General features: G+C 62.8%; 53 protein-coding genes (2 of these 53 running past the window's edge). 29 read left to right on the plus strand and 24 right to left on the minus strand.

What is annotated here, in order from left to right; genetic code table 11:
* The 3 genes in view from maiA to hmgA are tightly spaced (at most 12 nt apart) and all read right to left on the minus strand, a layout consistent with a single transcriptional unit that may run on beyond the window.
* Positions 1-93, minus strand: partial view of a maleylacetoacetate isomerase gene (maiA, locus tag FS777_RS16735; protein WP_145256529.1) — the start only. Its footprint begins 534 nt before the window's first position; the window shows 93 of its 627 coding nt (coding positions 1-93); its start codon is at positions 91-93; its stop codon lies off the left edge, out of view.
* Between the two features lie 12 nt (positions 94-105).
* Entirely contained in the window at positions 106-1,398 is a 1,293-nt protein-coding gene (fahA, locus tag FS777_RS16740; RefSeq protein ID WP_078478015.1) for a fumarylacetoacetase, read from the minus strand.
* Positions 1,399-1,401: 3 nt separating this feature from the next.
* Positions 1,402-2,703 carry a homogentisate 1,2-dioxygenase gene (hmgA, locus tag FS777_RS16745; protein ID WP_058637202.1) on the minus strand — a complete coding sequence of 434 codons (1,302 nt, stop codon included), beginning with the start codon at positions 2,701-2,703 and terminating at the stop codon, positions 1,402-1,404.
* Between the two features lie 169 nt (positions 2,704-2,872).
* Here hmgA and FS777_RS16750 point away from each other — a divergent pair, with 169 nt between their 5' ends.
* Positions 2,873-3,655 carry an IclR family transcriptional regulator gene (locus tag FS777_RS16750; protein ID WP_078478014.1) on the plus strand — a complete coding sequence of 261 codons (783 nt, stop codon included), beginning with the start codon at positions 2,873-2,875 and terminating at the stop codon, positions 3,653-3,655.
* A gap of 250 nt (positions 3,656-3,905) precedes the next feature.
* On the opposite strand, the gene FS777_RS16755 is transcribed toward FS777_RS16750, so the two are convergent.
* Positions 3,906-4,808 carry an alpha/beta fold hydrolase gene (locus tag FS777_RS16755; RefSeq protein WP_058604882.1) on the minus strand — a complete coding sequence of 301 codons (903 nt, stop codon included), beginning with the start codon at positions 4,806-4,808 and terminating at the stop codon, positions 3,906-3,908.
* A 224-nt stretch (positions 4,809-5,032) separates the two neighbouring features.
* Complete coding sequence (locus FS777_RS16760) at positions 5,033-5,488, minus strand: flavodoxin (protein WP_058637204.1); 456 nt, start codon at positions 5,486-5,488, stop codon at positions 5,033-5,035.
* A gap of 111 nt (positions 5,489-5,599) precedes the next feature.
* On the opposite strand from FS777_RS16760, the gene FS777_RS16765 reads away from it, so the two are divergent.
* The 6 genes from FS777_RS16765 to FS777_RS16790 all read left to right on the plus strand — a co-directional run bounded on the left by FS777_RS16765 (position 5,600) and on the right by FS777_RS16790 (position 8,846).
* Positions 5,600-6,028: a PAS domain S-box protein gene (locus tag FS777_RS16765; RefSeq protein ID WP_058637205.1), complete on the plus strand. Its 429-nt coding sequence runs from the start codon at positions 5,600-5,602 to the stop codon at positions 6,026-6,028.
* Positions 6,029-6,083: 55 nt separating this feature from the next.
* Positions 6,084-6,701: a PilZ domain-containing protein gene (locus FS777_RS16770; RefSeq protein WP_058637206.1), complete on the plus strand. Its 618-nt coding sequence runs from the start codon at positions 6,084-6,086 to the stop codon at positions 6,699-6,701.
* Between the two features lie 173 nt (positions 6,702-6,874).
* The gene (locus FS777_RS16775) at positions 6,875-7,435 is read left to right on the plus strand and encodes an antibiotic biosynthesis monooxygenase (protein WP_078478012.1); all 561 of its coding nucleotides are present in this window, start codon (positions 6,875-6,877) and stop codon (positions 7,433-7,435) included.
* Positions 7,436-7,513: 78 nt separating this feature from the next.
* Complete coding sequence (folM, locus tag FS777_RS16780; protein WP_145256532.1) at positions 7,514-8,206, plus strand: dihydromonapterin reductase; 693 nt, start codon at positions 7,514-7,516, stop codon at positions 8,204-8,206.
* Positions 8,207-8,215: 9 nt separating this feature from the next.
* Positions 8,216-8,512 carry a DUF1244 domain-containing protein gene (locus tag FS777_RS16785; RefSeq protein WP_058637209.1) on the plus strand — a complete coding sequence of 99 codons (297 nt, stop codon included), beginning with the start codon at positions 8,216-8,218 and terminating at the stop codon, positions 8,510-8,512.
* Positions 8,505-8,846 carry a HopJ type III effector protein gene (locus FS777_RS16790; protein ID WP_058637210.1) on the plus strand — a complete coding sequence of 114 codons (342 nt, stop codon included), beginning with the start codon at positions 8,505-8,507 and terminating at the stop codon, positions 8,844-8,846. The genes FS777_RS16785 and FS777_RS16790 overlap by 8 nt, the downstream gene beginning before the upstream one ends.
* Positions 8,847-8,943: 97 nt before the next feature.
* Here FS777_RS16790 and fabV read toward each other — a convergent pair whose 3' ends face one another.
* Positions 8,944-10,155 (minus strand): enoyl-ACP reductase FabV, encoded by a 1,212-nt coding sequence (gene fabV / locus FS777_RS16795; protein WP_058604875.1) that lies wholly within the window; start codon positions 10,153-10,155, stop codon positions 8,944-8,946.
* A gap of 287 nt (positions 10,156-10,442) precedes the next feature.
* On the opposite strand from fabV, the gene FS777_RS16800 reads away from it, so the two are divergent.
* On the plus strand, positions 10,443-11,621 hold the full coding sequence (locus FS777_RS16800; RefSeq protein WP_058604874.1) for an acetyl-CoA C-acetyltransferase: 1,179 nt from the start codon (positions 10,443-10,445) through the stop codon (positions 11,619-11,621).
* Positions 11,622-11,687: 66 nt separating this feature from the next.
* Here the strand turns inward: FS777_RS16800 and FS777_RS16805 are convergent, their stop codons facing one another.
* Positions 11,688-12,560: a 5-methyltetrahydropteroyltriglutamate--homocysteine methyltransferase gene (locus tag FS777_RS16805; protein ID WP_058637211.1), complete on the minus strand. Its 873-nt coding sequence runs from the start codon at positions 12,558-12,560 to the stop codon at positions 11,688-11,690.
* Positions 12,561-12,788: 228 nt separating this feature from the next.
* On the opposite strand from FS777_RS16805, the gene FS777_RS16810 reads away from it, so the two are divergent.
* Complete coding sequence (locus tag FS777_RS16810) at positions 12,789-14,273, plus strand: methylenetetrahydrofolate reductase C-terminal domain-containing protein (RefSeq protein WP_145256538.1); 1,485 nt, start codon at positions 12,789-12,791, stop codon at positions 14,271-14,273.
* Here FS777_RS16810 and yjiA read toward each other — a convergent pair.
* The 3 genes from yjiA to FS777_RS16825 all read right to left on the minus strand — a co-directional run bounded on the left by yjiA (position 14,233) and on the right by FS777_RS16825 (position 17,632).
* A complete protein-coding gene (gene yjiA, locus FS777_RS16815; protein ID WP_058637236.1) occupies positions 14,233-15,210 on the minus strand; it encodes a GTPase in 978 nt (325 codons plus the stop codon). The two genes, FS777_RS16810 and yjiA, sit on opposite strands and share 41 nt — an antisense overlap.
* Before the next feature lie 144 nt (positions 15,211-15,354).
* Positions 15,355-15,552, minus strand: coding sequence for a YbdD/YjiX family protein (locus tag FS777_RS16820; RefSeq protein WP_023534469.1), 198 nt, complete (start codon positions 15,550-15,552; stop codon positions 15,355-15,357).
* Positions 15,553-15,565: 13 nt separating this feature from the next.
* Positions 15,566-17,632, minus strand: coding sequence for a carbon starvation CstA family protein (locus FS777_RS16825; protein ID WP_058637213.1), 2,067 nt, complete (start codon positions 17,630-17,632; stop codon positions 15,566-15,568).
* Positions 17,633-17,844: 212 nt separating this feature from the next.
* Here FS777_RS16825 and FS777_RS16830 point away from each other — a divergent pair, with 212 nt between their 5' ends.
* The 3 genes from FS777_RS16830 (at position 17,845) to FS777_RS16840 (ending at position 20,785) form a co-directional block, all read left to right on the plus strand.
* Positions 17,845-18,579 (plus strand): lytic polysaccharide monooxygenase auxiliary activity family 9 protein, encoded by a 735-nt coding sequence (locus tag FS777_RS16830; RefSeq protein WP_145256541.1) that lies wholly within the window; start codon positions 17,845-17,847, stop codon positions 18,577-18,579.
* A 61-nt stretch (positions 18,580-18,640) separates the two neighbouring features.
* Positions 18,641-19,006, plus strand: a complete 366-nt coding sequence (locus tag FS777_RS16835; protein ID WP_058637215.1) for a PilZ domain-containing protein — start codon at positions 18,641-18,643, stop codon at positions 19,004-19,006.
* 261 nt (positions 19,007-19,267) lie between these two features.
* A complete protein-coding gene (locus FS777_RS16840; RefSeq protein WP_058637216.1) occupies positions 19,268-20,785 on the plus strand; it encodes a nucleobase:cation symporter-2 family protein in 1,518 nt (505 codons plus the stop codon).
* Between the two features lie 62 nt (positions 20,786-20,847).
* Here FS777_RS16840 and radA read toward each other — a convergent pair whose 3' ends face one another.
* Entirely contained in the window at positions 20,848-22,218 is a 1,371-nt protein-coding gene (gene radA, locus FS777_RS16845) for a DNA repair protein RadA (protein ID WP_058637217.1), read from the minus strand.
* Between the two features lie 178 nt (positions 22,219-22,396).
* Here radA and mscL point away from each other — a divergent pair, with 178 nt between their 5' ends.
* Positions 22,397-22,807, plus strand: coding sequence for a large-conductance mechanosensitive channel protein MscL (mscL, locus tag FS777_RS16850; RefSeq protein ID WP_023534347.1), 411 nt, complete (start codon positions 22,397-22,399; stop codon positions 22,805-22,807).
* Between the two features lie 78 nt (positions 22,808-22,885).
* Here mscL and FS777_RS16855 read toward each other — a convergent pair whose 3' ends face one another.
* On the minus strand, positions 22,886-23,662 hold the full coding sequence (locus FS777_RS16855) for a ferredoxin--NADP reductase (RefSeq protein ID WP_058637218.1): 777 nt from the start codon (positions 23,660-23,662) through the stop codon (positions 22,886-22,888).
* 205 nt (positions 23,663-23,867) lie between these two features.
* Between FS777_RS16855 and FS777_RS16860 the strand changes: the two genes are divergently transcribed.
* Together FS777_RS16860 and FS777_RS16865 are read left to right on the plus strand one after the other, a co-directional pair.
* Entirely contained in the window at positions 23,868-24,575 is a 708-nt protein-coding gene (locus tag FS777_RS16860) for an autoinducer binding domain-containing protein (protein ID WP_058637219.1), read from the plus strand.
* Between the two features lie 96 nt (positions 24,576-24,671).
* A complete protein-coding gene (locus FS777_RS16865) occupies positions 24,672-25,796 on the plus strand; it encodes a methyltransferase (RefSeq protein ID WP_078478007.1) in 1,125 nt (374 codons plus the stop codon).
* Positions 25,797-25,872: 76 nt separating this feature from the next.
* On the opposite strand, the gene FS777_RS16870 is transcribed toward FS777_RS16865, so the two are convergent.
* From FS777_RS16870 to FS777_RS16880, 3 genes are read right to left on the minus strand one after another with little or no spacing between them, the layout of a single operon-like run.
* Positions 25,873-26,025, minus strand: coding sequence for a DUF2474 domain-containing protein (locus FS777_RS16870; protein ID WP_058637221.1), 153 nt, complete (start codon positions 26,023-26,025; stop codon positions 25,873-25,875).
* 11 nt (positions 26,026-26,036) lie between these two features.
* On the minus strand, positions 26,037-27,044 hold the full coding sequence (cydB, locus tag FS777_RS16875; protein ID WP_145256544.1) for a cytochrome d ubiquinol oxidase subunit II: 1,008 nt from the start codon (positions 27,042-27,044) through the stop codon (positions 26,037-26,039).
* A gap of 3 nt (positions 27,045-27,047) precedes the next feature.
* Positions 27,048-28,484, minus strand: a complete 1,437-nt coding sequence (locus FS777_RS16880) for a cytochrome ubiquinol oxidase subunit I (RefSeq protein ID WP_145256547.1) — start codon at positions 28,482-28,484, stop codon at positions 27,048-27,050.
* A gap of 354 nt (positions 28,485-28,838) precedes the next feature.
* Here FS777_RS16880 and FS777_RS16885 point away from each other — a divergent pair, with 354 nt between their 5' ends.
* From FS777_RS16885 to FS777_RS16905, 5 genes are all read left to right on the plus strand, one after another.
* A complete protein-coding gene (locus FS777_RS16885; RefSeq protein ID WP_078478005.1) occupies positions 28,839-30,059 on the plus strand; it encodes an MFS transporter in 1,221 nt (406 codons plus the stop codon).
* Between the two features lie 201 nt (positions 30,060-30,260).
* A complete protein-coding gene (locus FS777_RS16890) occupies positions 30,261-31,556 on the plus strand; it encodes an NCS2 family permease (protein ID WP_023534351.1) in 1,296 nt (431 codons plus the stop codon).
* Positions 31,553-32,638 carry a tRNA (uridine(54)-C5)-methyltransferase TrmA gene (trmA, locus tag FS777_RS16895; protein WP_145256550.1) on the plus strand — a complete coding sequence of 362 codons (1,086 nt, stop codon included), beginning with the start codon at positions 31,553-31,555 and terminating at the stop codon, positions 32,636-32,638. Before FS777_RS16890 ends, trmA begins: the two co-directional genes overlap by 4 nt.
* Positions 32,639-32,786: 148 nt before the next feature.
* Positions 32,787-33,662 (plus strand): neutral zinc metallopeptidase, encoded by an 876-nt coding sequence (locus tag FS777_RS16900; protein ID WP_058604860.1) that lies wholly within the window; start codon positions 32,787-32,789, stop codon positions 33,660-33,662.
* A 204-nt stretch (positions 33,663-33,866) separates the two neighbouring features.
* Complete coding sequence (locus tag FS777_RS16905) at positions 33,867-35,786, plus strand: methyl-accepting chemotaxis protein (protein WP_078478004.1); 1,920 nt, start codon at positions 33,867-33,869, stop codon at positions 35,784-35,786.
* 274 nt (positions 35,787-36,060) lie between these two features.
* Here FS777_RS16905 and ggt read toward each other — a convergent pair whose 3' ends face one another.
* The 3 genes from ggt to FS777_RS16920 form a co-directional block, all read right to left on the minus strand.
* A complete protein-coding gene (ggt, locus tag FS777_RS16910) occupies positions 36,061-37,728 on the minus strand; it encodes a gamma-glutamyltransferase (protein ID WP_058639883.1) in 1,668 nt (555 codons plus the stop codon).
* Between the two features lie 110 nt (positions 37,729-37,838).
* Positions 37,839-38,744 carry a LysR family transcriptional regulator gene (locus FS777_RS16915; RefSeq protein ID WP_078478000.1) on the minus strand — a complete coding sequence of 302 codons (906 nt, stop codon included), beginning with the start codon at positions 38,742-38,744 and terminating at the stop codon, positions 37,839-37,841.
* Positions 38,745-38,826: 82 nt separating this feature from the next.
* Positions 38,827-39,417 carry an NAD(P)H-dependent oxidoreductase gene (locus FS777_RS16920; protein WP_078477999.1) on the minus strand — a complete coding sequence of 197 codons (591 nt, stop codon included), beginning with the start codon at positions 39,415-39,417 and terminating at the stop codon, positions 38,827-38,829.
* A 159-nt stretch (positions 39,418-39,576) separates the two neighbouring features.
* Between FS777_RS16920 and FS777_RS16925 the strand changes: the two genes are divergently transcribed.
* Positions 39,577-39,891, plus strand: coding sequence for a putative quinol monooxygenase (locus FS777_RS16925; RefSeq protein WP_078477998.1), 315 nt, complete (start codon positions 39,577-39,579; stop codon positions 39,889-39,891).
* Here FS777_RS16925 and FS777_RS16930 read toward each other — a convergent pair.
* Positions 39,881-40,645: a sulfite exporter TauE/SafE family protein gene (locus FS777_RS16930; protein ID WP_145256553.1), complete on the minus strand. Its 765-nt coding sequence runs from the start codon at positions 40,643-40,645 to the stop codon at positions 39,881-39,883. The genes FS777_RS16925 and FS777_RS16930 overlap by 11 nt on opposite strands.
* A gap of 77 nt (positions 40,646-40,722) precedes the next feature.
* Between FS777_RS16930 and FS777_RS16935 the strand changes: the two genes are divergently transcribed.
* From FS777_RS16935 to FS777_RS16965, 7 genes are all read left to right on the plus strand, one after another.
* Positions 40,723-41,610, plus strand: a complete 888-nt coding sequence (locus FS777_RS16935; RefSeq protein ID WP_058604853.1) for a LysR substrate-binding domain-containing protein — start codon at positions 40,723-40,725, stop codon at positions 41,608-41,610.
* Positions 41,611-41,705: 95 nt separating this feature from the next.
* Positions 41,706-42,311: a CDP-alcohol phosphatidyltransferase family protein gene (locus FS777_RS16940; protein WP_058639888.1), complete on the plus strand. Its 606-nt coding sequence runs from the start codon at positions 41,706-41,708 to the stop codon at positions 42,309-42,311.
* 30 nt (positions 42,312-42,341) lie between these two features.
* The gene (locus tag FS777_RS16945; protein ID WP_145256556.1) at positions 42,342-44,096 is read left to right on the plus strand and encodes a bifunctional alpha/beta hydrolase/class I SAM-dependent methyltransferase; all 1,755 of its coding nucleotides are present in this window, start codon (positions 42,342-42,344) and stop codon (positions 44,094-44,096) included.
* Complete coding sequence (locus tag FS777_RS16950; protein WP_078477996.1) at positions 44,097-44,528, plus strand: hypothetical protein; 432 nt, start codon at positions 44,097-44,099, stop codon at positions 44,526-44,528. It begins immediately after the preceding gene.
* 10 nt (positions 44,529-44,538) lie between these two features.
* Complete coding sequence (locus FS777_RS16955) at positions 44,539-45,162, plus strand: lysophospholipid acyltransferase family protein (RefSeq protein ID WP_058604849.1); 624 nt, start codon at positions 44,539-44,541, stop codon at positions 45,160-45,162.
* Position 45,163: 1 nt separating this feature from the next.
* Positions 45,164-46,096 (plus strand): phosphatidate cytidylyltransferase, encoded by a 933-nt coding sequence (locus FS777_RS16960; protein WP_058639891.1) that lies wholly within the window; start codon positions 45,164-45,166, stop codon positions 46,094-46,096.
* A 155-nt stretch (positions 46,097-46,251) separates the two neighbouring features.
* On the plus strand, positions 46,252-46,596 hold the full coding sequence (locus tag FS777_RS16965) for a cupin domain-containing protein (protein ID WP_023534343.1): 345 nt from the start codon (positions 46,252-46,254) through the stop codon (positions 46,594-46,596).
* 60 nt (positions 46,597-46,656) lie between these two features.
* On the opposite strand, the gene mmsB is transcribed toward FS777_RS16965, so the two are convergent.
* Both mmsB and FS777_RS16975 read right to left on the minus strand, forming a co-directional pair.
* Positions 46,657-47,544, minus strand: a complete 888-nt coding sequence (gene mmsB / locus FS777_RS16970; RefSeq protein ID WP_058639892.1) for a 3-hydroxyisobutyrate dehydrogenase — start codon at positions 47,542-47,544, stop codon at positions 46,657-46,659.
* 10 nt (positions 47,545-47,554) lie between these two features.
* Positions 47,555-49,081, minus strand: a complete 1,527-nt coding sequence (locus FS777_RS16975) for a CoA-acylating methylmalonate-semialdehyde dehydrogenase (protein ID WP_058639893.1) — start codon at positions 49,079-49,081, stop codon at positions 47,555-47,557.
* 133 nt (positions 49,082-49,214) lie between these two features.
* Between FS777_RS16975 and FS777_RS16980 the strand changes: the two genes are divergently transcribed.
* Complete coding sequence (locus FS777_RS16980) at positions 49,215-50,177, plus strand: LysR family transcriptional regulator (RefSeq protein ID WP_058639894.1); 963 nt, start codon at positions 49,215-49,217, stop codon at positions 50,175-50,177.
* Positions 50,178-50,189: 12 nt separating this feature from the next.
* On the opposite strand, the gene recD is transcribed toward FS777_RS16980, so the two are convergent.
* The 3 genes in view from recD to recC are tightly spaced (each overlapping or abutting the next) and all read right to left on the minus strand, a layout consistent with a single transcriptional unit that may run on beyond the window.
* Positions 50,190-52,265, minus strand: coding sequence for an exodeoxyribonuclease V subunit alpha (gene recD, locus FS777_RS16985; protein ID WP_078477994.1), 2,076 nt, complete (start codon positions 52,263-52,265; stop codon positions 50,190-50,192).
* A complete protein-coding gene (gene recB / locus FS777_RS16990) occupies positions 52,262-55,939 on the minus strand; it encodes an exodeoxyribonuclease V subunit beta (protein ID WP_078477993.1) in 3,678 nt (1,225 codons plus the stop codon). Before recB ends, recD begins: the two co-directional genes overlap by 4 nt.
* Positions 55,936-56,605: the final stretch of an exodeoxyribonuclease V subunit gamma gene (gene recC, locus FS777_RS16995; RefSeq protein WP_145256559.1), read on the minus strand. The gene runs 2,810 nt beyond the window's last position; only the last 670 of its 3,480 coding nucleotides appear in the window; its start codon lies beyond the right edge, outside the window; the stop codon is at positions 55,936-55,938. The genes recB and recC overlap by 4 nt, the downstream gene beginning before the upstream one ends.

The following is a 56,605-nucleotide window of genomic DNA, read 5'->3' on the forward strand; positions in this document are numbered from 1 at the left end:
GACGGGGAGTGCCCTGAAGCTCAGCCCTTTGAGGGCCAAGGCAATCCGCACTCGGTAGGACGAGGTGGAACGGTAATAGGTATACAGCTCCATGCCTGCGTCCCCTCAGTTGGCCGCAATGACCCGACCACGGCACTCGCCGAACCCAATGCTCACCTCGCCGTCGCACACACCCCGTGCCCGCAGGATGATTTCGTCGCCGTCCTCCAGAAACTTGCGCACTTCGCCATTGGGCAGCTCGACCGGGTGCTTACCGCCCTCGGTGATTTCCAGCAAGCTGCCATAGGACCCTGGGGTGGCACCTGACAGGGTGCCGGAGCCGAACAGGTCGCCGGGTTGCAACTGGCAACCGTTGACACTGTGGTGCGCCACCAACTGGGCCACCGTCCAGTACATGCTGCGGGTGTTGCTCAGGGCCAGGCGGTGCGGCGCCCCCCCCTCCTCGCGCATGCGCTCGGTGAGCAGCAACACTTCCAGTTCGATGTCGAATGCACCCGCTGCCTGATCCCGCTTGTCGAGCAGGTAGGACAGCGGCTGGGGGTCACCTTGAGGCCTTGGCGGCTGAGCGCAGCGCAAGGGCGCCAGCGCCTCGGCCGTGACGACCCAGGGCGAAATCGTGGTCACGAAGCTTTTGGACAGGAACGGGCCCAGCGGCTGGTATTCCCACGCCTGGATGTCCCGCGCCGACCAGTCGTTGAGCAGGCACAGGCCCGCGATGTGCTCGGCGGCATCGCCGATGGGGATGGCCTGGCCGATGTCGTTGCCCTGCCCGATCCAGATGCCCAGCTCCAGCTCATAGTCCAGCCGCGCACAGGGGCCGAAGCTTGGTTCGCTCTGGCCGGCAGGCAATGTCTGGCCCTTGGGCCGGCGAACATCCGTCCCGGAGGGGCGAATGGTCGATGCGCGGCCGTGATAGCCGATGGGCACGTACTTGTAGTTGGGGAGCAAGGGGTTGTCGGGGCGGAACAACTTGCCAATGTTGCGGGCATGCTCGATGCCCACGTAGAAGTCGGTGTAATCGCCGATCTGGGCCGGCACATGCAACTGGCAGGTGCTGGCGGGATAAAGCGCGCCCTCCAGCATTGCCTGGTGCTCGGATTGCTCACCGAGCAACTCGAGCAGCCGCTCCCGCAGCGCCACGCGCGCAGCGCGCCCGAGTGCGAAAAACGCGTTCAAGGTGCCGCCCTGGGTGGCAAGTACCGCCGCCTTGGCCTGACCTTCGAAAAAACCCATGGCCAGCACCGCCTCAAGGTCGAGGATGGCATCGCCGATGGCCACGCCACAGCGCTTGGCTTCGCTGCCACGACTGAAGATACCCAAGGGCAGGTTCTGCAGCGGGAAGTCACTGTGCCCATTGGCGTGGCTCACCCAGCTGCGAGCAATGGCGGGTTGGTTCATGGGTTATCTCCGGTTCGGGTTGAAGGTGCTGGGCAAGGTGGCCCAGCAGCTGTCGTAGTCGGCCTGCAACTGCGGGCAGGACATGGCGTACTGGCTCGGGCGCAGCACCTGGCTGGTCTCGAACATGAACGCCATGGTGTTCTCGATCTTGTGCGGGGCCAGCTCGGCCGCTATGGCCCTGTCGCAGGTCTCGGCATCCGGGCCATGGGCACTCATCACGCTGTGCAGGGACGCGCCACCGGGCACGAAGCCTTCGGCCTTGGCATCGTAGGCACCGTCGATCAGCCCCATGAACTCGTTCATCAGGTTGCGGTGGAACCATGGCGGACGGAAGGTGTTCTCGGCCACCATCCAGCGCGGGGGGAAGATCACGAAGTCCATGTTGGCAAGGCCATGCACGCTGGTCGGTGAGGTGAGCACGGTGAAAATCGAGGGGTCCGGGTGGTCGAAGCTGACTGTGCCCAAGGTATTGAAGCGACGCAGGTCGTATTTGTAAGGCACGTTGCTACCGTGCCAGGCCACCACGTCCAATGGGGAATGCTGGAGCTCGCACGCCCAGTGCTCTCCCAGAAATTTCTGTACCAGTTGCACCGGCCCGGTGGTGTGTTCATAAGCGGCCACCGGCGTTTCGAAATCGCGGGGGTTGGCCAGCCCATTGCTGCCAATAGGCCCCAGGTCCGGCAGGCGCAAGGGCGCGCCGTGGTTTTCAGCCAGGTAGCCACGGGCATGGCCATCGAGCAGTTCGACACGAAACTTCATGCCGCGGGGAATCACTGCAATTTCAAGCGGGCCCACCTGCATCACACCCAGCTCGGTGGCAAGGCGCAGCCGACCTTGCTCAGGCACCAGCAACAGCTCGCCATCGGCGTTGAAGAACACGCGCTCCATGGAGCGGTTGGCGCTGTAGATGTAGATGCTCACACCGCCAGGCGTGTTGGCAGGGCCATTGGCCGCCATGGGCAGCCAACCCTCGATGAAGTCGGTTGGCGCTTGCGGGATGGGCTGCGGGTTCCAGCGCAGGCGGTTGGGCGTGATCGTGCCCCCCGCCTCGTTCAGGGGCTGGCGCGTCAGGCGCTCGAAACGCGGATGGGCGGCTGACGGCCGGATACGGTACATCCAGGTGCGGCGCAGCTCATGACGGGCCATGGTGAACGCCGTGCCGGAGAGCAGCTCGGCATAGAGCCCATAGGGGGTTTTCTGTGGCGAGTTCTGCCCGACCGGCAAGGCGCCTGGCAACGCTTCGCTGGTGAATTCGTTGCCGAAACCGCTGAGGTAGTGAAGGTCAGGTGAAGGGTCGCGATTCATCGATGCCTCCGGGCCGGGGCGGCCTGTGGGAGCAGTTGCTGCTGCCCGAGGGAACGGCGGCGCATCTGCATTGTTTTTATCGTAATCAGATTACGGATAACGTAATTTGCTCTGCACCAGGCGTCAAGCTATAAAGGCGCGACTCGATGACTCGCGGATGACCCTACCGATGGCCAAAGCCAGCTCCCCTACCGACAACGGCAAGCAGAAGGTCCGCTCAGCCGAGGTGGGCACCGACATCCTCAAGGCATTGGCCGAACTCTCACCCTCCACGTCACTGTCCAGGCTTGCAGAGCATGTCCAGATGCCGGCGAGCAAGGTGCATCGTTACCTGCAAGCTCTGATTGCCAGCGGGTTCGCCGAACAGAATGCGGCTACCAATCATTACGGCCTGGGGCGCGAAGCCTTGCGCGTGGGCATGGCCGCGCTGGGCAGCATCGATGTGCTGAAAGTCGCCGCGCTGCCGCTCTCCCAGCTGCGTGATGAACTGAACGAGAGTTGCTTTATTGCGGTGTGGGGCAATCAGGGGGCGACCGTGGTAAGCATCGAACCGGCCGTACGCGCCGTCACCGTGGTGACGCAGATTGGCTCGGTATTGCCGCTGCTGACCTCGTCCACCGGGCTGGTGTTCGCGGCCCATTTGCCTGAGCGGGAAACCGTGGACTTGATGGCGCGCGAGCTGACCCAGCTCAAGCTAGGGCCTGGGGATTATCAGACGGTGCTGGCAGGTATACGTGAACGCGGTCTGCACCATATCCACGGGCTGCTGATGCCGGGTGTGGATGCGCTGTCGGCGCCGATCTTCAACGCCATGGGGCAGATCGCTGCGGTGATGACGGTGGTGGGGCCCACGTCGATGTTTCATGCCGATGAACAAGGCCCTGCGGCACAGCGGCTTTTGGCTGCTACGCGCGAGGCAAGCTGGCGCATGGGGTACTGCCCAGCCTCTTGAGCACCGCAGACTGTTGCCTGGTATGTAACGGTGAATGTCGCCGTATGCGGTTTTTCCAGTCGATTCAATTGCTTATTATCGGATCACTGGCTGGCACCGAGGGCTCTCCCCCCGCTCACGGTGCCAGCCGGGTGTATCGACGTAGATTTTGAAGCTCCTTGATCTGACGTCTCGATTGACCGCTGCGAAAGGCAGCGGTTTTTTTTGCCTGCCGTTTGGTCCTCAGGAGCCCGGTTGCCATGTCATCGGGTCAAAACCTGGCCACTTTGAGCGAGCCGAACCCTTGGGCGGGTTCCCTGAACGCCAGGTAATGACGCAACACCTGTTGCGGCGCCTCGGTATGCGGATGGTGGCCAATACCCTGCAACAGCACGACATCGGCGGTCGGAACGTGTCGACGGTAGTGCTCGACCATGTGCGCGCCATAAAGGGGATCGACTGCGCCGGCGATCAAACGCAACGGCACCGCCCCCTGCAGCGCCTGCGTCCAGCGATCACGGTGCTGCAAGCGTTCAGGCACGTAGCCGGCAAGCCTGTGCAGCACGCGCGTGCCGCGATTGGCAGCCAGCATGCTCCAGAAGTCGTCGAGCACGCTTTCGCTCGGGTGGGTACATGGCCCATAGACACGGGTCAGGTGACGCACCAGGTCATCGCGGCTGAACGAGCGCGCCACCAGCCAGCCCAGGCGACTTAGCAGCAGCTTCTGCAGTAACAGCATGCGACAACCTTCAGGAAACAGGCCGCTGTTGAGAAAGACGCAGCTGGCGATATTGGCGCGCTGCTCATGATGCCGAGCCAGCAGCTCCTGGGCCACGCTACCTCCGTAATCATGAGCCAGCACATCCACCGGCTGGTCGATCTGCAGGTGAGCCAGCAAGGCCTGCTGCAAGTCGGCCTGCTCCATCAGGCTATAGGCGTGATCAACTGGCTTGGCCGAATCGCCGAACCCCAGCATGTCGCAGGCCACCACCCGATAGCGCTGGGCCAGAGGGCCCCACAAGTAATGCCAGTCCCAGCTGCCTGTAGGAAAACCATGTAGCAAAAGCAGGGGCGTTCCTTGCCCTGCGGTCCAGTAGCGGATGCTCTGGCCCCGGAATGTGAAACTCTGTCCCCGGGTACGCCAGACGCACAATGGAATTTCGGCCATGGGCATCGGAAGGCACCGGGTTAAGGGATGTGGACGCGATAAGGCAAGGCTGCTGTCATTGCATGTCACCTCGGCACTTGCATGTGCTCTCTGTGCGAGACACAGTCTAGCCAGCGGCCGAGGCGCTTGAACTTGCGTTGCCAGCCAGCTTGATGACTGAGCGAGTCACCTGCACCAGCGGTAGGCGCAGCCTGACTGGTTGCCGGCTGCGTATCCTTCCTGCAAAAACGTCAGGCGCTCAGTGCCTGCACCAGTTCAGCCAGCCACGGCTCGGCATCGGTTTCCGGTGTCACGGTTTCGCTGGCATCAAGCCGCAGCATGGGCAGCACCTCCTGCACGCCAAGTTCGGCAAACAGTTCGCGCATCTGTTCGCCGCCACCGCAATAGGTATCGCCATAACTGGAATCGCCCAAGGCGATGACTGCACCCGGCAGGCCACGCCAGTCGGCCGGCAGGGTGTCGCGCAGGGCGCTGTAGAGGGGCATGAGGTTGTCGGGTAACTCGCCCATGCCTGTGGTGGAGGTCACCGCCAGTACGGCCTGCGGGCCGAACGCCTGCAAGTCTTGCAAAGAGGCTCGGTTGGCGTGCCAGGCTTCCAGGCCAGCGGCCTTGAGCAGCGATTCGGCGTGACGGGCAACTTCTTCGGCGGTGCCGTACACCGATCCGGAAATAATGACGACTTTCATCAGGGAAAAGGATTCCGATACTGAGTGAAATCGTAGGATACTAGCACCCAGCGCTGGCACAAGGCCGTGGCAACGCCCGCGGCCCTCATTCCTTCACTGCATGACCCAGACATGATCAATGCGCAGTTGCTGCAATCGATGGTCGATGCCTCGGACGACGGTATCGTGGTCGCTGAACAGGAAGGCGACGACACCATCCTCATCTACGTGAACGCGGCTTTCGAGCGTCTCACCGGCTACAGCCGGGATGAAATCCTGTACCAGGACTGCCGCTTTCTGCAGGGGGACGACCGTGACCAATTGGGCCGCGCGCGCATCCGCAAAGCGCTGACCGAGGGCCGGGCATGCCGTGAAGTGCTGCGTAACTACCGCAAGGACGGCACCGCTTTCTGGAACGAGCTGTCCATTACCCCGCTAAGGCACGCGGCTGACCAGCGCCTGTACTACATCGGCATTCAGAGGGACGTTACCCGGCAAGTGGAAACGGAACGCGAACTGGCTGAGCTGCGCGCTCGTCAGAAAGCCGGTGATGGTGCGTGAACCAATGCGCTTTGGAGTCAATCGGGCCGTAGAACCCTCCACATCGAGTTTCAACATGCCCCCCGACACACTTCTGACCCAGGATGAGCTGGACTATATCCAGGATGTCCAGCACTCCCCGCAGTTTGACATGACCGAAGCCATGACGAGCCTCCTGGTCAATGGGGACAGCCGCATTCAGGGTCTGCTCACGCGCCTGGTCGCTCATGAGCAGGTTACCTTGCAGGCCCATGTCGACAACCAGCAGATCAGCATTCCGCTTCAGCTGATCGAGGACGAGTTTCATACGCTGCAATTGCAACTGGGCGCGCCCGATATCTTCGAGATAGGCCCCAGGCTGCGCCCATGGCGGCTGACCCTTGATCCGCCCTGTGCATTGCTCGACGCCCACGGTGAGGAGAGCGGGCTCTGGGTGTGCGATATCTCTGTCAAAGGTGTGCTTGTGCATGTGCGCGACCTGCTAGACGCTCCTGATGTCTTCACGCTCCGATTCGCCCCGGACGGTGTCTGCCCCATCGAGCTTCACGGCAAGCTGGGCCGGCGTATCGACGGCTCCAAGGCCGCCTATGACCTAAGTGGCACTGCCCAGGAAGACATCGAACGCCTGCGCGATTTCATCCTCCACAAGCACCGGCTTGCTCACCCTGAGTTGCATACGCAAATGCCCGGCTGAAGACGACACCCGACGAACGCACCGTGTTCTCCCACGGCGGTGGCTTACGCCCGCTCGGTCGATACGCCATAATCCGCGCCCACTTCTTGCATGCCTAACTGAGTCGACCACCACCCCGGCCGACACAGCCAAGGGGCCAGCTACCCGCCAGCCTCGTCGTCAGGAGATACACGATGTCTAGATCCCCCGTCACCTTGATGGTGTCGCGGCGCGCCGCCGATGGCCGCTATGAAGAACTGCTGGCCTGGCTCCATGAGGGCGAACAGCTGGCCACCGATTTCCCCGGCTACCTGGGCTCAGGGATTCTCGCACCGCCGCGCGACGGCGATGAATTCCAGATCATCTTCCGCTTCAGCGATGAGCCGACCTTGCATGCCTGGGAACATTCGGCCTCGCGGCGCGCCTGGCTCAAGCGCGGCAACGGGCTGTTCGAGCGCCCCAGGGAGGCACGGGTCAGTGGCATAAACGACTGGTTCGGCACTGCCTTGGTGCGTAAACCACCCCGTTGGAAACAGGCCACGGCGATCTGGCTGGCATTCTTTCCGGTGTCACTGGCCTTTAACATGCTGTTCGGTCACTGGCTGGCAGGCATGGACCTGTTGCCACGCGTGCTTGTCAGCACCCTGGCGCTCACCCCCCTGATGGTGTACCTGTTCATCCCCCTTTCAACGCACCTGCTGGCGGGCTGGCTGCAGGGGGCGGCGGCACGCGAACACGCCTGGCGTAGCCGGTAGGCGCAGGCCACACACGCGTTGGGCAGTTGGGGTATGCTGGGCGACAACCTTCGACTCATATAGTTGACCGCCCCGAACATGAACAGCCCTATCCTGATAACCGGAGCCAGCCAACGCGTCGGGCTGGCCCTGGCCATGGAACTGGCCCAGGCCGGCCATACGGTGGTCAGTGCCAGCCGCAGCGTCCAGCCTCAATCGCCACACCCCAATATCATTCCGTTCACCGCAGACTTGTGCCAGGCGGCCGATCGCCAGGCACTGATCGACTACCTCTACAGCCATTACGATGGCCTGCGCGCCGTCATCCACAACGCTTCGCTGTGGCTCGACGATGACCTGGCCAACCTCGACACCATGTTCCGCCTTCATGTCGAAGCGCCCTATCATCTCAATCTGGCCCTGGGCGAGCTCTTGGCCAAGGTCGACAAGGCCGACATCATCCACGTCTGCGACGAAACGTCCTCACGCGGCAGCAAGAGCCACATCGGCTACGCCGCCACCAAGGCCGCGTTGCAGAACATGGTGTTGTCGTTTGCCGAAAAGTACGCACCCACGGTACACGTCAACGGTATTCTGCCTGGGCTGCTGATCCTCAAGGAGGGCGGCGACGAAGCCTATCGCCAGCAGACGCTGAAGAAGGCACTGCTGGAATTCGAACCGGGCGCCGGGCCGCTGATCGAGACGGTCAAGTACCTGCTTGCCAGCCAATACAGCACCGGCAGCCAAGTGGTCATCAACGGTGGCCGCCACCTGAAAAACCGCATCATTTGAGAGAAGCCCATGACCCCACAGCAACAGCTCGAACTGGAAGCCGCCGCTTTCCGCCGGCTCGTGGAACACCTGCGCTCACGCACCGACGTGCAGAACATCGACCTGATGAACCTGTCCGGGTTCTGCCGTAACTGCCTGTCCAAGTGGTACAAGGCGGCAGCTGACGAGCGCCAGGTGGACCTGAGCCTGGATGACGCCCGCGAAGCCGTCTACGGCATGCCTTACGGCGAGTGGAAGGCCCAGTATCAAAAAGAGGCCAGCCCTCAGCAGCAGGCCGCATTCGAACAAGGAAAACCCCGTGACTGATCTGACTACCCTGCGCGCCAGCCTGGACAGTGGTGAACATGTGTTCGCCGACACCTTGGCATTCATTGCCGAACACTATGCCTATCAGCCCCAGGCCTTCAGCAACGGTGGCGTCGAAAACGCGGCCGGGCAGAACGAAGGTTCATGCAAGACCTTGGGCCTGGCGTTGCTAGAGGGATTGACTGATCGTGAGGCGCTGCTGGCCTTTGGCGAGCATTATCGAGATGTGCAGGCCACACCCGAGGGCCACGACCATGGGAATATCCGTGCGCTGATCGCGTACGGCCTGGCAGGCGTCAAGTTCGAGGCATTACCACTGTCGCGCAAGGCTTGATGGGGGTTGTCCATCCAGCGGTCTGCGCCCTGGAGTCGCGCACGGCAGCATGAAGACTGGGGCTGCTTGGCAGCCCCAGTAACCTGACCTCAGAGCGTTACAGCTGCACGCAATCGAACTGCACGTCGGTCGCCACATCTTCGTCGTAATCGACGTCCGTGCGCTCGAAGCCGAACAGGTTCAGGAACTGCTTCTTGTAACCGGCATAGTCGGTCAGCTCGAACAGGTTCTCGGTGGTCACCTGTGGCCACATGGCCTTGCAGGCATCCTGCACATCATCACGCAGTTCCCAGTCGTCCAGGCGCAGGCGGCCTTTTTCGTCGACCTGCGCCGGGGCGCCGTCGGTGCGATACATACGGTCACGGAACATGCGATCGAGCTGATCCTGGGTACCTTCGTGGACACCCTTCTCCTGCATGATCTTGAACACCATCGACAGGTACAGCGGCATGACCGGGATGGCCGAACTGGCCTGGGTCACCACCGACTTGAGCACGGCCACATTGGCGCCGCCCTTGACCTCAGCTGCCAGCTTCTGGTCCAGGCGCAGGGCAGTGTCGTCCAGGTCCTGCTTGGCCTTGCCCAGGGCGCCGTGCCAGTAGATGGGCCAGGTGATTTCGGTGCCAATGTAGCTGAAGGCGACGGTGCGAGCGCCTTCGGCCAGCACATCGGCACCGGCCAGGGCGTCGATCCACAGCTGCCAGTCCTGGCCACCCATGACGGTCACGGTGTCGGCGATTTCCTGCTCGGTGGCCGGCTCGATGCTGGCCTCGATGATGGCGTCCTTGTTGGTGTCGATGGCCGTCGACTTGTACGGCTGGCCGATGGGCTTGAGCGCCGAGCGCACCAGTTCGCCCGTCTGTGGCAGCTTGCGCACCGGCGAGGCCAGCGAATAGATGACCAGGTCGACCTTGCCGCCCATGTCGTTCTTGATCAGCTCGATGACCTTGGCCCGCGCTTCGTCGGAGAAAGCGTCACCGTTGATCGACTTGCTGTACAGGCCCTCGGCCTTGGCGAACTTGTCGAACGCCGCCGCGTTGTACCAGCCAGCGGTGCCGGCCTTGGTTTCGGTGCCTGGCTTCTCGAAGAACACGCCCAGGGTGTCGGCCTTGAAACCGAAGGCTGCAGTGATGCGCGCGGCCAGGCCGTAGCCACTGGAAGCACCGATGACCAACACCTTCTTCGGACCATCCTCGCGCACGCCCAGTTTGCGGGTGGCTTCGATCTGGTCACGGACGTTGAGCTCGCAGCCCTTGGGGTGAGTCGTGGTGCAGATGAAACCGCGGACCTTAGGATGAATGATGGCCAATGTCTGTACCTCGTCTGGTTTATGCACGAAAACGCCACTCAGGGCGTTTTCAAATGTGGACTGAGGGGTAAGACTCACCCCGCAGGTTAGGCGACACATCTTAAGGGTTGAACGCAGCGATGCAAAATCGGTGGGCGGTTGGCGACACGGCGCGCTGTCCGGACGCACCCTCCCAACGCCGAGGCATTGATTCGGTTTTCCTATCAATGGGCAATAAAAACAAACTTAACAAATAAGCAAAATGCGCCGATGCTGGTTGCCCTCACCTTCAGACGGAGAACAACAACATGAACGAAGTGGTGATCGTCGCCGCGACCCGCACCGCCATCGGTAGCTTCCAGGGCGCCCTGGCGGGCGTCCCGGCCGTCGACCTGGGGGCAGCCGTGATCAAGCGTCTATTGGAGCAGACCGGGCTGGAGCCGGCTCAGGTCGACGAGGTGATCATGGGCCAGGTGCTCACGGCCGGCGCCGGGCAAAACCCTGCACGTCAGGCAGCGATCAAGGCAGGCCTGCCGTTCAGCGTGCCTGCCCTGACCCTGAACAAGGTCTGCGGCTCCGGTCTCAAGGCACTGCACCTGGGCGCCCAGGCTATTCGCTGCGGCGACGCTGAGGTGGTGATCGCCGGCGGTCAGGAAAACATGAGTCTTGCCCCTTATGTAATGCCATCTGCCCGCACCGGCCAGCGCATGGGCCATGGCCAGCTGATCGACAGCATGATCAGCGACGGCCTATGGGACGCGTTCAACGACTACCACATGGGCATCACGGCTGAAAATCTGGTGCAGGAGTACGCGCTGAGCCGTGAACAGCAGGACGCCTTCGCGGCCGAGTCGCAGCGCAAGGCGGTGGCAGCCATCGCCGCTGGCCGCTTTGAGGCCGAAATCACCCCGATCGTGCTGCCACAGAAAAAAGGCGAGCCCAAGGTTTTCGCCCAGGACGAACAGCCACGTTCGGACACCACGGCTCAATCCCTTGCCAAACTGCGCCCTGCCTTCAAGAAGGACGGCAGTGTGACGGCAGGCAATGCCTCCAGCCTCAACGATGGGGCCGCGGCAGTGCTGCTGATGAACGCTGCAAAGGCCCAGGCATTGGGCTTGCCCGTGCTGGCCAGGATCGCGGCCTATGCCAGCGCTGGGGTCGACCCCGCCGTGATGGGGATCGCCCCTGTCTCGGCGACTGAACGCTGCCTGGGCAAAGCAGGCTGGCAACTGGCCGACCTGGACCTGATCGAAGCCAACGAGGCGTTCGCGGCCCAGGCGCTGGCCGTTGGCAAGGCGCTGGCGTGGGATGCTTCGCGGGTCAACGTGAACGGTGGGGCGATTGCGTTGGGTCATCCCATCGGTGCATCCGGGTGCCGCGTGCTGGTCACCCTGCTGCACGAGATGATCAAGCGCGATGCCAAGAAAGGTCTGGCAACGCTGTGTATCGGGGGGGGGCAAGGCGTGGCCCTGGCGATCGAGCGCTGATCAACCGAGCCATGGGCACTTGGACGCCGCCGTGCACGCCCTAGCGGCGGCATCTGCCATGCACAATCAGGCGTTGGCTACCTGCAGGGCGTGGAACGCGGGTGGCGTGACCTTGATCGGATCATTGAGCGCCTTGACCAGCCGGACCACTTCCTCACAGGCCTGCACGGCGACGCCCAGCGGGCTGTGCAGCAGTGAGCACGCCGTACCGATCCACAGTCGCTCCCCCAGACGCTCATTGGCTTCACACAGCCAGTGCCACTTGCTGTCCAGGGCATGCTGGGCATCGTTTTCTGCGTCGACCAGGCCCAACGACAGCACTTTGTAGGCAGGCAGGCGGTCCAGGGTGCTCGTCAGCTGCTCAGGGTCGCTCACCAGGTCAATGTGCAAGCCGTCCACCGGCAGGTGCGCGGCCAGGCCAAGGTTGCCCTGCAAGCCACCGGCCCACGTCGCGATCAGCTTTTTCAACGGGGCGCGCTGCAGGATGTTGTAAACCCGCTCGTAGGCGTTCTTCCAGTCCTGCGGCAGCGCCTGGGCAAGGATCGGCTCATCGATCTGCACCCACTGCACGCCTTGTTCGGCCAGGCGATTGAGAACGGCGTCGTAGTACGGAAGCAGTTCGTCGACAGATTCCAGCGCTAGGCTGTGCCCGTCTTGCGCCGCGCTTTGCCACAAATAGGTCAGGGGGCCGACGAGAACAGGTTTGACGGTGTGGCCCAGCGCGCTGGCCTGGGCCACTTCCTGTAGCAGCTGATCGGCAAGCAGGGTGAAATGCCGCGTCACAGGTGCCTGAGGGTCGCGCGCTGCGCCGCCCTGCCAGTCCACATCGCCTACAGGCAATAGCTCGATACCGGCGTCTTTCTGCATCTGCCAATGACGTGCGCGAAGCGCATGGTCGTTGCCAGTGCGTGGAAAGCCCAGGTTATGCGCCAGTGCCATGTGTATGTCCCCAATGTGCAGAAATGATGGGGGCATTTTCAGATCGATGAGCGTTTGAAACAAACTCAATAAATTTGAGATCAACTCAAGTTTCCCTCATGTTACTCGCGCTGGCGCACCCGTGACGCCTAGCCGTGTCTTGATCAGATCAATGCGCTGCGCAACCGGGCATGACCCATTCACAGGGCTGGCGCACAATGCCAGCCTGCCCACACTCGGTGTTCCGTCATGAGCGTGCTCAAAACTGCCCTGCAACAACAGCAATTCGCTTGCGTCATGGAGTTCGTCCCCAAGCCGTCAGCAGAGCGTTTTGCGGCGATGGACGCCATAATGGCCCGCAGGCAGCTGTGTGGCTGGCCGATGACACTCGCCATTGGCGACCGGGTGAGCAGCCCGCTGGACATGTCACCCCTGGATGCCTTGGCCTGTTTTGAGCATCCGGTACCTGCCCTGCCCCACTTTTCCGGCAAGGACCGGGAGCGCCATCACCTGCTCGCCCAGATGCGGCGCATGGATGCTGCGGGCCAGCACCAGTTGCTGATGCTGACAGGGGACCGCCTGCCAGGCCATACCCCAGGCAAGCGCCCGGTGCGCTACCTGGAATCGGTGGCAGCGCTGCAGATCGCCCGGCAAACCTATCCGCACTGGTGGCTGGGCGCAGCGCTCAACCCGTTCAAATACCGTGAAGAAGAAGGCGCCGCTCAGTACCTGAAGGCTGAAAAGAAATTGGCAGCCGGTGCCGACTTTTTCATCCTGCAGCTAGGTTTCGATGCTGCCAAGCACCAGGAAGCCATGCACTGGATGCGCCGCCAGCGCGCACCTAAACCTATGCTGGCTTGTCTTATGAGCCTTACCCAAGGCCGTGCGGGCATGCTCGATCATGTCGCAGGCGTGACCGTCACCCCGTCGATGCGGCAAATGCTGGAAGCCGAGGCGGCGCAATCCAAGGCCTTTGCCCAGGCTCGCAGCATCGACCGCCTGGCCCTGCAGGTCATTGGGGTTGAGCTGATGGGCTACGCCGGCGTGCATCTGTCGGGCATCCATGAGCCCAGCCAGCTGCTTGCCTTGGAGGCACGCCTTGCGCACTGGCAGACGCAAGTGGCCACGCTGGAGCAATGGGCGCCTGCCTGGCAGGCCAGCTGGCAAATGCCTAGCCTACCGGCAGTGACGTTTCACCCACCGCAGGCGGCATGGCGCGAGGGAGAGTCGCGTGTCGTGGCTTCGTTTGCCCAGAAAGCCCGCTACCACGCCATGCATGGCATGCATGGCCTGTTATTCAGTCGTCGCAACCCGGTGAGTCAGTTGTTCGGGTGGGCGGTTCGCCAGCCGATGTGGGCGACAGGCCTGGGCGCCCAGGTGCTGCACAGCGTGGAGCGGGCCGTGAAGCGACCACTGCTTGGCTGCGACACCTGCGGTCGTTGCCGCCTGGAAGACACCTTGTACACCTGCCCCGAGACCTGCCCCAAGGGCCTGGCGAACGGCCCCTGCGGCGGTACCACCTTGAACCGGTGCGAGTTTGGCGATCGTGAGTGCATCCACAGTGCCAAGTACCGCACGGCCAAGGCGGTGCGGCAAACCGATGTGCTGGCCCAGCGCTTGATCCCTTGCGTGGAGCAGCACAACCGCCATCGAAGCTCCTGGCCAGGTTGGTTCGGTGGAAAGGTTCAGCCCGTCACTCGGCCGTCAGCGCCTCGAAGCCGGCGCGAATCGTAGCCTCGGGAAGATCATCGGCAATGAACACCATGACGCTCTCGCGCGGTTCGGCCTCAGCCCATTCAGCGTCCCAGTCGAACCCGTAGAGCTTGAGCACGCCCTGAAACACCAGCTTGCGATCCTCGCCCGCGATATTGAGCACGCCCTTGTAACGCAACAGTTGCGTGCCATGGGTTTCCAACAGGCCATTCATGAAGTCGCTGAGGCGGTCGATGTCCAGCGCCTTGTCGGTGCGCAACACCAAGGTGGCGATACGGTCCGGGGTGGCGGCTTTGAGTACTGGACGCAGGGTGGGTTTGAGGTTGGCGCCCAGGTCCGGGTTGAGGTTGAAGCCGCGTACATCGAGCAGTGCACCCAAGTCGATGCGGCCTTGTTCGACCACATGCATGGCGGCCCGCCCATTGATGCGGGCCAGGCGCTCGCGCAAGGCTTGCACGGTGGCCGGTTCCACCAGGTCGGTCTTGCTCAGCAGCAGGCGATCGGCAAAGCCCACCTGGGCCTGGGCGATGGTCTGGGTCAGGTGGACGTCGGCGTGAGCGGCGTCGACCAGGGTGATGATGCCGTCCAGGATGTACCGCTCGCGCAGCTCTTCGTCGATGAAGAACGTTTGAGCCACAGGCGCGGGGTCGGCCAGCCCTGTGCACTCGATCACCAGCCGATCAAAGGCAATTTCGCCAGCATCGAGCCGCTCCAGCAGCAGGAACAGCGCACGGGTAAGGTCGCCATGGATGCTGCAGCACACACAGCCGTTGGCCAGGGTCATGACCTGCACCGGCTCGTCGCCGAGCAACTGGCTGTCGATGCCTGCTTCGCTGAACTCGTTTTCGATCACGGCCAGCCGCAGGCCGTGCTCGGCCTTGAGCATGTGCTTGAGCAGCGTGGTCTTGCCGGCACCGAGAAAGCCGGTCAGTACGGTTACGGGAATCGGGGTCTGCACGCAGAACATCTCCTGTTCGGAAAAAACACAGGCCCCACCGCGACAGGCCTGCGCTCATCACCAGCACCTGCCCCCAAGAGGAGCGGGCTTGTCGATGACCACAGGCTGCCGACGATGGGGCCGGTACAGCTTAACGCTTTGGGCTTAACAGCACTTTGGCCCGGACTTGCCACCATAACGTGCTTCCTGGCGCTCTCGGAAGAACGCTTCGTACGTCATGACCGGTTTGTCCGGATGCGTCTTGTTCATGTGTTCGACGTAATTGTCGTAGTCAGGCATGCCCACCATCAAGCGTGCAGCCTGCCCCAGGTATTTGCCCAGCCGACCCAGGTCATTGAACATCGCAGCAGTCCTCTCAAGCGTCAGGCAGAGCCTGGAACGGGGTTTCCTTGTCGGTCCGCTCTTTGCGACCCCAGGCGGCGTAACCCACCTTGATCGCGAAGAACAGAATGCTGAATACCACCAGCAGGAACAGGATGGTCAGCCCGGCGTTAGTGTAGGCGTTGTAGATCACGTGCTGCATCTGCCCGATGTCCTTGGCCGGTGCCAGCACCTGACCAGCGTCCAGTGCGGTGCTGTATTTCTTGGCCAAGGCCAGGAAGCCCACGGCCGGGTTGGGATCGAACAGCTTGATCAGGCCGGCCGCCGTGGTGCAGATCAGCAACCAGGTGGCTGGCAGCAGCGTGACCCAGATGTAGCGCTGGCGCTTCATCTTGATCAGCACCACGGTGCCCAGCATCAACGCAATACCGGCCAGCATCTGGTTGGAGATGCCGAACAGCGGCCACAGCGTATTGATACCCCCGAGCGGGTCGATCACGCCTTGGTAGAGCAAGTAGCCCCACATGGCGACGCAACCTGCGGTGGCCAGCAGGTTCGCGCCCCACGATTCGGTGCGCTTGAGCGCTGGCACGAAGCTGCCCAGCAGGTCCTGCAGCATGAAGCGCCCGGCACGGGTACCGGCGTCCACGGCGGTGAGGATGAACAAGGCCTCGAACAAAATAGCGAAGTGATACCAGAACGCCATGGTGTTCTCGCCAGGCAGTACTTGGTGAAGAATCTGCGCGATACCCACGGCCAATGTCGGCGCACCGCCGGCGCGGGCCAGGATGGTGTGCTCGCCGATGTCACGGGCAACCGCCTCGAGCTGCTCAGGCGTGATCAAGAAGCCCCAGCTACTGACTGTCTGAGCCACCGAAACCGCGTCTGCACCGACCACGGCAGCCGGGCTGTTCATGGCGAAATACACGCCCGGCTCGATCACCGAGGCCGCGACCATGGCCATGATCGCCACGAACGATTCCATCAGCATGCCGCCGTAGCCGATGTAGCGGGCGTTGGTTTCGTTGTCCAGCAGCTTGGGCGTGGTGCCCGACGAGATCAGGGCATGGAACCCAGAGACCGCGCCACAGGCGATGGTGATGAACAGGAACGGGAACAGCGTGCCTTTCCAGACCGGGCCGGTGCCATCAGTGAACTGGGTCAGCGCTGGCATCTTGAGCTCAGGGGCGATGATCAGGATGCCGATGGCAAGGCCCACGATGGTGCCGATCTTGAGGAAGGTGGACAGGTAGTCACGCGGGGCCAACACCAGCCAGACCGGCAGCACGGCTGCGACGAAGCCGTAGCCCACCAGCATCCAAGTGATTTGAACACCGGTGAAGGTGAAGGCTGGGCCCCAAACCGGATCCGCGGCAATCTGACCACCCAACCAGATGGAAGCCAGCAGCAGCACCACGCCGATGAGGGAAATCTCACCAATGCGGCCAGGGCGGATGTAGCGCATGTAGACGCCCATGAACATGGCGATCGGGATGGTCGCCATCACCGTGAACATGCCCCAGGGGCTCTCGGCCAGGGCCTTGACCACGATCAGCGCCAGCACCGCGAGGATGATGATCATGATCAGGAAACAGCCGAACAGGGCGATGGTGCCCGGAATGCGGCCCATCTCTTCGCGCACCATGTCGCCCAGCGAGCGGCCGTTGCGGCGTGTGGACAAGAACAGGACCATGAAGTCCTGGACGGCACCGGCCAGTACCACACCGGCAATCAGCCACAGGGTGCCGGGCAGATAGCCCATCTGCGCCGCCAGTACCGGGCCGACCAAGGGGCCTGCGCCAGCGATGGCCGCGAAGTGGTGGCCGAAGAGGATGTGCTTGTTGGTTGGAACATAGTCCAGACCGTCATTGTTGAGCACCGCAGGGGTGGCGCGGCGCGGATCGAGTTGCATCACTTTGGTGGCGATGAACAGACTGTAATAGCGGTAGGCGACCAGATAAATGGCCACTGCCGCGACCACGATCCACAAGGCATTGATCGCTTCGCCACGGCGCAGGGCGACGACACCCAGCGCGCAGGCTCCCAGGACTGCCAGCACCAGCCACGGGAGGTGGCGTAGCAGGCTGTTGTTATTGTTCATAGTTGGCTTCCAGCTGAGCGGTTGGAATGGATGGCCCTCTGAGTCTAGGGCCTGCCTGCCGGCTTTACCATCTCCAATTGCATGCCGATTTACAGCGCAACTCCACGTGGTAGAGCGGCACCGCACTGCCAAATACCTGGTAGTTCTGCCAGTTGTCCCGCCAGGGCCGATTGGCCGACCTTTGGTACTTCCAACTCAGCAAGGAAGTCGCCATGAACTCACTTCATCTCATCATCGCAGCCAGCCTTGCGGCAGGCAGCATGCACGGCAATGCCGCACCTGTAGAGCCGATGCATGGCGCAGTCGAGATGCCTATTTCCAGGCAGTACTACTGTTATCAACAAGGTGACTACAACTGGCCAGTCGACGGTTCAAACATCAAAAGCCCAGGGTGCAAAGCGGCTTACCAGCATGTGTTTAAAAAGTTTGGCAACAATGCGCAACAGGCTGTGTACCAGTTCAATCAATGGCATGAGGTGTCGAAGAACGTCGTTGATTTCCGCAATAAGGAGGCTGTCAAAAAAGCCATTCCTGATGGTCAGCTGTGCTCGGCAGGCAATAGCGTGACGGATACGAATACGAAGGCTGGGCAGGTCAATGACAAGAGCGGCTTGGACATCCCTGCCGATTGGTACGCCCAGGACTGGAAAAAAGATGACGACAACAAGGCCCTCCTGCGCTACAAAATCATGGCGCCGCACAACCCTAGCTACTGGGAAATCTATGTGTCCAAGCCGGACTACGACCCCACCCAGCGGGCCTTGAAGTGGGATGACTTGGAGCTGGTACAGGAAATCGGAGATGTCCAGCCTGTCAATGGCTACTACGCGTTCGATGTCGATCTCAAAGAACACGCTGGCCGACGTGTGGTCTATACCCGCTGGCAACGTGATGACGCTGCAGGCGAGGGTTTCTACAATTGCAGCGACGTGAATATCGTCAAGTAGTGCAGGGACGAATACGCGATCATGGCTGGTCTATAGTCTGAACATCAGATGAGGACTCGCCATGACCCCGCCACATTCCGAGCGCCGCCGCTTCCAACGCATCGATTTCGACGCACCTGCCGAACTTCGCCAAGGCGAGCAGCGCTGGCCTGCCAGGCTCATCGATCTATCCCTCAAAGGCCTTCTGGTCGAGCGCCCGACCGACTGGAACCCAGACCCAACCCAGAACTACGAGGCGGTCATCCAACTTGACGCCGATACCTGGGTGAAGATGCAAGTCGAACTGCGCCATGAAGAACTCACGCGGCTGGGCTTCGTTTGCCTGTACATCGACATCGACTCCATGAGCCACCTGCACCGTCTTGTGGAACTGAACATTGCCGACAGCACCGAAATGATGCGTGAGCTGCGTGAATTGATCGAATAACAGGATCTATTAGCTGGCTAACTGCCTGACCACCGCCCCTTTCCTGTCCATCTAGACAGCTTCCTGCCTGTCTCAGGCACCGTTGTATACACCCTCTCGTACAAGCGCTTTGGGTTGGTATGCCTCCTGCAACAAGGTCGCGTACGCCCCAAGGCTGCCCATGACGGCGCTTGGATCAAAAAATTGTATACAATTTGTGTAGTACCTGTAGGCAATAACTGACTACAGTAGCTCCACAACAATAAACAGAGAGCCTGCGCCATGACTACGTCCACAAGCACGTCTCCTGCCCAGCGGCCAGAGGACGAAAACCTCGGCCTGGGTGCCAATCTGGCCTATGGCCTGCAGCACGTGTTGACCATGTATGGGGGAATCGTTGCCGTACCCCTGATCCTGGGGCAGGCCGCAGGCCTCAATGGCGCAGAAATCGGTATGCTCATCGCCGCTTCGCTGTTTGCAGGTGGCTTAGCGACCTTGTTGCAAACCCTCGGCCTGCCGTTCTTCGGCTGCCAACTACCCCTGGTACAAGGGGTGTCGTTTGCCGGCGTCGCCACCATGGGCGCCATCCTCAGCAGTGAGAGTGGGGGCGGGCTGCCGGGGGTGCTGGGCGCGGTGATGGCCGCCTCGCTGATAGGGCTGCTGATCACCCCGGTATTCTCACGCATCACCAAGTTCTTCCCACCGCTGGTCACCGGCATCGTGATCACCACCATCGGCCTGACGCTGATGCCGGTGGCCGCGCGCTGGGTGATGGGTGGCAACAGCGCCTCACCTGACTTCGGCAGCATGGCCAACATTGGCCTGGCCGCCCTCACTTTCGCCATCGTGCTGCTGTTGAGCAAACTGGGCAGCGCGACTATATCCCGGTTGTCCATCCTGCTGGCGATGGTGGTCGGTACGCTGATCGCCTGGGCACTGGGCATGACCGACTTCAGCAAGGTTACCGAAGGCCCTGTTTTCGCCTTCCCCACGCCCTTTCACTTCGGCATGCCGGAATTCCACATCGCCGCCATCCTGTCGATGTGTATCGTCATCATGGTGACGCTGGTCGAAACCTCGGCCGACATCCTGGCCGTGGGTGAGATCATCGGTACCAAGGTCGACTCCAAGCGCCTGGGCAATGGCCTGCGTGCCGACATGGCCTCGAGTATCCTCGCGCCGGTGTTCGGCTCGTTCACGCAAAGTGCATTCGCCCAGAACGTCGGCCTGGTCGCCGTGACTGGCGTGCGCAGCCGCTACGTGGTGGCCACCGGCGGTGTGATCCTGGTGGTATTGGGCCTGCTACCGATCATGGGGCGCATCATCGCCGCGGTGCCTACCCCCGTGCTGGGCGGCGCGGGCATCGTGTTGTTCGGCACGGTGGCAGCCAGCGGCATTCGCACCTTGTCCAAGGTCAGCTACCAGAACAACGTCAACCTGATCATCGTCGCCGCTTCCCTGGGCTTTGGCATGATCCCGATCGCCGCACCGGCCTTCTACCATCAGTTCCCCAACTGGTTCGAAACCATCTTCCACTCAGGCATCAGCTCGGCGGCGATCATGGCCATCCTGCTGAACCTGATCTTCAACCATTTCACGGCAGGCAACTCGGACCAGCAGTCGGTGTTCGCTGCCGGCTACGAACGCACCATTCGCTACTCGGATATCTCCGCACTACGCGACGGGGACTATTTCAAGGATGGCAGGCTGTTCGATGCCGAAGGCCACGAGGTGCCGATGAGGGGCCAGGACGAGCACGGCAGCGAGCCGGCCAAGCGCGCGGCGGTCATCGAGCACTGATCCATCAGGTGGGTGTTGTACAGGGCCGATGCGCATCGTCGGCCCTTTTTTTTGCCAGTGAATTATTCGAACAAGGCATCCAGCGCCTGCTCTAGACGCGTCACGGCGATCACATCCAACCCTGCAGGCGCCTCTTTGGGTGCATTGCCCTTGGGCACGATGGCGCGCTTGAAGCCGTGCTTGGCAGCCTCCTTGAGCCGCTCCTGGCCACTGGGCACAGGCCGCACCTCACCCGACAGGCCGATTTCCCCGAACACCAGCAGGCCATGGGCCAGCGGCCGATTGCGCAGGCTGGACATGACGGCGGCGAGCAATGCCAGGTCCGAAGCCGTTTCCAGTACTTTCACACCGCCCACCACGTTCAGGAACACATCCTGATCGTGGGTCGGGATGCCCCCGTGCCGGTGCAGAACGGCCAGCAGCATGGCCAGGCGGTTCTGATCCAGGCCCAGGGTCACGCGGCGCGGGTTGGCCAGGTGGCTGTCATCGACCAGTGCCTGGACCTCGACCAGCATTGGCCGAGTGCCTTCCCATGTGGCCATCACGACACTGCCGGGGACTTCTTCCTGGGTGCGATTGAGAAAGATCGCCGAGGGGTTGGAGACTTCTTTCAAACCTCGGTCGGTCATGCCGAACACGCCCAACTCGTTGACCGCGCCGAAGCGGTTCTTCACCGCCCGCAGCAGCCGCAGGCGACCGTCGGATTCGCCTTCGAAATACAACACGGTATCGACCATGTGCTCCAGTACCCGCGGGCCTGCCAGCGAGCCTTCCTTGGTCACATGGCCCACCAGGAAGATCGCCGTGCCACTTTGCTTGGCATAACGCACGAGCAGCGCCGTACTTTCACGCACCTGCGCGACCCCGCCTGGGGCCGATTGCAACTGTTCGGTGAAAATGGTCTGGATGGAGTCGATCACCATTACCCGTGGTTTTTCCTGACGGGCGGTGGCGATGATGGTCTCGATGCAGGTTTCGGTCATCACCTTGAGCTGGTCCTGGGGAAGGCCCAGACGCCTGGAGCGCATGGCCACCTGCTGCTGGGATTCCTCGCCGGTGACGTACAGCGCCGGCATGCCGACGGCGATGTTGCACAGGGTCTGCAGCAGGATCGTCGATTTGCCGATACCAGGGTCGCCACCGATCAACACCACAGAGCCATCAACCAGGCCACCGCCCAGCACACGGTCGAGCTCGGTGCTGCTGGTGGTGAAGCGCGGGATCTCCTCGACGCTGACCTCAGCCAGGGTCTTGATCTGCGCCTGTTGCCCCGTCCAGCCGGCGCGGCCCGTGCTGGGTGCTGCGGCGCCGCCGCTCTCGATCATGGTTTCGACCAGCGTGTTCCAGGCGCCACACTCGCCGCACTGGCCAGCCCATTTCGGAAAAGTCGCGCCGCACTCGGTGCAGCCATACAAGCGCTTGGCCTTGGCCATGGGGAGTGCCTCCGGGCAAAACCTGCATGATACCCGAGGCTGGCCGTGCCCCGAATGCCTTGGGATGCGACAAAACTATTCGGTGCGACGGAAGTCACTACCCCTGAATGCAGCGCATGAAGCGTTTAAGTGGCTTACACTGCGTTTACCTCACCATTTGTTACAAAGGAATCGAAACATGGGCATGATCAGTGAGTTCAAGGCCTTCGCGGTCAAAGGCAATGTCGTCGACATGGCGGTAGGTATCATCATCGGCGCGGCCTTCGGCAAGATCGTCTCGTCCTTCGTCGGCGACGTGGTCATGCCACCGTTGGGCCTGCTGATCGGCGGCGTTGACTTCAGCGACCTGGCCATCACCTTGAAGGCGGCGCAAGGCGACGTCCCGGCCGTGGTGCTGGCCTATGGCAAGTTCATCCAGACCGTGATCGATTTCGTGATCATCGCCTTTGCGATCTTCATGGGCGTCAAGGCCATCAACCGGCTCAAGCGCGAAGAGGCCGTGGCGCCAAGCGTACCGCCCGCGCCGTCCCCCGAGCAGACCCTGCTTACCGAGATTCGCGACCTGCTCAAGGCTCAGAACCGGCCCTGAAGTGCACCGTTACAGGCTGCAGGAAGCGGCAAAGCTTCATGCACCGCTGCGCCCCTGTAGCCTGTAGCGGCACGCCGGCTACCAGTACGTCTCGACGGCCACCTGGCCCGGCCGTTTGCTAAGGCTCAATTGCAGATCACGGGCCTTGAGCACCTTGCGCGTTTCATCGATCATTTCAGGGTTGCCGCACAGCATGATTCGCGAATGCTCCGGTGACAGCTCAAGCCCTGCCGCCCTTTCCAACTCGCCGCTTTCGATCAAGGTGGTGATGCGCTGATTCAGGGCGCCTGGATGTCGCTCACGTGTCACGACCGGGATGAACTGCAACTTGCCGGCATGCTCGGCCAGGTACTCACGCTGCTCCAAGCCAGCAATCTCGTCCAGATAGGCCAACTCTTTGGCCTCACGCACCGAATACACCAGCTTGATGTTGTCGAAGCGTTCCCAGGCTTCGAAGTCCTGCAAAATCGACATGAACGGCGCGATGCCTGTACCCGTGGCCAGCAACCACAGGTCGCGTCCGTCGACAAAACGGTCGAGGGTGAGAAAGCCAAAGGCTTGCCGCTCCACCAGGAGCGAATCGCCCTCACCCAGTCGGCTAAGCTCACTGGTGAATTCGCCACCCGGCACTACGATTGAAAAGAACTCAAGGTATTCGTCGTGGGGTGCACTGACCATGGAGTAGGCGCGCCAAACCACACTGCCATCAGCCTTGGTCACGCCCAGGCGAGCAAACTGACCGGAGCGAAAGCGAAAACCCGCATCACGGGTGACCCGCAGGCTGAAGAGGTTCGGCGTGAGCGGCTGAACCTCGAGCAAGGTCTGGCGGGTGAATTTTTCGTCGCTGGCGGTCATGTCGGGCTCCATATCTTGGGGCCCTACAGTGTCGCGCAAAGCGCCCGCGATAAAAACCACTGGGTTTTTGCGGCTTCGAAAGTTGTACAAAGATATACAGAAGCACAGCACAGTTATAGCGAAAAAGACGGACACACCGGTTTGGAGCTATCTACACTGCCTTCGAACCCATACGGACTGGGCCGCGTCGCCCTTGGAGACTCACATGTTTCACTGGAACCCCGAGCACCTACACGCCCTGGTGAGTGAGCGTAATCCTCGGAAGCTGTTCGACATCGCGGTGCATCTGGTTCAGGATCTGGGTTTCGAGTATGTGGGACTTAAGCTTCGCATTCAGATTGCTACCCAGACACCACGGCATTACTTGTACAGCAATTACCCCAGCGCATGGATCGAGCGCTACCAGCGCGGAGAATTCTACAAGCAGGACGCGGCGGCTGCGCTCAGCCACCGCTCGACCAATCCTGTGGTATGGAGCGATGAGGTCTACCGCGAGGCACCGCATTTTCGCGAGGCAGCCTGCGAGCATGGCCTGCGTCATGGCTGGACCCAGTCCTTGCATGATCTGCAGCACAACGAAAGCCAGATGAGCGTGTCCAGGCCGCTGCGCACCGTCGAGACCGCCGAGCTGTTCGAAAAAGCCGGGGCCATCCAGTGGTTGTGCCATACCGTACATGCGGTGCTGAGCGCGCATCACCTCGATGCACTGTGCCCCTCCCAGCCCAAAATGAGCGAACGCGAGTTGGAAGTGCTGAAGTGGTCTGCGGCAGGCAAGACTGCTTCCGATGTCGCCTGCATCCTGTCACTGTCGCAGAGTACGGTGAACTTTCACATTCGCAGCGTCATTACCAAGACCAACGCCGCCAACAAAGCGGGCGCTGTCGCCATCGCCGCGTTGCGCGGCTGGATCTGATCCCGGGCCTGCGAGCCCAGCCAAAGCCCTGTAGAATCGCTCGACTAAGCCCGCAGCGAACGGTTGCGGGCAGCTTTGTACCCGAGCCAGATTGCCATGCCCCTGTTGACCACGCCCTTCGCCGAACTCGATCTGATCCGCCAGCCGGACCAGGCCAACGATCCCTTGCAGGCCTTTGACGCCGCCGATGAGTACCTGCTCGAACAATTGCATGCCCAGGCGTTGCCAGCCGGCAGCCGTGTGCTAGTGCTCAACGACAGTTTCGGGGCGCTGGCGGCAAGCCTCGCCAGGCACCTGCAGGTGACCAGCAGCGGCGACTCCTACCTTGCTCAACTCGCGCTGGCCAAGAACCTGGCACGTAACGGCCTGCCTGCCGACAGCGTTTCGTTCGTGCCTGCCTGTCAAACCTGGAACGGCCCCTTTGATCGGGTAGTGGTCAGGGTGCCCAAGACGCTTGCCTTGCTCGAAGATCAACTCATTAGGCTGCAAGGGCACCTGGCGCCGCAGGCGCAGGTGATTGCCGGGGCTATGATCAAGCACCTTCCCCGTGCTGCCGGCGACTTGCTGGAAAAGTATGTCGGCCCTGTGCAAGCCTCGCTGGCACGTAAAAAAGCCCGGCTACTGACCGCCACGGTGGATGCGCGCCCTGCCTTTACATCGCCCTACCCCAGCCGCTATCGCCTCGAATCGCCAGCGCTGGAGTTGCTCAACCATGCCAATGTCTTCTGTCGTGAAGGCCTGGACATTGGCACACGGGCATTTCTTCCGCATCTGCCGGATAACCTGGGCAACGCCCGGGTCGCGGACCTGGGTTGCGGCAATGGCGTGCTGGCCATCGCCAGCGCTCTAAAAAATCCAGACGCCCAGTACACCTTGGTGGACGAGTCGTATATGGCCGTGCAATCGGCACGGGAAAACTGGCAGCGTGCGCTGGGTGATCGCCCAGCCGACTTCCTGGCCGCAGACGGCCTGGCCGGCATCGAAAAACAGTCATTGGATGTAGTGCTGTGCAATCCGCCCTTCCACCAGCAGCAAGTGGTGGGTGACGTGCTGGCCTGGCGTATGTTCCAGCAGGCCCGCGAGGCGCTGGTGGTCGGCGGCGCCTTGTACATCGTGGGCAACCGCCACCTGGGCTATCACAGCAAGCTTGCCCGCCTGTTCCGGGGCGTGGAGCAGGTGGCGGCAACGCCCAAATTCGTGGTGCTCAAGGCGCGCAAGTAACTGTCGACTAGGTGGAACAGCGTACGGCGCCTGGGTGAGCAGGCGCGTTCGGCGTACTACCGGCTGATGCCGGGGTTCAGTGGGTGGTCAAGCCGGCTGCGCTCATGAACAGGCGCATCAACCATGCCGCCACACCCAGCGCGGCCACACTCAACGCCCAGATCAGCACCAGCCAGCCCAGGCGCTGCCACAGCGGTTTCTTGCTTGCCACGTCCTGATCACGGGTCATGGTGCAGTCTCCTAGTGATAGCCTTGGTCATGGGTGACCTTGCCGCGGAACACGTAGTAGCTCCAGAAGGTATAACCCAGGATCAGCGGTAGAATGAACAGCGTTCCCACCAACATGAAGCCCTGGCTTTGCGGTGGCGCGGCAGCCTCCCAGATCGAGATCGATGGCGGGATGATATTGGGCCACAGACTGATGCCCAAGCCACTGTAACCCAGGAAGATCAGCCCCAGCGTCAACAGAAACGGTGTGTAGTTCGCGCTGCGGGCTACTGCCTTGAACAGGTTGTAGAAGGTCAACAGCACCAGGATCGGCACCGGCATGAACCACACAAGGTTGGACATGCTGAACCAGCGGTCGGCAATCTGCGGATAGGCGATTGGCGTCCACAGGCTGACGACACCCATGACGGCCAGCAACACGAGCGCCAGCGGCCGCCCCAGCTTGTGCATCTGCTCCTGAAGCGGCCCTTCGGTCTTCATGATCAGCCAGGTACACCCCAGCAGTGCATAGGCCACGATCAGCCCCAGGCCGCAGAACATGCTGAAGGGTGTCAGCCAGTCCAGCGAGCCGCCGGCGTAATGCCGATCCACCACCTTGAAGCCTTCGATGAAGGCGCCCAGCGCTACGCCTTGGAAGAACGTCGCCACCAGAGAACCCCAGATGAACGCCTTGTCCCATAGATGGCGGCCAGCATCGGTGGCCTTGAAGCGAAATTCGAAGGCCACGCCACGGAAGATCAGGCCGATCAGCATCAGGATCAGCGGTAGATAGAGCGCTTCGAGCACGACCGCGTAAGCCATCGGGAACGCGCCGAACAGCCCCGCGCCACCCAGCACGAGCCAGGTCTCGTTGCCATCCCAGACCGGTGCGACTGTGTTCATCATCACGTCCCGGTCACGCTCTTGTTTGACGAAGGGGAAGAGCATGCCGATGCCCAGGTCGAAACCGTCCATCACCACGTACATCATGACGCCGAAGATGATAATGACGGCCCAGATCAGTGGAAGATCGATACCCATGACTCAGTTCCCCTTGCTCAGGTCTGCAGTGGTAGCATCGCTGCCTTCGTCGGCGGCGGACAATGGCCGCGCCGGCGTGCGTTTGCGGCCAGGACCGCCCGGACGCTGCTGATCGCCTTCGCCGGTATGCGGGCCCTTGCGCACCAGGCGCATCATGTAGGCGAACCCGGTGCCGAACAGCGCGAAGTACACCACCACGAACGCCACCAGGGTGAACCCCAGCTGGGTATAGCTGTGGTTGGAAACGCCGTCGGCTGTGCGCATCAGCCCGTAGACCACCCAGGGCTGGCGGCCGATTTCGGTGGTGAACCAGCCGGCGAGGATTGCCAGCAACCCGGAAGGCCCCATCCAGGTCACGAAGTGCAGGAACGGCCGCGAGGTGTACAGCTTGCCGCCCTTGCGCAATACAAGGCTCCACACGCCAGCGGCGATCATCAGCATGCCCAGCGCCACCATGATGCGGAAGGACCAGAAGATGATGGTGGAGTTGGGCCGGTCTTCAGGCGGGAACTCCTTCAAGGCCGGCACCTGCTTGTCCAGGCTGTGGGTGAGGATGATGCTACCGAGCACCGGGATCTCGATCTTGAACCGTGTCGTTTCAGCTTGCATGTCCGGGATGCCGAAGAGGATCAGCGGGGTAGGCTCGCCGGGCGGGTTCTCCCAATGCCCCTCGATAGCGGCGATCTTCGCCGGCTGATGCTTGAGGGTGTTGAGGCCGTGGAAGTCGCCGATCACTGCCTGGATCGGCGCGACGATCAACGCCATCCACATGGCCATGGAGAGCATCTTGCGCACTGAAGGGTTGTCGCGCCCACGCAGCAGGTGCCAGGCAGCCGACGCGCCTACGAAGAAGGCGGTAGCGACGAACGCCGCCGTGGCCATGTGCATCAGGCGGAACGGGAACGAGGGGTTGAAGATGACAGCGAACCAGTCAACCGGAATCACGCGACCATCGATGATTTCGTGACCTTGCGGGGTATGCATCCAGCTGTTCGAGGCCAGGATCCAGAAGGTTGAAACCAGCGTTCCAAGCGCCACCATGCAGGTAGCGAAGAAATGCAGGCCACGGCCCACGCGGTTCCAGCCAAAGAGCATCACCCCCAGGAAACCTGCTTCGAGGAAGAAGGCGGTCAGCACCTCGTAGGTCAACAAGGGCCCGGTGACCGAACCTGCAAACTCGGAGAAACGGCTCCAGTTGGTGCCGAACTGATAGGCCATGACCAGGCCCGAGACCACGCCCATGCCGAAGTTGACTGCGAAGATTTTCGACCAGAAGTGGTACAGGTCTCGATAGACCTGCCTGTCTGTCTTGAGCCACAGCCCTTCGAGCACCGCCAGGTAACTGGCCAGGCCGATGGTGATGGCAGGAAACAGGATATGGAAGGATACGGTAAACGCGAACTGGATCCGGGCAAGATCCAGTGCCTCCAGACCGAACATAGGTGCTACCTCATCAGATAATCCGGCGGTCGGGCACTCGGCCCTTTCGCCCACTGCCCCCACATAGTCGAGTACGGCATGTTGGAATTGTTCTGTTCGATGTGCAGGGATTGCGGCCAAAGGCCGAAATCGTCGGGGATCGTTGCAAACGTAACGATTGATCCAGGTCAACGATATGAGTCAAGCATAGCCCCGAACAGCCCGGTGCGAGGTGTGGTTGTTTGCCGCGTGACCGGTTGCCCCACCCCCTGTTCAGCGGCACGGAAACTGTGTCGAACACGGTAAACAGCAACTATTTGTTACATACAGATGATAGGCTGCGGAGCTTCCTTGCATCGAGGTCACAGGTGTCCGATGTCCGAGACTGAACCGCTGCTGTTGCGTCATCATCGCCCTTTTCTGGCGTTCTGGCTGGCACGGGTCTTCACCGCCAGCGGATTCCAGATGTTGACCGTGGCGATTGGCTGGCACCTGTATCAGCTGACCGGCAACGTGCTGGACCTGGGGCTTGTGGGGCTGGTGGAATTTGCACCCCGTGTGCTGTTCATGCTGCATACAGGCCATGTGGCCGACCGCTATGACCGGCGCAAGGTCGCCGCTCTGTGCCAAGGCCTGCAAGGGCTGATCGCACTGGCCCTGGCGCTGGGCAGCGCCACGGACCAGGTCAGCCGCGAGTTGATTTTCGTGCTGGCGTTTCTGCTCGGCGCCACCCGTTCGTTCGAGATGCCGGCGACCCAGGCGCTGTTGCCCAACGTCGTGCCCGCGGGCCTGTTTCCACGAGCGGTCGCCGCTTCGGCCTCTGCGACTCAGTCGGCCACCATCGTGGCCCCCGCCGTGGGCGGGTTCCTGTATGCCTTCGGCAGCGGCTGGGTCTACGGCCCGACTGTGGTGCTTTATGCCATAGCCTGTGGGCTGACCCTGAGCCTGCACGTGCGAGGACAGGTCGTTCAACGCGGCCGTGCCACCGTCGAGTCGCTGCTGGCCGGCATTCGTTTCATTCGCAGCCGACCGGATATCCTGGGCGCCATCTCGCTGGACTTGTTCGCCGTGCTACTGGGCGGGGCCACGGCGCTGCTGCCGGTATTTGCCAAGGACATCCTGCTGACAGGCCCGCTGGGCCTTGGGCTGCTGCGTTCGGCGCCCGCGGTGGGCGCGTTGCTCATGTCGGTGTGGTTGGCGCGCTTTCCCTTCGAGCGCAAGGTGGGCCGAACCATGTTCACGGCAGTTGGCGTCTTTGGCGTGGCCACTGTTGCGTTCGGCCTCTCGACGTCCTTCTGGTTTTCCCTGGCGGTCCTGGTGGTGCTGGGCGCTGCCGACATGATCAGCATGGTCATTCGAGGCGCCTTCGTGCAGTTGCATACCCCGGATGAAATGCGCGGGCGCGTCAGCGCCGTCAACGGGCTGTTCATCGGTGCCTCCAATCAGCTCGGCGAATTCGAATCGGGGGTCACCGCGCACTGGTTTGGTACGGTCCCGGCCGTCGTCATGGGTGGGGTGGGGACCCTGGTGGTGACGGGGGTGTGGATAAAACTGTTCCCCACCTTGGCCAACCGAGACCGTTTGCACGAAGGCTGAAAAGCCACCCCAGCGGCCCTGCACGCCATGCGCACCGGGCGGGGCCGGTCTATTCCCAGACGGCCATAGGCCCCTGCACGGCATGCTGGTATGATGCGCGGCTTTTTTCTGCCCCATAGAAATCACGGCAGCCGGTACGGTCTGTGCTTTGCTGATGGGGTCGACATATTCATGGCGCCGGGGGCGCCTCGGGGAGCGGGCATGCTGGAAAGGCTGTTTCAACTAAAAGCACACAACACCAATGTGCGCACCGAGATACTGGCGGGCGTCACCACCTTCCTGGCCATGGCCTACATTCTCTTCGTCAACCCGAGCATCCTCGGCGAGACGGGCATGGACAAGGGTGCGCTGTTCGTCGCGACCTGCCTGGCGGCGGCCATTGGCTCGACCACCATGGGCCTGATCGCCAACTACCCGATCGCCTTGGCGCCGGGCATGGGCCTGAACGCATTCTTCACCTACACCGTGGTGCTGCACATGGGGCACACCTGGCAGGTGGCCCTGGGCGCGGTATTCCTGTCGGCGGTGATGTTCTTCCTGCTGTCGATCTTCCGGATCCGGGAATGGATCGTGAACAGCATTCCCCTGCCCCTGCGCTCGGCCATTGCGGCGGGTATCGGGTTGTTCCTGGCGTTGATCGCGCTGCATAACGCGGGCATCGTCGTGGATAACCCTGCGACTTTGGTTGGCCTGGGTGACCTGCGCCAGCCGGCACCGATCCTGGCCACCCTGGGCTTCTTCCTGATCGTAGGCCTGGAAGCGCTGAAGGTGCGCGGCGCCGTGTTGATCGGCATTCTGGCCGTGACTGTGGCCGCCATTGCCATGGGCGTGACGCCATTCGGGGGCATCGTGTCCATGCCGCCTTCGCTGGCGCCGACCTTCCTGCAACTGGACATTGCCGGGGCGCTGGATGTGGGCCTGGTGAGCGTCATCTTCGCTTTCCTGTTCGTCGACCTGTTCGATAACTCCGGCACCCTGATTGGCGTAGCCAAGCGCGCCGGGCTGATGGGCAAGGACGGCCACATGCCGAAGATGGGCCGCGCCCTGATTGCCGACAGCACCGCGGCCATGGCCGGCTCGCTGCTGGGCACCTCGACCACCACCAGCTACATCGAGTCTGCGGCTGGCGTAAGCGCCGGGGGCCGTACGGGCCTAACGGCCATCGTGGTCGCCGTGCTGTTCCTGCTGGCCCTGTTCTTCGCGCCGCTGGCCGGCAGCGTACCGGCATTCGCCACGGCGCCGGCGTTGCTGTTCGTTGCCGTGCTGATGGCCTCGGGCCTGGCGGAAATCAACTGGGACGATGTCACCGAAGCCGCCCCGGTGGTGGTTACCGCGCTGGCCATGCCGCTGACCTATTCGATTGCCAACGGCATTGCCTTCGGCTTCATCGCCTGGACCGCCGTGAAGCTTATTTCCGGGCGTCGCCATGACCTGAACGCGGCCCTGGTGATTCTTTCCATCCTGTTCGTCATCAAATTGGGTTGGTTCAACGCATGAGTGCTGCATTCGACCCTAGCGCCTACGACGCGCAACTGCAGGATAAGGCCGCCCGCTTGCGTGCGCTGCTGGCCCCCTTTGGTGCGCCAGAGCCTGCCGTGTTCGACTCGCCGCGCGCGCACTATCGTCTGCGTGCGGAGTTCCGCCTGTGGCGCGAGGACGGCCAGCGCCACTATGCGATGTTCGCCCCTGGCGAGAAGCACAAGGCTATCCTGATCGACGATTTTCCGATTGCCAGCGAGCGCATCAACGACCTGATGCCGCGCCTGAAGGCGGCCTGGCAGGCCAGCGAGGCATTGAGCAATCGCCTGTTCCAGGTGGAATTCCTCACCACCCTGGCCGGTGATGCGATGGTCACCCTGTGCTACCACCGCCCGCTGGACGAAGCGTGGGAAGTGACTGCGCGGCAACTGGCTGAAGACCTGGGAGTGAGCCTTGTCGGCCGCTCCAAGGGCAAGCGCCTGGTCATCGGCCGTGACTATGCGGTTGAAAAGCTCGACGTGGCCGGCCGTGTGTTCAGCTATCGCCAGCCTGAAGGTGCATTCACCCAGCCTAACGGCGCCGTGAACCAAAAGATGCTGAGCTGGGCCTTCGAGGCCATTGGCGAGCGCGATGACGACCTGCTCGAGCTGTACTGCGGCAACGGCAACTTCACCTTGCCGCTGGCCACCCGGGTGCGCCAGGTGCTGGCCACGGAGATCAGCAAGACCTCGGTCAATGCTGCACTGAGCAACCTGGCCGAAAACGCTGTGGATAACGTGCGGCTGGTGCGCTTGTCGGCTGAAGAACTGACCCAGGCGCTGAACGAGGTGCGCCCGTTCCGCCGCCTGGAAGGCATCGATCTGAAAAGCTACGCATTCGGCACGGTCTTCGTCGATCCGCCGCGCGCCGGCATGGACCCGGACACCTGCGAGCTGACCCGGCGCTTCGAGCGGATCCTGTACATTTCGTGCAACCCGGAAACACTCGCGGCGAACATTGCCCAGCTCCACGATACCCACCGGATCGAGCGTTGCGCGTTGTTCGATCAGTTCCCCTACACCCACCACATGGAAAGCGGTGTGCTGCTGGTGCGGCGCTGAGCCTGGACCCTGTGCAGGTCGGGGCCGATGAAATTGAATTCAGCCGCCCCGGCAATCTCCAATGCGCTAGACAGCTGCCGGTGCTCTGACACCTGAGGCTGTGTTGAACTAATATTTGTCTTCTTGTTTCACGCTCTGGAGAGCACTCATGGAATGGCGAAAAGGCCGGCGTAGCGACAATGTGGTCGATGCACGGGGCGCAGGTGGCGGTGGCATGCGCTTTGGCGGTGGCAAAGGGCTGGGGCTTGGCGCCATCTTGCTGATTGTCGGGATCGGCTGGCTGACGGGCCAGGATCCCTTGCAGATCCTCGGTCAACTGACTGGCCAGATGCAGCAGCAAGCGCCTGCCGTGACCGATGGCAAGGCGCCACCGGCCAATGACCAGCAGGCAGAATTCGTCGCCTCCGTATTGGGCGACACCGAAGACACCTGGCAAGCCCTGTTCGCCCAGTCCGGCAAACAGTACAGGGACCCCAAGCTGGTGCTGTTCAGTGGTCAGGTGAATTCTGCCTGCGGCTTTGCCACCGCGGCGGTCGGGCCGTTCTACTGCCCGGCGGATCAGCAGGTGTACCTGGACATGTCGTTCTTCCGGGAAATGGAAACACGCTTCTCGGCTGCCGGCGACTTCGCCCAGGCGTACGTGATCGCCCATGAAATCGGCCACCACGTGCAGACCCTGCTTGGCGTCTCGGCCAAGGTGGATGCGGCAAGACGCAGCGGCCAGCGCATGGAAGGCAGCAATGGCCTGCTGGTGCGCCAGGAACTGCAAGCTGACTGTTTTGCTGGCGTGTGGGCCTACCAGGCACAAAAACGCCTGAACTGGTTGGAACCTGGCGATGTGGAGGAAGCGCTCAATGCCGCCAATGCCATCGGTGACGACCGGCTGCAGCAACAAGGTCAAGGGCGCGTGGTGCCCGACTCGTTCACCCACGGCACCTCGGCGCAACGCGTACGCTGGTTCAAGGCCGGGTTCGCTCAAGGCGACGTCGACAGCTGCGACACCTTCAGCGCGCGTAATCTCTGAACATGTTCAGCGTTGCACCTGATTGATTCGACTATTACAGCACCTGTGGTCGCTGAAACGCGCCGTATCGCCCTTACGGCTGAAAAAGCGTTTCAGCTTCCTCGCCAACGGCCGATAACTCCAGCACGATTGAGCGGGCATCCAGAATAACAACGCCTTGCGATCGGAGATCAAGAGAGCGAAAACAACTTCTGGAGTGCGTGCATGAACAGCTGGTTTGCCAATATCAGCGTCAACCTCAAACTCGGCCTGGGCTTCGGCCTGGTGCTGATCCTGACCGGCCTGCTGGCCCTGGTGGGCTGGACGAGCCTGGGCGGTCTCATCGACCGCAGCAACTGGATGAGCGACATCGGCCAGTTGAACAAGGACCTTACCGACCTGCGTATCGCCCGCCTGCAATACATGATCGCCAACGGCGATGACGCCGCTGCTGCCAACACCTTGGCCAAGCTCGACACCTTCAGCAAGCAGCAGGCTTACCTGGAGCACACGTTCAAGAGCCCTGAAAACGTCAAGTTGCTGGGCGAACTGGGCGACATCATCAGCGCCTACAAGGTATCGCTGTCCAAGATGCGCCAGGGCTATGACGCCAGCCGTGCCGCCCGCGCCGCCATGACCCGCGCCGGTAACCAGGCTGACCAAGCCATGGAGGCATTGAGCCAGGAAGTCATGGCTCGCCCAGAGGCCGACAGCGTGCGCCTTGCGCAGTACCAGCTGATCAGCAAGGCCCGCCAGCAACTGATGCAGGTGCGTATCGATGTACGCGGCTACATCGCCGACAACACGGCGGACAATGAACAAGCGGCTCTGCGCCAGCTCGATGCGGCGCTTGCGGTGGTCGATAGTCTCAAGCGTGAGCTGTCCGGCCCAAGCGAGCGGGTGCAACAGCTCGAGCGCGCAGTCACCGACTACCGTGAAGCTACGCGTCAATTCCGCGATGCCGTGGCCACCATTACCAGTGCGCGCGCCGAGATGACGGTTCAGGGCGCGGACATCGTCAAGCACAGCGATGCGCTGTACAAGATCCAGCTGGAGCGTCGCGACGTCGAAAGCAGCCAGGCGCGCACCTTGCAGACCATCGCCACCCTGCTGGCATTGCTGGTGGGCATCGTGGCAGCCGTCCTGATCACCCGGCAGATCACCCGGCCGTTGCAGGACACCCTGGCCGCGGTTGAGAAAATCGCCAGCGGTGACCTGACCCAGCAGTTGCATGTCACCCGCCGCGACGAGCTGGGGGTGCTGCAGCAAGGCATTGCCCGCATGGGCACGACCCTGCGCGAGCTGATCGGCGGCATTCGCGATGGCGTGACCCAGATCGCCAGCGCTGCCGAGGAGCTGTCAGCCGTGACCGAACAGACCAGTGCCGGTGCCAACAGCCAGAAAGTCGAAACCGACCAAGTGGCTACGGCGATGCACGAGATGGCCGCCACGGTTCAGGAAGTGGCGCGCAATGCCGAACAGGCTTCGCAGGCGGCCACAGGTGCCGATGGCGAAGCGCGGGCCGGGGATCGGGTGGTGGGCGAGGCAATCTGCCAGATCGAGCGCCTGGCGCAGGACATGCACCGCTCCACCGAGGCCATGACCGCGTTGCAGCAGGAAAGCCAGAAAATCGGCAGCGTCATGGACGTGATCAAGTCGGTGGCCGAGCAGACCAACCTGCTGGCCCTCAACGCGGCCATCGAGGCGGCGCGTGCGGGTGAAGCCGGGCGCGGTTTTGCCGTGGTGGCAGACGAAGTGCGCGGGCTGGCTCAGCGTACGCAGAAGTCGACCGAGGAAATCGAAGAGCTGATCGCCAGCCTGCAGAATGGCACCCAGCAGGTGGCCAATGCCATGCAGGGCAGCCGCGCCTTGACCGACAGCAGCGTCGAACTGGCGCGCAAGGCGGGTGAGTCGCTGGAGAACATCACAGGCACCGTGTCGAGCATCCAGTCGATGAACCAGCAGATTGCCGCTGCGGCCGAGCAGCAGAGCGCGGTGGCTGAAGAGATCAGCCGCAGCATCCTGAATGTGCGCGATGTGTCGGAGCAGACGGCCTCGGCCAGCGACGAGACGGCGGCGTCGAGCGTTGAGCTGGCGCGGCTTGGGGGTGAGTTGCAAATGCTGGTCAGCCGGTTCCGGGTTTGACCTGAAGCAGAGGGTTGGACGGTGGGCCGTAGCAGAGGCGCCGCAGCAGTTTGTGCAGCCTGTCGTGGAGCTGGTTACCTGAGGCCGCTTTGCGGCCCATCGCGGCCGGTCCGGCGCCCCGGCAAGGCCGCTCCCACGGGTTTGCGTATCCAGAGGCTACCCGAATCCTGTGGGAGCGGCCTTGTGCCGCGATAGGCCGCACAGCGGCCTCAGCTTTTGTTGCGGTCCCCAGCCATTGGCTGAATGCCAGCACTCCGGCGCGCCATCAGCCTTTTCACTTCACTACCATCCCTACCCCACGACCACGTGGGTCGGACGCGGTCTCAAGCGTCTGTCCATTGACCCGAATGGCCTGGATGTCGCCCATCTCCCAGCCTTGGTCCTCCAACACATAACCCATCTTGTTCAGATCAGCGGCCACCTGCCCGGTCAGCGGCGCATAGCTGTCGAAATAGATCGTGTCCTTGGGCAGCAACTGGTGGTGCACCCGCTGCGCAGCCACTGCCTTGTCCAGCGGCATGCCGTAGTCGTACAGGTTGTTCATCACCTGGAAAATCGAGGTGAAAATACGCGACCCACCCGGCGTGCCGATCACCAGCTCCACCTTGCCGTCACGGGTCATGAGGCTGGGGCTCATTGAAGACAGCATGCGCTTGCCCGGCTCGATGGCATTGGCATCGCCACCGATTACGCCGAACGCATTGGCAGCACCTGGCTTGGCGCTGAAGTCGTCCATCTCGTCATTGAGCAGGAACCCGGCCCCCTTGACCACCACGCCACTGCCGTAATCGAGGTTGAGCGTGTAGGTGTTGCTGACTGCATTGCCGGCCTTGTCGACGATGGAGAAATGCGTGGTCTGGTGCGGCTCCAGCCCTGGCTTGACCTGATCGGTGGCGGAAATGGCCTTGGGATTGACCTGCGCTGCGCGCTTAGCCAGGTAATCCTTGGCCACCAACTGGTCCACGGGCACTTTTGTAAAAGCCGGGTCGCCAAGGTAGTCGGCCCGATCGGCGAAGACGCGCTTTTCAATCTCGGCCAACAGGTGGATGTACTGCGCAGAGTTGTGCGCCACACCCTTGAAATCGGCGGCACGGTCCTCCTTGATGCCCAACAGCTGGGCCAGGGCAACCCCACCGGAACTGGGCGGAGGCGCGGTGTACACCACATTGCCGCGCCAGCTGACGGCCATTGGCTCGCGCCACACGGCCTTGTAGTCCTTCAGGTCCTGCTTGGTGATCAGCCCCTTATCGGCCTGCATCTGCGCCACCAGCAGGTCGGCGGTCTTACCCTGGTAGAACTCGCTCACGCCCTTGTCGGCGATGCGCTCGAGGGTCTGGGCCATCTCGGGTTGTTTGAACAGCTCACCGACCTTCATGCTGCCGAAGTAGTCGTTGAAGTTGGTGGCGGTCTTGAACATGCCCTGGGCATCGTTGCGGTACTGATACTGCTTGTCCGCGACCTTGAAGCCGTTTTTGGCGTAGCCGATGGCCGGTGTCAGCAGCTCGCTCCATGGCAGCTTGCCGAACTTGCGATGAGCCTCCCACAAGCCCATCACCGTGCCTGGTACGCCCGCAGCACGGGCCCCCACCAGGCTCAGGTTCTCGATCACTTCGCCCTTGTCATCCAGGTACATGTTGCGCGTGGCCGCCTTGGGCGCCACTTCACGGTAGTCGAGGAAATAGGGCTTGCCGTCCACGAACAACGTCATGAAACCACCACCGCCAATGTTGCCGGCCTCGGGGTAAGTGACTGCCAGCGTGAATGCGGTGGCTACCGCGGCATCGACCGCGTTGCCGCCTTTTTTCAGGATATCGGCGGCTACCTGGGCGCCGTACTGATCAGGCGCGGCGACAGCCCCGCCCTCCAGGGCAACGGCGTACACCGATGAGCTGCCCAACAGCGCGGCTGCCAGAGCCAGGTACTGGAAAGGGACGCTACGCATGACACATTCCTTGGGTGTTGTTCTTGTGGGACCGTCAGTAAGACCCAAGCGTCAGGCCTGTGCAATCTCATCGTCGAGAACGCGCCGCCCCTAGGCAGCAGATGTCGCGTTCAGGCAACTGAACAGGCGTAGATCGCCAACTTGCGCTGGATGAAATCCAGGAAGCATTGAATGCGCAGGGCCAGTTGGGTATTGCGGTAGTACACCGCATGGATGGGCTGACGGTGGCCGTTATTGGCCTGGGGCAGCACGACCTGAAGACGGCCGCTGCGAATGTCTTCGTGGGTCATGAAGTGCGACAGGCTGACGATGCCCTCCCCGGCCAGCGCCAGCTGGCGCAGCGTCTCGCCGCTGGACGCGACCAGCGTGGGCCGAATGGTCCAGTGCTCGCCCTGAGCATGGCGCAGAGGCCATTGGTTCAGCGTCTCGGGTTGGCTGAAGCCAAGCAGGCAGTGATCGGCCAGATCCTCGACCCGCTGCGGTGTGCCGTGACGCCTCAGATAAACCGGGCTGGCGAGTACCTGCACCGGGCTGCAACCCAGGTTGCGCGCGTGCAGGCTGGAATCGGCCAGCTCGCCAATGCGGATGGCCACGTCGGTACTGTGCTCAAGCAAGTCGATGATCAGGTCATCGGTGTTGAGCGCCAACTCGATGCCGGGGTACTGCTGCCGGAACTCGCCTATCCAGGGCACGATGGCGTGAAGCATGAATGGCGTGGCCGCGTTGACCCGCAGGCGACCGGTGGGCGTCTGCCGGTTCATCGCCAGGCGCTCTTCCAGCTCGTCCATCTGTCGCAGCACCTGCCTTGCCTGTTCGAGAAAGAACCGTCCTTCCTCGGTCAGGTCCATGCGCCGGGTGGTCCGGTTGACCAGCGTGGTGCCCAGCTTGGCCTCCAGGCGCGCCAGGGTTCGGCTGACTGCCGAGGGCGTCTGGCCCATCTGCGCGGCCGCTGCAGAGATAGACCCACCGTCGATGACGGCGACGAACACCTGGAGTTCTTCGGATCGGGTTTTCACATCAAGGCCTGTGGATAGAGTCGCCAGGGTCTAGATAGCCGCTTGCGCGAGGGAAGTCCAGCGATGCCCGCAAGCCAGAGGGCTACTGAGCTTTGCCAAACACGCGGTCCAAGTGCGCTTGATAGGCCGCTAACGCGGCCGGGACATCCGGTCGCTTCATGACGTCGGTGGCCAGGAAGGTCGGCAAGCCGCTCATGCCCAGGAACTGCTGCGCCTTGTGGAAAGGGAAGTACACCGCATCCACACCTTTGCCCTCGAAGAAGTCGTCAGCCTCGTCGAACGCTTGCTGCGGAGCATTCCACGTGAGCGACAGCATGTACTGCTTGCCTTGAATGAGCCCGCCACTGCCGTATTTTTGCGTGTGATCCGAGCGAGTACGACCATCACTGGCATACAAGCTGCCATGCCCGGCAGTGAAGACCTCATCGAGGTACTTCTTGACGGTCCAGGGCGCGCCCATCCACCAGCCTGGCATCTGGTAGATCACCACGTCAGCCCAGAGGAATTTCTCCACCTCCTCCTGCACGTCATAGCCCCCGTCGATGAAGGTCTGGCGCACGTCGAAACCTGCACGGTCAAGGTGCGCCAGTGCGGCCTCGTGCAGGGTGGTATTGAGCTGCCCGGCGGAATGGGCAAACTGTTTGCCGCCGTTGAGTAGCAGGATATTTTTCATAGGGGCCTCCCGGACCTGGACACTGATTGCAGGCAAGCAGGTTAAAGTCAGGCCCGGTTGGGAAACAGCCAATCAACGGCAAAATACATTTGCCTCAAGATCACGAATCGACAGGGATTATTGCTTTAATCTCTAGCACTCCCGAAGCAGGAGAACGTCATGAACGAGCAGTACGCCTTCATTCTCAAAGCCAAGACACGCCCGGAAATGGCAGAAGCCTTCGAGCGACTGTTCCGGCCCTATGTCGAGCCCAGCCGCCGCGAACCTGGCTGTATCGAATACCACATGCTGCGCGATCAGCAGGACCCGAGCTTGTTCGTGTTCTTCGAAGTCTGGGCGAACAAGGCGGCACTGGATGTGCACTCGGCCCTGCCGCACATGGCCGCTTTTTTCGACCGGCGCATGGATTACCTGGAGCGCGACTTCGAAATCCAACGGGTCGACATGCTCAGCGGCTCATCCGCTAACCGTTGATCAGCAAATGCACGCCCAGCAGCATCAGGCCCACGAAGAAACAGCGGCGAAACAAGTGTGCGCTGACGCGTCGACGCAGCCACTGGCCCGCCTGCATGCCAAGCAGGGCGGGCACCACCACCAGTAAAGAGGCACCCAGCGCCGGACCGCCGAGTACGCCCTGCCCGGCAAGGCCGAAGGCCAGCGCCAGGGTGGACACCGTAAATGCCAGCCCAAGGGCCTGAATCATCTCGTCACGGTTAAGACCAAGGCTTTGCAGGTAAGGCACTGCCGGCATCACGAACACGCCCGTGGCCGCACTGATCACCCCGGTAGCCAGGCCGCAGACAGGACCTAGCCACCCTTCCCGTTTCCGCGCAACGCGCAAGGCCGGCCCAGCCAGCCCGTAAACGGCATAGACCATCAGTGCGCCCCCCAGTGCGTGCGCGGCCCAGGCGCCACTGCTGATGCCCAGCCACACACTGCCCAGCAAGGTGCCGATGAAGATCATGGCCAGCATCGGGCCCAGCCTGCGCAGCAACGCCTGCAAATGCCCCCCTGCCGCCAGTTGCCACAGATTGGTCACCGTGGAGGGGACGATCAGCAACGCAGCAGCCTGCGCAGGTGGCATAGCCAGGCCCAGCAGCCCCATGGCAACGGTTGGCAGGCCGAGCCCGATCACGCCTTTGACGGCACCTGCCAGAAGAAAGGTGGCAAATACCAGCGCAGTTAACAGTGGGCCAAGGTCTTGGTAAAACGCTGTGAAGGTCATCATGTGCCCATCATGGTCAATGCATGACGTGCTGAACATCTGTCATATTCGTGGTCAGCCTATTGCCCAGACAGAGCCTCATGCATTTTGACCTCGTTGACCTGACGCTTTTCCGGCACACCGTCGAGTGCGGCAATATCACCGCCGGCGCTGGGCGCAGCCACCTTTCGCTGCCGGCAGCCAGCGCCCGGATTCGTGCCATGGAAGCGTCCCTGGGCGTTGCACTCTTGCTGCGCAATCGCCGGGGTGTCTGCCCCACGCCTGCGGGGCAGGCCTTGCTGCAACATGCCCGGCTCATCGCGCAACAGGTCGAGCGCTTGCAATTCGACCTGGGTCAGTACGCGCAAGGGCATCAGGGCCAGGTGCGCTTGCTGTGTAACACCGCGGCCCTGACCCAATACCTGCCCGAACTGCTGGCGGCCTACCTGGCCGAGAACCCTGGGATGAGCGTGGATGTGCAGGAGCACCCGAGCTTGCGCATCGTGCAGGCCATCACCCAGGGCATGGCCGACCTGGGTATCATCTCCAGCGCAGCCCCTAGCGAGCATCTACAGACTCGACCATTTCGCGACGACCCTTTGGTACTGGTGACGCCGAATGATCACCCGCTCGCCAACCTTCCCACACCGCGCTTCGTCGACAGCCTGGCCCATGGTCATGTCGGTCTCGGGCCGGCCAGTGCCCTGGCCCTTTACCTGGAGGAGCAGGCGCTGCGTGCAGGCCAGCGCATGCGCGTCAGGGTCCGTGCCGAGGGCTTGGAGGGTGTGTTGCGCATGGTCGCAGGCGGTGCCGGCGTCGGCGTCGTACCCCTGGCGGCGGTGCAGCGCTGGCAAGGGGTGTTGCCGCTGCGGGCCATGGCACTGCAGGAACCCTGGGCTAACCGGAGGTTGCTGTTGTGCGCGCGGGACTTCGCGGCCCTGCCAGGCTATGCAGCGGCATTGGTGGGGGTATTCACCGAGCGGACCTGAAACTTCTTGCAGCGCAGTCATGGTACCTGCGGCTTTACCGGCCACCAGGACTGCACCAGAATGCGCGACAACGCCCCACCAAAAAGGACTTGCCAGTGGCATCGATCTACCAGCTCAAACCCCGTTTCCAGGCCCTGCTGCGGCCTCTGGTGCAGCGCCTGTATGACCGGGGCATCACGGCCAACCAAGTCACGCTCGCCGCTGCCGTAATCTCCGTTGCGCTAGGGTTGTTGCTAGCGGCCCTGCCTCACCTCCACGGTTTGTTCATCCTGGTGCCAATATGGATGCTGCTGCGCATGGCACTCAATGCCATCGACGGCATGCTGGCGCGCGAATTTGGCCAGCAATCCACCCTTGGCGCCTATCTGAACGAGCTGTGCGACGTGATCGCCGATGCCGCCTTGTACCTGCCGTTCGCGCTCTTGGTGGGCGTGTGGCCGGCGCTGGTGGTGCTGGTGGTGCTGCTGGCGACGGTCAGCGAATACGCGGGCGTAATGGGCCCCTTGGCAGGTGCATCGCGCCGTTACGACGGGCCCATGGGCAAGAGCGACCGCGCCTTCGCCTTCGGCGTACTGGGTACCGGTGTCGCCCTGGGTTTGCTTGACGGCACCTGGGTCAATGGATTGCTGCTTGTGATCCTGGCGCTCTGCCTCTATACCCTCTACAACCGGGTGCGTCACGGGCTGGCTGAAACCCGCTGAGTCTTCGCCCGTCGCATAAGGATATCGACCATGCGCCAAGCGCAAAGCCTGCATTTTTCCACCCATGACGGTGTCGAGCTGCACTACCGTCACTGGCCTGCCACGCGCAACGAACACCAGCCGCGTCGGGCGGTGGTGATGTTCCACCGCGGCCATGAACACGGCGGGCGAATGGCCCACCTGGCCGATGAGCTGGCCATGCCGGGCTATGACTTTTTTGCCTGGGATGCCCGCGGCCACGGCCTGTCGCCCGGCGCACGCGGGGACAGCCCAGGCTTTGCGACCAGCGTGCGCGATGTGCAGACGTTCATCGAGCACATTCAGGCCCGCCACGGGCTGGCCGAACAGGACCTGGTGGTGCTGGCGCAGAGTGTCGGCGCGGTGCTGGTGGCCACATGGGCGCATGATTACGCACCCAAGGTACGTTGCCTGGTGCTGGCGTCTCCGGCGTTCAAGGTCAAGCTGTACGTACCTTTTGCCCGCCCTGGCCTGAAGCTGCTCAAGGCCGTGCGCGGCAATTTCTTCGTCAACAGCTACGTCAAGCCACAACTGCTGACCCATGACCCGGAACGGGTCATGTCGTACAAGGCAGACCCGCTGATCAGCCGGCCCATTTCGGTGACCATGCTGCTAGGCCTGTTTGATGCCGCCGACCGAGTGGTGGCCGACGCCCAGGCGATTCAGCTACCCACGCAACTGCTGGTCTCCGGTGCAGACCTGGTGGTCGAGCGCGCACCTCAGCAGCGCTTCTTCGACCGTCTGGGCAGTGCGCGCAAGGAGATGCACGTGCTGCCAGGGTTCTTCCACGACACCTTGGGCGAGCGCGAGCGGACACACGCCTTGCGCCGTATTGAGCGATTCGTCGAGCACTGCTTCGCCTGCCCGGTCGAACGGCTTTCGCTGCTCGATGCGGACAAGATCGGCGCCAGTTGCGCCGAGGCCGAGAGCCTGGCCGCGCCCTTGCCCCGCCACTCGCTGCGCGGGCTTTACTGGCGCGCCACCCGTGCAGGGCTGCGCTTGGGCAGCAAGGTAGCGGACGGCGTGCGGCTTGGCTTCGACACGGGTTTCGATTCGGGCAGCACACTGGATTATGTGTACCGCAACCAGCCCGCGGGTAAAGGCGGGCTGGGCCGCCTGGTCGACCAGAACTACCTCAATGCCATCGGTTGGCGTGGCATTCGCCAGCGCAAGGTGCATGTCGAAGCGCTGCTGCGCCTGGCCATGGATCGTCTGCGCGATGCCGGCCGCCCGGTGCACATCGTGGATATCGCAGCCGGCCATGGCCGCTACATTCTCGAAGCCCTGCAACAGGTCGATCAGCGCCCTGAGTCAATCCTGCTGCGCGACTACAGCCCGCTCAACGTGCAACAAGGCGCCGCACTGATCCAGGAAAAGGGCCTGGGTGACATTGCACGTTTCGTTCAGGGCGATGCCTTCGACCGCCATAGCCTGGCGACGCTGGAACAGCCTCCGACGCTGGCAGTGGTGTCAGGCCTGTACGAACTGTTCGCCAGCAACACCCTGGTGAGCCATTCACTGGCTGGCCTGGCCCAGGCGATGGAGGATGGCAGTTACCTGGTCTACACCGGTCAACCGTGGCATCCGCAACTGGAGATGATTGCGCGCGCCTTGACCAGCCACCGGGGTGGCCAGGCTTGGGTGATGCGTCGCCGCAGCCAGGCAGAAATGGACCAGCTGGTTGAAGCAGCGGGCTTTCGCAAGGTGACCCAACGCATCGACGAGTGGGGGATTTTCAGTGTCAGCCTCGCTCAACGGGTGCGCTGAGTGGACCTTGTGTTGGTCGCCAGCCTGCTGCGCCGGGGTCGGCAACTGGCAGGGCTCTCGGACGGCATGACCCTGCTGGCGCTCGGGTTCGGCCTGGTGCCGTTGCTCGGCGCGGCGCTGTCGCCCTGGTCGGTTGTGCCGTGCCTGCTGCTCGTTGGCCTGGGCATGCTGCACAAGTACTGGGCCATTCGCGTTGCGCTCGATGCCGAGCTGTTCGCGCACCTGGCCCAAAGCCAGGACCTGGCGGCAGACATGCAGGCGCTGGACCGCGCGTTGTTCGACCATGGGCTCAAGCCGCAGCCGACCGATGCGCGTACCTGGCCGCTGCGCAGCCGGGCTGCGCTCGGCCTGCTGCGTCGCCAGGCCCTGTGCCTGGGCCTGCAACTCACGGTGGCCTTGGCTACCGTGCTGATACTGTCTATCAAAGGATGATGAACGCTCCATGCTCGCCAACCTCACCGCCTACCTGATCACTTCGGCCGCACGCCTGATTACCGGGGCGCGAGCCCTCTGGCTGGGGTGCACGCCCCTTCCGGTGCAGCGGCTGTACTTTGCCAACCACAGCAGCCACGGCGATTTCGTCCTGCTGTGGGCATCGCTGCCCCAGACGCTGCGGCGTCGCACTCGGCCGGTAGCTGGCGCCGACTACTGGGCCAAGCCGGGTATTCGCGATTTTCTCATCCGCAAGGTGTTCAATGGCGTGCTGATCCAGCGACAACGCGACGAAGGCCAGGGTCACCCCTTGCAACCGGTGCTCGATGCCGTGGCCCAGGGCGATTCGCTGATCTTCTTTCCCGAAGGCACACGCAACCTCAGCGATGAGCCCTTGTTGCCGTTGCGAAGTGGCCTGTACCACCTGGCGGCGGCCCACCCACAGGTCGAGCTGGTGCCGGTGTGGATCGCCAACCTCAATCGGGTGATGCCCAAGGGACGCGCTTTGCCGTTACCGTTGCTGTGCACCCTGAGTTTCGGCGAACCCTTGCACCTGCAGGCCGACGAAAGCAAGCAAGCCTTTCTGGAGCGGGCTGGCCAGGCCCTGCTCGATCTAGCCCCCAAGGACGTTTGACATGCACGACAATACCTTCGCGCTGTTCGCCGGCATCGGCGCCCTGCTGCTGCTCGCCAGTGTGATCGGCCGTGTCCTGAAATGGCGCGCAGGCCCCGGGCCCCATGCGGTGATCGACAACCTCAACGCCCGCATCAATGCCTGGTGGGTCATGGTGCTGGTGATCGGCATCGCCTTCGTCTTCGGCAAATACGGCGTGATCGTGTTGTTCTACGGCGTGTCGTTCTACGCCTTGCGCGAATTCATGACCCTCACCCCCACCCGGCGCAGTGACTACCCCGCCCTGGCAGCGGCGTTCTATATTGCGCTGCCCGTCCAGTACGTGCTGATCGCCATGGACTGGTATGGCCTGTTCAGCATCTTCATTCCGGTCTACCTGTTCCTGTTGCTGCCGATCCTGGCAAGCCTGGGGGGCGACACCACGCGCTTTCTGGAGCGGGCTTCCAAGGTGCAGTGGGGCTTGATGATCGCGGTGTACTGCGTGTCGGCGGTACCGGCGCTGATGACTCTGGAGATTCCCGGTTTTGAAGGGCGCAACCTGCTGCTTATCGCCTGGCTGATCGTGGTGGTGCAGCTCAGTGATGTGCTGCAGTACGTGTGCGGCAAGCTGTTCGGCAAGCGCAAGGTGGCGCCAAACCTCTCGCCCTCCAAAACCCTCGAGGGCCTGGTGGGCGGCGTGGCACTGGCCACGCTGATCGGCGCGCTGCTGTGCTGGATCACGCCGTTCAGCTTCTGGCAGGCTGCCCTGATGGCCCTGGCGGTCAATGCCATGGGCTTCTTTGGTGGGCTGGTGATGTCGGCGATCAAGCGCGACCGTGGCGTGAAGGACTGGGGGCATATGATCGAAGGCCATGGCGGCATGCTCGACCGCATCGACTCGGTCTGCTTCGCTGCACCGGTTTTTTTCCACTTCGTGCGTTACTGGTGGGCTTGAAGCGGCGCCAACGCCTGGTAGCGAACTAGCCTGTAGCCTGAGCTGAATCTGCATGAACAGCGCGGCCAGGCACCTGGACGTCGACTTCAGGCAACTGCACGGGCGCTTCAACACCTATGGTGACGGGTCATTCAACCAGTCACAGGAGTTGTGCCATGTCCGATTTCATCACCGTGCTGCGTGAAACCTGCCCCACCCCGGTCGTGGACGCTACCAAGTGGAAACGTATCGGCGGCGACCCGCACACCGTGAACCTGAACGCCTACCTGTCAGCCGACGGCAGCAAGATCATGGGCACCTGGATCTGCACCCCAGGCAAGTTCGAAGTCAACTATGACAAGTGGGAATACTGCCACTTCCTCGATGGCTACTGCATCGTCACCCCGGAAGGCGAGGAACCGAAGCACCTCAAGGCAGGTGACGTGTTCGTGATCGAGCCAGGAATGAAGGGCACGTGGGAGGTGGTCGAGACGGTGCGCAAGTACTTCGTCTTCGCCTGATTCGCAGACGCAGGGGGCGCGATGAGCCGCCCCCTGCACGTTCATGACGTGCCCCTTTGCTCACTGTGGCTTGCGATAGGCCTCAATGATGGCTGAAAAGTCCTTGCCACCCTCCCCACGCAGGCTCATGGCCTGATACAGCTGTTGCGCAACGGCGCCAAGGATCACAGGCTGGCGGGCCTGACGCGCAGCTTCAGTGGCCAGCCCCAGGTCCTTGAGCATCAATTCGGCGCCGAAGCCGCCGGTGTAGCCACGCGAAGACGGCGCCGTGTCGATCACGCCAGGCCAGGGATTATAGGTGTCGGAGCTCCAGCAGCGTCCGGTGGAGCTGTTGATGATCCCTGCCAGCACCTGGGTGTCGATACCCAAGGCATTGCCCAGTGCCATGGCCTCGGACACACCGATCATCGAAATGCCCAGCAGCAGGTTGTTGCAGATCTTGGCGATCTGCCCCGTCCCCACTTCGCCGCAGTGCACGATGTTGCGGCCCATTTGCTCGAGCACCGGCTTGAGCGCTGAGAACAGTGCGTCGCTGGCCCCGACCATGAACGTCAGCGTACCGGCCGCCGCCCCACCCGTGCCCCCTGAGACCGGTGCATCGCCCATGTCCACGCCCTTGGCGGCCGCCGCCTTGGACACCTCGCGGGCGGTTTGCGGGTCGATGGTGCTGCAATCGACGGTAGGCGTGCCAGCTCGGATCCCGGCCAGTACCCCATCGTCATCGAGGTAGACGCTGCGCACGTGCGCGGCGGCCGGCAACATAGTGATGACCAGGTCGCTTTCGGCCACCGCCTCGCGTGGTGAGGCGCTGACCTGCCCACCCAGGGCGCCGAGTTCTGCCAGTACCTCCTTGTTCAGGTCGAACAGGGCAAGGTGGTGACCGGCCTTGATCAGGTTGCGGGCCATGGGGGCGCCCATGTTGCCCAAGCCAATGAATGCGATACGCATGTCGTGCTCCTTAGCGCAGGCTGATGGTGGTGTTCACGCCGTCGTTGATACTGTCGTCATCGAACCAGCGGGCGGTAACCGTCTTGGTCTGGGTGTAGAACTGCACCACCTGCTTGCCGTACGGCCCCAGGTCTCCCAGCTTGGAGCCGCGCGAGCCGGTGAAGCTGAAGAACGGTACGGGTACCGGGATCGGGATGTTGATGCCCACCTGCCCGACGTCGATCTCGCTCTGGAACTTGCGCGCCGCCGCGCCGCTCTGGGTGAACAGACCGGTCCCGTTGCCGAACGGGTTGGCGTTGACCAGTGCGATGGCCTCGTCGAGGGTATCGACCTCGAGCGTGACCAGCACCGGCCCGAAGATTTCCTGGGTATAGACCTGCATGTCGGTGGTCACCCCGGAGAACAAGGTGGGGCCGACGAAGTTGCCTTGCTCATAGCCCGGCACCTTGACGTCGCGGCCATCGAGCTCCAACGTGGCGCCTTCTCGGATGCCGCTCTCGATCAGGCTCAGTACACGCTCCTTGGCCCGCTTGGACACCACCGGCCCCACATCGGTACCCGGCTCGCAGCCAGCGTTGACGCTGAGCTTGCTCGCCGCCTGCTTGATGTCCGGCAGCCATTCGCGGGCCTTGCCCACCAGCACCGCGACCGAGGTGGCCATGCAGCGCTGGCCTGCGGCACCAAAGGCCGCCCCTACAAGGGCATTCACGGTCTGCGTACGGTTGGCGTCCGGCAGCACCACGGCATGGTTCTTGGCGCCCATCATCGACTGCACGCGCTTGCCATGCTGGCTGGCGAGGTTGTAGACATGGGTACCCACTTCGGTCGAGCCGACGAAGGAAATCGCCTTGATGTCCTGGTGCGTGCACAGGGCATCGACCACGGCCTTGCCCCCATGGACGACGTTGAGCACACCGGCCGGCACCCCGGCCTCCACGGCCAGCTCGACCAGCAACAGCGTGGACAACGGGTCCTGCTCGGAGGGCTTGAGCACGAACGTATTGCCACAGACGATGGCCATGGGGAACATCCACAGCGGGATCATCGCGGGGAAGTTGAACGGTGTGATGCCGGCGCACACCCCGATCGGCTGGCGCAAGGTGTAGGTATCGACACCGCCTGCCACGTTTTCGGCGAATTCGCCCATTTGCAGGGTGCCGATGGAAGCCGCGTGCTCAACCACTTCCAGGCCACGGAAGATATCGCCCTCGGCGTCGGCCAGTGTCTTGCCCTGTTCGGCGCTCAGCACCTGGGCGATGCGCTTGCTGTGCTCACGAATCAGCGCCTGGAGCTTGAGCATGATGCGCATGCGCGCGCCAATCGGCGTATGGCGCCAGGTCAAAAAGGCGCGCTGGGCCGCTGCCACGGCGGCGTCCACCTCCTCGGTGGTGGCGAACGGAACACGCGCCAGCACGGCCTGGGTGGCCGGGTTGACGATATCGCGCCACTCGCTCGTTCGGGACTCCACCCATTGGCCATCGATCAGCAGCTTGGCCTGCTCGACCTTGGTCTGGTCAGGGGACTGGGGTGCGTTCATCTGCGTTCTCCTTGGAATTATTGTCAGGACGAGATCGCCAGCGCCGTCGCTAACGCGGGGTGGCGTGAGAGGGCATGTTTCGAGTATAGATGTGCAAACATCCTACAAGAACGCATAAAAATTCCGGATCATCATGCAAAAAGACCTCACATCCCTGAGCGCGCTCAACTGGGACGACTTGAAGTTCTTTCTTGAAGTAGCCCGCACCCGCAAGGCCAGCAGCGCGGCCAAACGCCTGAGCGTGGACTACACCACCGTCTCGCGGCGCATCACGTCGCTGGAGGGGGCGCTTGGCACCTTGTTGTTCGAAAAATCGCGCACCAGCGGTTTTGTGCTGACGGCAGAAGGCCAACGCCTGCTCGGTTATGCCGAGGCCATCGAGAGTACGCTGCACATGGCGTGCGAGCAGGTGTCAGGCTCCGGGGTGGCGCTGTCGGGGCATGTGCGCATGGGCTGCACCGAAGGCTTCGGCAGCTTCTTCATCACCCCGCAGCTGAGCCACTTCGTCGATGCATACCCGGCGATTTCAGTGGATATCCTGCCGCTGCCGCACTTCATCAGTCTGTCCAAGCGCGAGGCAGACATCGTCATCGCCCTGGAACGCCCGGAACACGGGCCCTATGTATGCTGCAAGCTATGCGACTACCGGCTGCGCCTGTACGCCACCCAGGCCTACCTGGACAGCCACGCGCCGATCCAGGCCGTTGCCGACCTGGCCGGGCATCCCTTCATCAGCTATGTCGACGACCTGGCTTTCAGCTCCGAGCTGCTGTACCTGGCCAACCTGATCCCTGGGGCCACGGCCCACCTGCGCAGTACCAGCGTGATTGCCCAGTACACCGCGGCGCTTCAAGGTCGGGGGCTGGCCATTCTGCCGTGTTTTCTGGCCGCGCAGGACCCGCGGCTGGTCACGGTGCTGCCCGATCAGGTGGAGGTGACGCGGCAATTCTGGATGTATTGCCGCGAAGACCTGCGCAAACTCAAGCGCATCACCTTGTTGTGGGACTACATCCGCGAGGTGACCGAAGCCAATGCCGCACTGATGATGGGGCAGGATACGGTGATGCGCTTTGCCAGGTCCTGCACCCAGCCCTGACGGCGCTCGCCCTCACACCTGCTCGAGCATCAACCCCGAGATACGTCGAACCTTGCGCTCCACGGCTTCCTCGAAGATGCCCTGGCGAGGTTCGACCAGGCTGAAGCAGTGCTTGGCACGGGTGATGCCGGTGTAGATCAGCTCCTTGGTCAGCACCGGATTGAGTGCGTCGGGCAGGACCAGTGCGGTATGGCCGAATTCCGAGCCCTGGGATTTGTGCACGGTCATGGCGAACACGGTTTCCACCTCGTTCAAGCGGCTGGGCAGTACAAAGCGTACGCCTCCCTTGCCATCGTTGCGGGGAAAGGCCACGCGCAGCAATGGCCTGCCCTGTTCGTCCGGCAGGCACAGGGCGATGCCGATGTCGCCGTTCATCAAACCCAGCCCATAGTCGTTGCGCGTGACCAACACCGGGCGGCCCTCGTACCAAGGCTGCTGGCTGTCGATCAGGCGGGCGTTGTGCAGCACCCGCGCTACCCGCTCGTTCAACCCTTCAACGCCCCAGGCGCCGCGGCGCACGGCGCACAACAGCTGGAAATCCTCGAAACTGTGCAAGACCTTGGCAGCCCAGCGCTCCCACGCAGGGTCGTCGAAGGGAGTGTCCAGCGCCGGACGCTGGCTGCCCAGTGTACGCAGGTAGCTGCGATACCCCTGAGGGCCTTCTGCGCCGCGGTCCAGGCCGTCGAGCAGCAGGCGATCGAAGGCGCGGTCATGCTCCTGTTTCAGGGCTAGGCTGTGGACGTCGGGCGGCGGCATGGCCAGTAGGTTGCGCGCCGCGTGGCTTTGCTGGCGATTGACCAACCGGGCGAGCTGGCCGATGCCGCTGCCTTCGCCGAAGCGCCGGGAAAAGCGCAGCATGACCACTTGCTGAGCCAGTGGGTGGCGCTGTTCATCACCTGGCTCAAGACCGCTTTCAGACAGCGATTGCCCGCCGATATGCTCCAGCCATGCTTGGGTCGCTGGGGAGTAGCGGCCCTGCTCGGCATCCCGGCACAAATCACCCAGCACCGCACCGGCCTCCACCGAGGCCAGCTGATCCTTGTCACCCAGCAGCACCAGCCGTGCCTTTGGCGGCATGGCATCGAGCAGGTTGGCCATCATCTCCAGGTCGATCATCGAGGCTTCATCGACCACCAGTACGTCCAGGGGCAGCGGGTTGGCGGCATTGTGACGGAAATGTCGCGAGCCTGGACGGCTGCCGAGCAGGCGGTGCACGGTGCTGACTTCAGTGGGGATATGGCCACGCACGGCGCTGCTGACCTGCAGACGCTCGACTTGCTGGCCAATGGATTCGGTCAGGCGAGCAGCGGCCTTGCCCGTGGGCGCCGCCAGGCGGATGCGCAACGGCCTGCCCGCTTCCACTGCCGGGGCCTGGAGCAAGGCAAGCAGGCGTACCACGGTGGTGGTCTTGCCGGTGCCAGGCCCACCGGTGATGATGCTGAACCCGGCGCGCGTGGCCAGGGCGCAGGCAAGCTTCTGCCAGTCCACCTGCCCTGCGAGGCTGCCGCCCTCGAACAGGGCGTCCAGACGCGCCGCCAGGTCTGGGGGTATGGCGTCGGCCTGGGTCAGGCGTTGGCGCAATGTGCTGTCGATGCGTCGTTCATAACTCCAGTAGCGGCGCAGGTAGAGGCGTTCGCCGCTGAGGACCAAAGGCCGTGTGTGCTGCCCGGGCGCATCGGCGGCTGCCACCAGCGGGCTTGCGGCAATGCGCTGGCGCCAGGCGTCCAGGTCAAGGCCGGCCAGCAGCTGGGAGGGCAACAGCAGCGGGCCGGTCAATGCATCACCCTCAGGCGGTAACGAGAGCGCGAAGTCAGGTTCGGCCAAGGTCTGCTGCAAGTCCAGGCAGACGTGCCCATGCCCCAGTTGATGGCTGGCAAGGGCGGCGGCCAACAGCAACAGCGGGTCACTGCCCGGCGCAAGCGTCTCCAGAAATGACACGAAAGCACGGTCCAGCGCCCGCAACCAGCCGCGCTCGACCCAGCGATCGAGCAGTTGCAGCAGGTCACTGCTGCGGTGTTGAGGGGCGAGGGCCAGTAGGTGCTCGGCTTGCAGGGGGGTGGGCAGCAGGTCGAGGAGGCTTCGGCTCATGGGGCGTCTCCGGCAAACAGGTCATGCGCAGCAGGCGCGTGCTCGCCGCGAAACAACGCATCGAGGGTTTCGATCAGCTCGCGCGGGGGCTTGGCGTTATAAATGCCATGCCCGCTGCTGTTGGCCCCTCGCAGGAAAATGAAAAGGGCCCCGCCCACATGAAGGTCATAGTCATAGTCCGGCAGGCGGGCGCGCAGCTGTCGGTGCAGGGCCAACAGGTACAGCACGTACTGCAGGTCGTAACGATGCTCGAGGATGGCTTGCTGCATCGCGGCAGGGTCATATGCCTGGATGTCCGGGCCCAACCAGTTGGATTTGTAATCGGTCACGTAGTAGCGCCCCTGCAGCTCGAACGCCAGGTCGATGAAGCCCTTGAACATGCCGTTGAGCAGCGTCGGCTGCGCAGCTGGGCGCAGTAGACCTGGATGGGTGTAGTGGGCCACCAGGCGGTCGAGTTGCTGGGCATCGACCTGATGACTGGCAAACCAGAACTCCATCTCGACCTGATAGTGGGTGAGCTGGCTGAGGGTCACGGTCAGGCCGTTTTGCGCCACTGGCATCGGTGTGTCGAGCAGGCCTGTGAGCCACTGGGTCAGCGTCGGTATCCAGCCCTCCCAACCGCGCCGGTTACAGCGCTGACCCACGGTGCGGGCCAGCGCTTGCGGGTTGTCGCGCACCTGGGCAAAGCCTTCGCGCCCGGCCCACTCCAGCAAACCGTGGAGGAACGTGCCGGGGTTGGGACCGCGGGGGAAACGGTGGATGTCTCCGCTATCGGCCGGGACCTCGCGCAGAACCTGGGTATCGACGCGCTCATCATCGAGCAGTTGTTGCGCCAGGGAACTGTCGACGCCCAGCGCCTGTTCGCCGATCCGCAGGGCGCTGTAAGAGGCGATCCACCACTGTTCGGCCGCCGCGCGGCGGGGCATACGGGCTGGAACCAGCTGATGCTGCAACTGCGGTGTCTGGTAGGCCGCCCGGTCCGCCTCCGGAAGCCCTGGGCAGGTAATGTGCGCGCTGGTATCGGCCAGTGCTTGCAACCAGTCTGCCAGTTGCTTGGAGTCGGCAAGCTCAGTGCCGCCGCCCAGCAGGTAGCCGAGCGCCGAGCGATGCAGGTTCGAGCGCTTGTGATTCCCGCGCTTGAGGTCGGCCACCCCCAGCCAGCAGGCGTGCTGGGCACGGGTAAGCGCCACATACAAAAGGCGCAAGTCTTCGGCCAAACGTTCGTCATCGGCGCGCTCGATCTGCGTGGCGTCCGGCGTCAGGGTCAAGTGCGCATTGCCTTGGCTGTCATGCCAAGCGAGCGGCAGGCGGCTACCGTCCACCGGTTTGCTGGAGCAGATGAACGGCAGATACACCAAGGGGTATTCCAGGCCTTTGGACTTGTGGATGGTCACCACCTTGACCAGTTGCTCGTCACTCTCCAGGCGCAGGATCTGCTCCTCGCCAGCCTGGCCTGAACTGGCCAGATGATCGGCCAAGTGCCGGATCAGCGCCTGTTCACCGTCCAGCTCGCCTGCGGCCTGCTGGAGCAACTCGGCCAAGTGCAAGAGGTTGGTGAGCACTCGCTCGCCGTCCGTGCGGCGAATGAGCGTTCGCGGCAGTTCGAAGTCATGCAGCAACTGGCGCAGCATGGGCAGTACGCCCTGGCGCTGCCACGTGTCGCGGTAGGCGCGAAACCGCATCACCCAGCTTTCCCACACCCGTTCGTCCTGGTTCAGGCGATCAAGCGCCGGCAGCGACAGGTCGAGCGTCAAGCTGGCCAACGCCGCCTTGAGCAGACGCTCGGAGTCCGGCTCTGCGCAGGCTTTGAGCCAGGCCAGCAGGTCATGGGCTTCCTGGGCGGCGAACACCGAGTCCTTGTCGGAGAGGTAGACGCTGCGCACGCCTCGGGCAGCGAGCTCCGTGCGGATGCGTTGCGCCTCGTGGCCATCGCGCACCAGGATGGCGATGTCCGAAGGCAGGCACGGGCGCAATTGGCCATTGGCGTGCGCAAAGCCTGCCGCGCCGCGTTGACTGGCGTTGAGCAGGCCCACGATGTGGCTCGCGCAACTGGCGGCCATCTGCTGCCGGTAAACGCCCACCGAAACCGGCTCGTCGCTGGGTAGTTGCCAGCACTGAAGTGCGGCGCAGGGTTGCCCTTGAAGCATCAATTGCTCGCTGCGGCCCTGGGCGCGCACGGCAACGAAGGGCAGAGGGTTGTCGTGCGCCTCCCGAAAGAGGAAGGCGCCACGCCCGCCGGGACGCGCCTCGGCTTGCTGGAACACCTGGTTGACCGCCGCGACCATGCCTTCGCTGGAGCGGTAGTTGGTGTCCAGGCTGTGCAAGCGCCCTTGGGTCGCACGCCGGGCAGCGAGGTAGGTGTAGATATCGGCACCGCGGAAGGCATAGATCGCCTGCTTGGGGTCGCCGATCATGAACAGGCCGGTGTCGCCGTGGTTCTCGCCGATGCGGTAGATGCGTTCGAAGATGCCGTACTGGATCGGATCGGTGTCCTGGAATTCATCGATCATCGCCACCGGGAACTGCTCGCGAATCAATCCGGCCAGACGCTCGCCTGCCTCGCTGTGCAGTGCCTGCTGCAACCGCAGGAGCATGTCATCAAAGCCCATTTCCGCGCGGCGCCGCTTCTCCACTTCGAACTGCGCCGAAACCCAACTGGCGGCATGTTCGAGCAGCGCTGCATCCGGACTGGCTAGGCCCTGCAGGTCCTGTTGCAGGGTTTGCATGGCATCGAGTGCAGGGTGCGCTGGCGGCTCGCCGACTTTCCAGGCCTCGGCCAGGCCCGCAGGGGTCAAACGGGTGAAGCCTGTGCCCAGGTCAAGTTCTACGCACTGCTCGTCGTTGCACCACAGGCACAACTTGTCGAACCAGGGTTCGAAATAGCGGGCCTGCATCTTCCTGCCATCCACGTGCTTGGCGGCCACGGCGTCGCGACAGAGCTGTCGCAGCTCCGGTGCCCAGGCAGCCCAGGGCCTCTTGAGCCGGGCCAACTGCTCATCGCGGGCCTGCAACGCCTCAAGGATCAATGTCTCGGGCTCAGGCCCTTGGTGGGCGGCACGCACCCTGCCAAACAACGGGCGAATGCGGGGCAAGAGCGCGGCAGGGCTCACCCAATGGCTACGTACCCACGCCAGGGCCTGGCTTTGCATGCCGTAGCAGAAACGCCGCCAGTAATCGCGCACCACCTGCCCCAGCAGTTCACTGTGGTCGGTTTCCAGACTCTGGGTGAACAGGCTACCGCTGTCGAATGCGTGCTCACGCAGCATGCGCTGGCACCAGCCGTGAATGGTCGATACGGCAGCCTCGTCCATCCACTGCACAGCCGTTTCCAGCCGGGCGGCGCTGCTTGGCCAAGCGTGCTCTGGATAATCGTCACGCAGTTGCGCCAGCAGCGGGTCGACGGCTTCGAGTTCACCGCGGAAAAACCGCGCCGCCTCGGCCAGCCGAGTCCGGATACGCTCGCGCAACTCCTTGGTGGCAGCGTCGGTGAACGTGACCACCAGAATCTGCGGCGGCAGCAGCTCTCGTTCGAAACCCTGCTCGCCACCATGGCCGAGGATAAGGCGCAGGTACAAGGCCGAAATGGTGAATGTCTTGCCGGTTCCCGCGCTGGCCTCGATCAGCTGACTGCCATGCAAGGGGAAATTCAGGGCCAATGGCCGAGCCTGGGTCATGCGTTTTTCTCCGGGTTGCCCAGGGTTTGCCAGGGGGCGTCGAACAGGGGGCGGTACAAGGCCTCGCACCATCCCTCGAAGGTTTCGTCGGCCGTGAGCGCGGCGAAATCGCGGAACTGCCGGGCCAGGGCAACGCTTTCACCGCGCTCGCCGGCACCAGTGCGTTCGTCGCCTTCGTAAGCACGGGCAGCGGCAGCCATGGCTTTGTCCGGCTCGTCCTGGGCGAGCCAGGCGAATGCCGTCTTAGGCGCCACTGGCAGCGGTGCACACATGCCTGCCTGGCGTGCCACCAGCAGTTCTCCCAACAGCTGTGCTGCCGCTTGCTGGCCGACTGGCGCCAGTAGCAGGGTCACGTCACTGGCTACCAGCGCAGTGTGATAGGCGTATCCTGCGGCGCAGGCGGCAAGGTGTGTCACCCATGGCGCGATGAGGCGATGCCATTTGAGGCTGTTGCGCCCTGCACTGATGGTGTTGGGGACCGGGGTGATGCTCAGCACGCTCTGGTCATCGCCTTGGAACACGCGGCCCAGCCAGCCCTCCAGCCGATGAGGACCGTGTTCGAAATGCACGGGCAGTGCGCCCTCAACCTGCCGCGGCCAGCGTTCGAGCAACTGCCCATGGCGTTGCAGCAAGTCAGGCAGCGGCTCGATTAGGTCGTGCTGCAAG

The sequence above is a fragment of the Pseudomonas sp. DE0157 genome, assembly GCF_007678615.1.
Classification (GTDB): Bacteria; Pseudomonadota; Gammaproteobacteria; order Pseudomonadales; family Pseudomonadaceae; genus Aquipseudomonas; species Aquipseudomonas parafulva_B.

Bases quoted from the DNA above. Each gene is read 5' to 3' on its own strand.
- trmA (WP_145256550.1), top strand. From the start codon at position 31,553: ATGAGTGCTGCATTCGACCCTAGCGCCTACGACGCGCAACTGCAGGAT.
- FS777_RS16805 (WP_058637211.1), bottom strand. From the start codon at position 12,560: ATGGCACTGGCGCATAACCTGGGCTTTCCACGCACTGGCAACGACCAT.
- FS777_RS16830 (WP_145256541.1), top strand. From the start codon at position 17,845: ATGAACTCACTTCATCTCATCATCGCAGCCAGCCTTGCGGCAGGCAGC.
- FS777_RS16820 (WP_023534469.1), bottom strand. From the start codon at position 15,552: ATGTTCAATGACCTGGGTCGGCTGGGCAAATACCTGGGGCAGGCTGCA.
- FS777_RS16775 (WP_078478012.1), top strand. From the start codon at position 6,875: ATGTCTAGATCCCCCGTCACCTTGATGGTGTCGCGGCGCGCCGCCGAT.
- FS777_RS16825 (WP_058637213.1), bottom strand. From the start codon at position 17,632: ATGAACAATAACAACAGCCTGCTACGCCACCTCCCGTGGCTGGTGCTG.
- FS777_RS16880 (WP_145256547.1), bottom strand. From the start codon at position 28,484: ATGTTCGGTCTGGAGGCACTGGATCTTGCCCGGATCCAGTTCGCGTTT.
- FS777_RS16770 (WP_058637206.1), top strand. From the start codon at position 6,084: ATGCCCCCCGACACACTTCTGACCCAGGATGAGCTGGACTATATCCAG.
- FS777_RS16980 (WP_058639894.1), top strand. From the start codon at position 49,215: ATGCAAAAAGACCTCACATCCCTGAGCGCGCTCAACTGGGACGACTTG.
- FS777_RS16765 (WP_058637205.1), top strand. From the start codon at position 5,600: ATGATCAATGCGCAGTTGCTGCAATCGATGGTCGATGCCTCGGACGAC.
- FS777_RS16865 (WP_078478007.1), top strand. From the start codon at position 24,672: ATGCCCCTGTTGACCACGCCCTTCGCCGAACTCGATCTGATCCGCCAG.
- recD (WP_078477994.1), bottom strand. From the start codon at position 52,265: ATGAGCCGAAGCCTCCTCGACCTGCTGCCCACCCCCCTGCAAGCCGAG.
- FS777_RS16800 (WP_058604874.1), top strand. From the start codon at position 10,443: ATGAACGAAGTGGTGATCGTCGCCGCGACCCGCACCGCCATCGGTAGC.
- FS777_RS16905 (WP_078478004.1), top strand. From the start codon at position 33,867: ATGAACAGCTGGTTTGCCAATATCAGCGTCAACCTCAAACTCGGCCTG.
- radA (WP_058637217.1), bottom strand. From the start codon at position 22,218: ATGGCCAAGGCCAAGCGCTTGTATGGCTGCACCGAGTGCGGCGCGACT.
- mscL (WP_023534347.1), top strand. From the start codon at position 22,397: ATGGGCATGATCAGTGAGTTCAAGGCCTTCGCGGTCAAAGGCAATGTC.
- FS777_RS16955 (WP_058604849.1), top strand. From the start codon at position 44,539: ATGCTCGCCAACCTCACCGCCTACCTGATCACTTCGGCCGCACGCCTG.
- FS777_RS16885 (WP_078478005.1), top strand. From the start codon at position 28,839: ATGTCCGAGACTGAACCGCTGCTGTTGCGTCATCATCGCCCTTTTCTG.
- FS777_RS16920 (WP_078477999.1), bottom strand. From the start codon at position 39,417: ATGAAAAATATCCTGCTACTCAACGGCGGCAAACAGTTTGCCCATTCC.
- FS777_RS16855 (WP_058637218.1), bottom strand. From the start codon at position 23,662: ATGACCGCCAGCGACGAAAAATTCACCCGCCAGACCTTGCTCGAGGTT.
- recB (WP_078477993.1), bottom strand. From the start codon at position 55,939: ATGACCCAGGCTCGGCCATTGGCCCTGAATTTCCCCTTGCATGGCAGT.
- FS777_RS16840 (WP_058637216.1), top strand. From the start codon at position 19,268: ATGACTACGTCCACAAGCACGTCTCCTGCCCAGCGGCCAGAGGACGAA.
- mmsB (WP_058639892.1), bottom strand. From the start codon at position 47,544: ATGCGTATCGCATTCATTGGCTTGGGCAACATGGGCGCCCCCATGGCC.
- FS777_RS16935 (WP_058604853.1), top strand. From the start codon at position 40,723: ATGCATTTTGACCTCGTTGACCTGACGCTTTTCCGGCACACCGTCGAG.
- FS777_RS16900 (WP_058604860.1), top strand. From the start codon at position 32,787: ATGGAATGGCGAAAAGGCCGGCGTAGCGACAATGTGGTCGATGCACGG.
- FS777_RS16975 (WP_058639893.1), bottom strand. From the start codon at position 49,081: ATGAACGCACCCCAGTCCCCTGACCAGACCAAGGTCGAGCAGGCCAAG.
- FS777_RS16860 (WP_058637219.1), top strand. From the start codon at position 23,868: ATGTTTCACTGGAACCCCGAGCACCTACACGCCCTGGTGAGTGAGCGT.
- FS777_RS16965 (WP_023534343.1), top strand. From the start codon at position 46,252: ATGTCCGATTTCATCACCGTGCTGCGTGAAACCTGCCCCACCCCGGTC.
- folM (WP_145256532.1), top strand. From the start codon at position 7,514: ATGAACAGCCCTATCCTGATAACCGGAGCCAGCCAACGCGTCGGGCTG.
- cydB (WP_145256544.1), bottom strand. From the start codon at position 27,044: ATGGGTATCGATCTTCCACTGATCTGGGCCGTCATTATCATCTTCGGC.
- FS777_RS16755 (WP_058604882.1), bottom strand. From the start codon at position 4,808: ATGCCCATGGCCGAAATTCCATTGTGCGTCTGGCGTACCCGGGGACAG.
- FS777_RS16890 (WP_023534351.1), top strand. From the start codon at position 30,261: ATGCTGGAAAGGCTGTTTCAACTAAAAGCACACAACACCAATGTGCGC.
- FS777_RS16835 (WP_058637215.1), top strand. From the start codon at position 18,641: ATGACCCCGCCACATTCCGAGCGCCGCCGCTTCCAACGCATCGATTTC.
- FS777_RS16925 (WP_078477998.1), top strand. From the start codon at position 39,577: ATGAACGAGCAGTACGCCTTCATTCTCAAAGCCAAGACACGCCCGGAA.
- FS777_RS16810 (WP_145256538.1), top strand. From the start codon at position 12,789: ATGAGCGTGCTCAAAACTGCCCTGCAACAACAGCAATTCGCTTGCGTC.
- FS777_RS16870 (WP_058637221.1), bottom strand. From the start codon at position 26,025: ATGACCCGTGATCAGGACGTGGCAAGCAAGAAACCGCTGTGGCAGCGC.
- FS777_RS16760 (WP_058637204.1), bottom strand. From the start codon at position 5,488: ATGAAAGTCGTCATTATTTCCGGATCGGTGTACGGCACCGCCGAAGAA.
- FS777_RS16930 (WP_145256553.1), bottom strand. From the start codon at position 40,645: ATGATGACCTTCACAGCGTTTTACCAAGACCTTGGCCCACTGTTAACT.
- ggt (WP_058639883.1), bottom strand. From the start codon at position 37,728: ATGCGTAGCGTCCCTTTCCAGTACCTGGCTCTGGCAGCCGCGCTGTTG.
- hmgA (WP_058637202.1), bottom strand. From the start codon at position 2,703: ATGAATCGCGACCCTTCACCTGACCTTCACTACCTCAGCGGTTTCGGC.
- fahA (WP_078478015.1), bottom strand. From the start codon at position 1,398: ATGAACCAACCCGCCATTGCTCGCAGCTGGGTGAGCCACGCCAATGGG.
- FS777_RS16785 (WP_058637209.1), top strand. From the start codon at position 8,216: ATGACCCCACAGCAACAGCTCGAACTGGAAGCCGCCGCTTTCCGCCGG.
- FS777_RS16960 (WP_058639891.1), top strand. From the start codon at position 45,164: ATGCACGACAATACCTTCGCGCTGTTCGCCGGCATCGGCGCCCTGCTG.
- FS777_RS16750 (WP_078478014.1), top strand. From the start codon at position 2,873: ATGGCCAAAGCCAGCTCCCCTACCGACAACGGCAAGCAGAAGGTCCGC.
- FS777_RS16945 (WP_145256556.1), top strand. From the start codon at position 42,342: ATGCGCCAAGCGCAAAGCCTGCATTTTTCCACCCATGACGGTGTCGAG.